The sequence below is a fragment of the Phyllobacterium sp. TAF24 genome, from assembly GCF_052113785.1.
Classification (GTDB): domain Bacteria; phylum Pseudomonadota; class Alphaproteobacteria; order Rhizobiales; family Rhizobiaceae; genus Phyllobacterium.
Genome location: NZ_JBFRDN010000021.1, coordinates 1 through 56,767, shown reverse-complemented (window position 1 = coordinate 56,767; position 56,767 = coordinate 1). Strand labels below are relative to the sequence as shown.

General features: G+C 56.1%; 53 protein-coding genes, 1 tRNA gene and 1 pseudogene (1 of these 55 cut by a window edge). 25 read left to right on the top strand and 30 right to left on the bottom strand.

Annotated elements, in window-relative coordinates; genetic code table 11:
• From purU to AB4Y96_RS17810, 5 genes are all read right to left on the bottom strand, one after another.
• Positions 1 to 675, bottom strand: partial view of a formyltetrahydrofolate deformylase gene (gene purU, locus AB4Y96_RS17830; RefSeq protein ID WP_441918828.1) — the 5' portion only. Its footprint begins 222 nt before the window's first position; the window shows 675 of its 897 coding nt (coding positions 1-675); its start codon is at positions 673 to 675; its stop codon lies off the left edge, out of view.
• A 4-nt stretch (positions 676 to 679) separates the two neighbouring features.
• Positions 680 to 1,477: a 3-methyl-2-oxobutanoate hydroxymethyltransferase gene (locus AB4Y96_RS17825; protein WP_441918826.1), complete on the bottom strand. Its 798-nt coding sequence runs from the start codon at positions 1,475 to 1,477 to the stop codon at positions 680 to 682.
• A 12-nt stretch (positions 1,478 to 1,489) separates the two neighbouring features.
• Positions 1,490 to 2,740, bottom strand: coding sequence for an NAD(P)/FAD-dependent oxidoreductase (locus AB4Y96_RS17820; protein WP_441918824.1), 1,251 nt, complete (start codon positions 2,738 to 2,740; stop codon positions 1,490 to 1,492).
• Entirely contained in the window at positions 2,737 to 3,054 is a 318-nt protein-coding gene (locus AB4Y96_RS17815; protein WP_441918822.1) for a MocE family 2Fe-2S type ferredoxin, read from the bottom strand. The genes AB4Y96_RS17820 and AB4Y96_RS17815 overlap by 4 nt, the downstream gene beginning before the upstream one ends.
• A gap of 71 nt (positions 3,055 to 3,125) precedes the next feature.
• Entirely contained in the window at positions 3,126 to 4,220 is a 1,095-nt protein-coding gene (locus tag AB4Y96_RS17810; protein WP_441918821.1) for a fatty acid desaturase family protein, read from the bottom strand.
• A gap of 165 nt (positions 4,221 to 4,385) precedes the next feature.
• Here AB4Y96_RS17810 and AB4Y96_RS17805 point away from each other — a divergent pair, with 165 nt between their 5' ends.
• From AB4Y96_RS17805 to iolG, 6 genes are all read left to right on the top strand, one after another.
• Entirely contained in the window at positions 4,386 to 5,417 is a 1,032-nt protein-coding gene (locus tag AB4Y96_RS17805; RefSeq protein WP_441918819.1) for a LacI family DNA-binding transcriptional regulator, read from the top strand.
• Positions 5,418 to 5,540: 123 nt separating this feature from the next.
• Entirely contained in the window at positions 5,541 to 6,368 is an 828-nt protein-coding gene (locus AB4Y96_RS17800; RefSeq protein ID WP_441918817.1) for a TIM barrel protein, read from the top strand.
• Positions 6,369 to 6,812: 444 nt separating this feature from the next.
• Positions 6,813 to 7,742 carry a sugar ABC transporter substrate-binding protein gene (locus AB4Y96_RS17795; RefSeq protein WP_441918815.1) on the top strand — a complete coding sequence of 310 codons (930 nt, stop codon included), beginning with the start codon at positions 6,813 to 6,815 and terminating at the stop codon, positions 7,740 to 7,742.
• A gap of 76 nt (positions 7,743 to 7,818) precedes the next feature.
• Positions 7,819 to 9,360 (top strand): sugar ABC transporter ATP-binding protein, encoded by a 1,542-nt coding sequence (locus AB4Y96_RS17790; protein WP_441918814.1) that lies wholly within the window; start codon positions 7,819 to 7,821, stop codon positions 9,358 to 9,360.
• Between the two features lie 28 nt (positions 9,361 to 9,388).
• A complete protein-coding gene (locus AB4Y96_RS17785; RefSeq protein WP_441918812.1) occupies positions 9,389 to 10,402 on the top strand; it encodes an ABC transporter permease in 1,014 nt (337 codons plus the stop codon).
• Between the two features lie 289 nt (positions 10,403 to 10,691).
• The gene (gene iolG, locus AB4Y96_RS17780) at positions 10,692 to 11,681 is read left to right on the top strand and encodes an inositol 2-dehydrogenase (RefSeq protein WP_091878117.1); all 990 of its coding nucleotides are present in this window, start codon (positions 10,692 to 10,694) and stop codon (positions 11,679 to 11,681) included.
• A gap of 224 nt (positions 11,682 to 11,905) precedes the next feature.
• Here iolG and AB4Y96_RS17775 read toward each other — a convergent pair whose 3' ends face one another.
• Entirely contained in the window at positions 11,906 to 13,039 is a 1,134-nt protein-coding gene (locus AB4Y96_RS17775; protein WP_441918810.1) for a Gfo/Idh/MocA family protein, read from the bottom strand.
• A 159-nt stretch (positions 13,040 to 13,198) separates the two neighbouring features.
• Between AB4Y96_RS17775 and AB4Y96_RS17770 the strand changes: the two genes are divergently transcribed.
• The 6 genes from AB4Y96_RS17770 (at position 13,199) to iolB (ending at position 20,229) form a co-directional block, all read left to right on the top strand.
• Positions 13,199 to 14,041, top strand: coding sequence for a MurR/RpiR family transcriptional regulator (locus AB4Y96_RS17770; RefSeq protein ID WP_441918809.1), 843 nt, complete (start codon positions 13,199 to 13,201; stop codon positions 14,039 to 14,041).
• A gap of 339 nt (positions 14,042 to 14,380) precedes the next feature.
• Positions 14,381 to 16,312 carry a bifunctional 5-dehydro-2-deoxygluconokinase/5-dehydro-2-deoxyphosphogluconate aldolase gene (locus AB4Y96_RS17765; RefSeq protein WP_441918807.1) on the top strand — a complete coding sequence of 644 codons (1,932 nt, stop codon included), beginning with the start codon at positions 14,381 to 14,383 and terminating at the stop codon, positions 16,310 to 16,312.
• A 31-nt stretch (positions 16,313 to 16,343) separates the two neighbouring features.
• Positions 16,344 to 18,194 (top strand): 3D-(3,5/4)-trihydroxycyclohexane-1,2-dione acylhydrolase (decyclizing), encoded by a 1,851-nt coding sequence (gene iolD, locus AB4Y96_RS17760; RefSeq protein WP_441918805.1) that lies wholly within the window; start codon positions 16,344 to 16,346, stop codon positions 18,192 to 18,194.
• Positions 18,195 to 18,322: 128 nt separating this feature from the next.
• On the top strand, positions 18,323 to 19,207 hold the full coding sequence (gene iolE, locus AB4Y96_RS17755; RefSeq protein ID WP_441918803.1) for a myo-inosose-2 dehydratase: 885 nt from the start codon (positions 18,323 to 18,325) through the stop codon (positions 19,205 to 19,207).
• A complete protein-coding gene (locus AB4Y96_RS17750; protein ID WP_091878111.1) occupies positions 19,204 to 19,425 on the top strand; it encodes a hypothetical protein in 222 nt (73 codons plus the stop codon). The genes iolE and AB4Y96_RS17750 overlap by 4 nt, the downstream gene beginning before the upstream one ends.
• 3 nt (positions 19,426 to 19,428) lie before the next feature.
• Positions 19,429 to 20,229, top strand: coding sequence for a 5-deoxy-glucuronate isomerase (gene iolB, locus AB4Y96_RS17745; protein WP_441918801.1), 801 nt, complete (start codon positions 19,429 to 19,431; stop codon positions 20,227 to 20,229).
• Between the two features lie 296 nt (positions 20,230 to 20,525).
• On the opposite strand, the gene AB4Y96_RS17740 is transcribed toward iolB, so the two are convergent.
• Both AB4Y96_RS17740 and AB4Y96_RS17735 read right to left on the bottom strand, forming a co-directional pair.
• Entirely contained in the window at positions 20,526 to 21,167 is a 642-nt protein-coding gene (locus AB4Y96_RS17740) for an NrsF family protein (RefSeq protein ID WP_441918799.1), read from the bottom strand.
• Positions 21,154 to 21,711: a sigma-70 family RNA polymerase sigma factor gene (locus AB4Y96_RS17735; RefSeq protein ID WP_441918797.1), complete on the bottom strand. Its 558-nt coding sequence runs from the start codon at positions 21,709 to 21,711 to the stop codon at positions 21,154 to 21,156. Before AB4Y96_RS17735 ends, AB4Y96_RS17740 begins: the two co-directional genes overlap by 14 nt.
• Positions 21,712 to 21,918: 207 nt before the next feature.
• Between AB4Y96_RS17735 and AB4Y96_RS17730 the strand changes: the two genes are divergently transcribed.
• The 4 genes from AB4Y96_RS17730 to AB4Y96_RS17715 all read left to right on the top strand — a co-directional run bounded on the left by AB4Y96_RS17730 (position 21,919) and on the right by AB4Y96_RS17715 (position 24,801).
• Positions 21,919 to 22,632: a DUF1223 domain-containing protein gene (locus AB4Y96_RS17730; protein WP_441918795.1), complete on the top strand. Its 714-nt coding sequence runs from the start codon at positions 21,919 to 21,921 to the stop codon at positions 22,630 to 22,632.
• A 145-nt stretch (positions 22,633 to 22,777) separates the two neighbouring features.
• On the top strand, positions 22,778 to 23,098 hold the full coding sequence (locus AB4Y96_RS17725; protein ID WP_091878106.1) for a pentapeptide MXKDX repeat protein: 321 nt from the start codon (positions 22,778 to 22,780) through the stop codon (positions 23,096 to 23,098).
• 72 nt (positions 23,099 to 23,170) lie between these two features.
• Complete coding sequence (locus AB4Y96_RS17720; RefSeq protein WP_441918793.1) at positions 23,171 to 24,031, top strand: cytochrome b/b6 domain-containing protein; 861 nt, start codon at positions 23,171 to 23,173, stop codon at positions 24,029 to 24,031.
• Positions 24,028 to 24,801: a molybdopterin-binding protein gene (locus AB4Y96_RS17715; RefSeq protein ID WP_441918791.1), complete on the top strand. Its 774-nt coding sequence runs from the start codon at positions 24,028 to 24,030 to the stop codon at positions 24,799 to 24,801. Before AB4Y96_RS17720 ends, AB4Y96_RS17715 begins: the two co-directional genes overlap by 4 nt.
• A gap of 1 nt (position 24,802) precedes the next feature.
• On the opposite strand, the gene AB4Y96_RS17710 is transcribed toward AB4Y96_RS17715, so the two are convergent.
• Together AB4Y96_RS17710 and AB4Y96_RS17705 are read right to left on the bottom strand one after the other, a co-directional pair.
• Complete coding sequence (locus tag AB4Y96_RS17710) at positions 24,803 to 25,189, bottom strand: RidA family protein (RefSeq protein WP_441918789.1); 387 nt, start codon at positions 25,187 to 25,189, stop codon at positions 24,803 to 24,805.
• Between the two features lie 129 nt (positions 25,190 to 25,318).
• Positions 25,319 to 26,401: an AraC family transcriptional regulator gene (locus AB4Y96_RS17705; RefSeq protein WP_441918787.1), complete on the bottom strand. Its 1,083-nt coding sequence runs from the start codon at positions 26,399 to 26,401 to the stop codon at positions 25,319 to 25,321.
• A gap of 196 nt (positions 26,402 to 26,597) precedes the next feature.
• Here AB4Y96_RS17705 and AB4Y96_RS17700 point away from each other — a divergent pair, with 196 nt between their 5' ends.
• Complete coding sequence (locus AB4Y96_RS17700) at positions 26,598 to 28,046, top strand: coniferyl aldehyde dehydrogenase (protein ID WP_441918877.1); 1,449 nt, start codon at positions 26,598 to 26,600, stop codon at positions 28,044 to 28,046.
• On the opposite strand, the gene AB4Y96_RS17695 is transcribed toward AB4Y96_RS17700, so the two are convergent.
• The 5 genes from AB4Y96_RS17695 to AB4Y96_RS17675 all read right to left on the bottom strand — a co-directional run bounded on the left by AB4Y96_RS17695 (position 28,043) and on the right by AB4Y96_RS17675 (position 33,791).
• Entirely contained in the window at positions 28,043 to 29,170 is a 1,128-nt protein-coding gene (locus AB4Y96_RS17695) for an alanine racemase (protein WP_441918785.1), read from the bottom strand. The two genes, AB4Y96_RS17700 and AB4Y96_RS17695, sit on opposite strands and share 4 nt — an antisense overlap.
• 38 nt (positions 29,171 to 29,208) lie before the next feature.
• Complete coding sequence (locus tag AB4Y96_RS17690) at positions 29,209 to 30,501, bottom strand: D-arabinono-1,4-lactone oxidase (RefSeq protein WP_441918783.1); 1,293 nt, start codon at positions 30,499 to 30,501, stop codon at positions 29,209 to 29,211.
• A 19-nt stretch (positions 30,502 to 30,520) separates the two neighbouring features.
• Positions 30,521 to 31,711, bottom strand: a complete 1,191-nt coding sequence (locus AB4Y96_RS17685; RefSeq protein WP_441918781.1) for an MFS transporter — start codon at positions 31,709 to 31,711, stop codon at positions 30,521 to 30,523.
• A 90-nt stretch (positions 31,712 to 31,801) separates the two neighbouring features.
• Entirely contained in the window at positions 31,802 to 32,917 is a 1,116-nt protein-coding gene (locus tag AB4Y96_RS17680; RefSeq protein WP_244518154.1) for an OmpP1/FadL family transporter, read from the bottom strand.
• A 304-nt stretch (positions 32,918 to 33,221) separates the two neighbouring features.
• A complete protein-coding gene (locus AB4Y96_RS17675) occupies positions 33,222 to 33,791 on the bottom strand; it encodes a cytochrome b (RefSeq protein ID WP_091878098.1) in 570 nt (189 codons plus the stop codon).
• A 171-nt stretch (positions 33,792 to 33,962) separates the two neighbouring features.
• Between AB4Y96_RS17675 and AB4Y96_RS17670 the strand changes: the two genes are divergently transcribed.
• Complete coding sequence (locus tag AB4Y96_RS17670; protein WP_441918875.1) at positions 33,963 to 35,555, top strand: GMC family oxidoreductase; 1,593 nt, start codon at positions 33,963 to 33,965, stop codon at positions 35,553 to 35,555.
• Positions 35,556 to 35,591: 36 nt separating this feature from the next.
• On the opposite strand, the gene AB4Y96_RS17665 is transcribed toward AB4Y96_RS17670, so the two are convergent.
• On the bottom strand, positions 35,592 to 37,130 hold the full coding sequence (locus tag AB4Y96_RS17665; protein WP_441918778.1) for an MFS transporter: 1,539 nt from the start codon (positions 37,128 to 37,130) through the stop codon (positions 35,592 to 35,594).
• 227 nt (positions 37,131 to 37,357) lie between these two features.
• Between AB4Y96_RS17665 and AB4Y96_RS17660 the strand changes: the two genes are divergently transcribed.
• Positions 37,358 to 38,242, top strand: a complete 885-nt coding sequence (locus AB4Y96_RS17660; protein WP_441918776.1) for a LysR family transcriptional regulator — start codon at positions 37,358 to 37,360, stop codon at positions 38,240 to 38,242.
• A 3-nt stretch (positions 38,243 to 38,245) separates the two neighbouring features.
• Here the strand turns inward: AB4Y96_RS17660 and doeB are convergent, their stop codons facing one another.
• The 10 genes from doeB to ehuR form a co-directional block, all read right to left on the bottom strand.
• Positions 38,246 to 39,253, bottom strand: coding sequence for a N(2)-acetyl-L-2,4-diaminobutanoate deacetylase DoeB (gene doeB / locus AB4Y96_RS17655; RefSeq protein ID WP_441918774.1), 1,008 nt, complete (start codon positions 39,251 to 39,253; stop codon positions 38,246 to 38,248).
• A 5-nt stretch (positions 39,254 to 39,258) separates the two neighbouring features.
• On the bottom strand, positions 39,259 to 40,440 hold the full coding sequence (doeA, locus tag AB4Y96_RS17650; RefSeq protein ID WP_441918772.1) for an ectoine hydrolase DoeA: 1,182 nt from the start codon (positions 40,438 to 40,440) through the stop codon (positions 39,259 to 39,261).
• A gap of 23 nt (positions 40,441 to 40,463) precedes the next feature.
• A complete protein-coding gene (gene eutC, locus AB4Y96_RS17645) occupies positions 40,464 to 41,456 on the bottom strand; it encodes an ectoine utilization protein EutC (protein ID WP_441918770.1) in 993 nt (330 codons plus the stop codon).
• Positions 41,431 to 42,435 (bottom strand): hydroxyectoine utilization dehydratase EutB, encoded by a 1,005-nt coding sequence (gene eutB / locus AB4Y96_RS17640; RefSeq protein ID WP_441918768.1) that lies wholly within the window; start codon positions 42,433 to 42,435, stop codon positions 41,431 to 41,433. Before eutB ends, eutC begins: the two co-directional genes overlap by 26 nt.
• A 6-nt stretch (positions 42,436 to 42,441) precedes the next feature.
• Entirely contained in the window at positions 42,442 to 43,221 is a 780-nt protein-coding gene (gene eutA / locus AB4Y96_RS17635; RefSeq protein WP_441918766.1) for an ectoine utilization protein EutA, read from the bottom strand.
• Position 43,222: 1 nt separating this feature from the next.
• Positions 43,223 to 43,885: an ectoine/hydroxyectoine ABC transporter permease subunit EhuD gene (ehuD, locus tag AB4Y96_RS17630; RefSeq protein WP_441918764.1), complete on the bottom strand. Its 663-nt coding sequence runs from the start codon at positions 43,883 to 43,885 to the stop codon at positions 43,223 to 43,225.
• Position 43,886: 1 nt separating this feature from the next.
• Entirely contained in the window at positions 43,887 to 44,546 is a 660-nt protein-coding gene (gene ehuC / locus AB4Y96_RS17625; protein WP_441918762.1) for an ectoine/hydroxyectoine ABC transporter permease subunit EhuC, read from the bottom strand.
• 77 nt (positions 44,547 to 44,623) lie between these two features.
• Positions 44,624 to 45,469, bottom strand: coding sequence for an ectoine/hydroxyectoine ABC transporter substrate-binding protein EhuB (gene ehuB / locus AB4Y96_RS17620; protein WP_441918760.1), 846 nt, complete (start codon positions 45,467 to 45,469; stop codon positions 44,624 to 44,626).
• 50 nt (positions 45,470 to 45,519) lie between these two features.
• Positions 45,520 to 46,341, bottom strand: coding sequence for an ectoine/hydroxyectoine ABC transporter ATP-binding protein EhuA (gene ehuA, locus AB4Y96_RS17615; protein WP_091878087.1), 822 nt, complete (start codon positions 46,339 to 46,341; stop codon positions 45,520 to 45,522).
• Positions 46,342 to 46,465: 124 nt separating this feature from the next.
• Positions 46,466 to 47,851: a MocR-like ectoine utilization transcription factor EhuR gene (gene ehuR, locus AB4Y96_RS17610; RefSeq protein WP_441918757.1), complete on the bottom strand. Its 1,386-nt coding sequence runs from the start codon at positions 47,849 to 47,851 to the stop codon at positions 46,466 to 46,468.
• A gap of 85 nt (positions 47,852 to 47,936) precedes the next feature.
• Between ehuR and AB4Y96_RS17605 the strand changes: the two genes are divergently transcribed.
• From AB4Y96_RS17605 to AB4Y96_RS17590, 4 genes are all read left to right on the top strand, one after another.
• Positions 47,937 to 48,428: an Lrp/AsnC family transcriptional regulator gene (locus AB4Y96_RS17605; RefSeq protein ID WP_441918755.1), complete on the top strand. Its 492-nt coding sequence runs from the start codon at positions 47,937 to 47,939 to the stop codon at positions 48,426 to 48,428.
• Positions 48,429 to 48,555: 127 nt separating this feature from the next.
• The gene (locus AB4Y96_RS17600) at positions 48,556 to 50,049 is read left to right on the top strand and encodes an NAD-dependent succinate-semialdehyde dehydrogenase (RefSeq protein ID WP_441918753.1); all 1,494 of its coding nucleotides are present in this window, start codon (positions 48,556 to 48,558) and stop codon (positions 50,047 to 50,049) included.
• Positions 50,050 to 50,072: 23 nt separating this feature from the next.
• On the top strand, positions 50,073 to 51,452 hold the full coding sequence (locus tag AB4Y96_RS17595) for an aspartate aminotransferase family protein (protein WP_441918751.1): 1,380 nt from the start codon (positions 50,073 to 50,075) through the stop codon (positions 51,450 to 51,452).
• Between the two features lie 16 nt (positions 51,453 to 51,468).
• On the top strand, positions 51,469 to 52,548 hold the full coding sequence (locus AB4Y96_RS17590; RefSeq protein WP_441918749.1) for an alcohol dehydrogenase family protein: 1,080 nt from the start codon (positions 51,469 to 51,471) through the stop codon (positions 52,546 to 52,548).
• A 51-nt stretch (positions 52,549 to 52,599) separates the two neighbouring features.
• Here AB4Y96_RS17590 and AB4Y96_RS17585 read toward each other — a convergent pair whose 3' ends face one another.
• Together AB4Y96_RS17585 and AB4Y96_RS17580 are read right to left on the bottom strand one after the other, a co-directional pair.
• Positions 52,600 to 53,364 (bottom strand): hypothetical protein, encoded by a 765-nt coding sequence (locus AB4Y96_RS17585; protein ID WP_091878082.1) that lies wholly within the window; start codon positions 53,362 to 53,364, stop codon positions 52,600 to 52,602.
• Positions 53,365 to 53,589: 225 nt separating this feature from the next.
• A complete protein-coding gene (locus AB4Y96_RS17580; protein WP_441918747.1) occupies positions 53,590 to 54,354 on the bottom strand; it encodes a glycosyltransferase family 25 protein in 765 nt (254 codons plus the stop codon).
• Between the two features lie 214 nt (positions 54,355 to 54,568).
• Between AB4Y96_RS17580 and AB4Y96_RS17575 the strand changes: the two genes are divergently transcribed.
• Entirely contained in the window at positions 54,569 to 55,060 is a 492-nt protein-coding gene (locus AB4Y96_RS17575) for a GNAT family N-acetyltransferase (RefSeq protein ID WP_441918745.1), read from the top strand.
• 91 nt (positions 55,061 to 55,151) lie between these two features.
• On the opposite strand, the gene AB4Y96_RS17570 is transcribed toward AB4Y96_RS17575, so the two are convergent.
• A tRNA-Met gene (locus AB4Y96_RS17570) sits at positions 55,152 to 55,228 on the bottom strand.
• Positions 55,229 to 55,415: 187 nt separating this feature from the next.
• Between AB4Y96_RS17570 and AB4Y96_RS17565 the strand changes: the two genes are divergently transcribed.
• Positions 55,416 to 56,378, top strand: coding sequence for a Gfo/Idh/MocA family protein (locus tag AB4Y96_RS17565; protein WP_091878530.1), 963 nt, complete (start codon positions 55,416 to 55,418; stop codon positions 56,376 to 56,378).
• A 183-nt stretch (positions 56,379 to 56,561) separates the two neighbouring features.
• On the opposite strand, the pseudogene AB4Y96_RS17560 reads toward AB4Y96_RS17565, so the two are convergent.
• Positions 56,562 to 56,767, bottom strand: a pseudogene (locus tag AB4Y96_RS17560) (IS110 family transposase); the annotation flags it as partial.

Below are 56,767 nucleotides of genomic sequence, written 5' to 3'. Positions count from 1 at the left end.
CTCGAAGGCCTGATGATAGGGCTTTGCCCCCTTGAAGCTTGGCAGGAACGAGTGGTGGATGTTGATCACCTTGCCAAACAGCCGCTTGGAGATGTTGTCTGAGAGCACCTGCATGTAGCGGGCAAGGATGACCAGATCAGCACCGGTGTCCTTGACGATCTTGAGCAGCGCGTCTTCCTGCTCCTTCTTGTTATCCTTGGAGACAGGCAGCACGTGGTAGGGGATACCCTCATGCTCGGCAAAGCGGCGGCTGTCTTCGTGGTTGGAGACAATGGCGGCAACGTCTGCATCGAGCCAGCCAACCTTGATCTGGTAGATCAGATGCAGCAGTGCATGGTCGAACTTCGACACCATGATGACGATCTTCGGCTTCTTCGCCTGATCGATGAGGGTTGTCTTCATGCCGAAACGCTCGACGGCAGGTTTCAATGCCCGCTCGACATCATCCTTGGAGGTGGCCTCCGATGCGGCAAAGGCAATGCGCATGAAGAAGCGATTGGTCTGGCGATCCCAGAACTGGTTGCTCTCGGCAATATTGGCATCGAGTGCCGCAAGCTCCGTCGTCACCGATGCCACAATCCCCGGCTTGTCTTCGCACGATAGGGTGAGGACAAAGCTGTGCGTGTAATCAGAGGACTGACGGGTTGCGGGCAGGGTGGGGGACTGATGATCCATTGGTTCAAACTCCAGGAAGCTCTTTCAGAAAACGGTCCAGTTCGTCATGCGGAATTCCAACTACATGTTCGGCTGCCGGATAGGTTTTTGCGTGCACGTCTGCGACAAACTCGGAAAAGGCTGCGACCCTTTCCTGCTGGAGGCGGTCATATTCTGCGGAAAAATTGCGATAGACCTTGGCATGGCGGGGATAGTGGCCGCGGTTTGATCCGAGAATATCCTCGGCGAAAAGATATTGCGCATCACAGCCTGCGCCTGCACCCATGGAAATCATGAACATGGATGTGCGCTCGCTGATGGCTGTCGCGACATCAACAGGCACGACCTCAATCTCGGCGGCAAATGCACCTGCCTCCTCCAGCGCCTTGGTCTGGCGCCAGATATCGAGGGCGCTCTGGGCTGTCTTGCCAACTGCCTTGAACCCGCCTGTCCATGTTGCTTTCGAGGGGATCAGGCCGACATGGCCACAAACGGGAATGCCTTCATCGCGCATTCGCCGGATAGTGGAAAGGCTGGCAGCGCAATAGACAGCGTCACCGCCAGCGCGCAAGGCGGTAAAGGCTGCACGCATATAATCTTCAGCCGTGACGAAATCTCCGTACTCCAGACCGGGAATGGTGAAGCAGCTTGGTGCCGCATCGCGAAAAACAGGAGTCAAAAGCGCTGGCGGCACTGAAAGGATGTCAATGCGTGCGCGTTCGGCGGCTTCGGCTTCCTCCAATGTTTCAACCCGCAGCATGGTCAGCTGGCGGCGACCTTTCATGGACAGAATGTCTGCTACCGTGGGGCGTTTATTGGCCATATCGGTTATCTTTCAAGCTGCGAGTAGGGATTTGAGTTTGATATCCGACGCGGCAAGATGTGCCGGATCAGGATAGGCGCGCCGTGCAATCAGCATTTCCGCGAGGCGGATATCCCGGGCAACAGCATTGCCGGGACCAATACCGCTGGCGGCGACAAGGCGTCCGTCCGATGCGAGATGGAAGAGAATGAAAGCGTCATCGCCGAGATCGCGGCGGATTATGGTGCTGCCTTCGTCCGCAAGCCCTGCCACCTGTAGCCCCAGATCATATTGATCAGACCAGAACCACGGAACCGACAGATGCGGCTCAGCAAGACCCAGCATATTGCGCGCGGCCAGAGTTCCCTGTTCCTGTGCGTTGCGCCATGCTTCGAGCCGCACGCGCCGGCCGCCATAGATGGAGAGCGGGAAAGCACAGCAATCACCAGCGGCAAAGATTGCCGGGTCATCAGTCTGCAAGTGTTCATTGACGATAATGCCATTGCCGATTGCAAGGCCTGCCGCTTCGGCAAGTGCTGTGACCGGAGTAGCGCCAATGCCGATGACGACAAGATCCGCCTCCAGACTCTCACCGTCGGCAAGGGTGATCGTGGCGCGCGCATCATTGTCTGAAATTCCTGATAGTTTGATCCCGCAGCGAAGATGCACGCCCTCCTTGGCATGGCGAGCCGCGATGATTTTAGCGATTTCCTCCGGCACGCCGCGCATCAGCACCCGCGCCTGTGTTTCAAGCACGGTCACCGAAGCACCGCGTTTGCGCGCATTGGCGGCAAGTTCCAGCCCGATAAATCCGCCACCGATGATGGCAATATCTGCCCCCGGTTGAAAGCGCGCGCGAATAGCAAGCGCATCATCATAGCTGCGCAGATAGGCGCAATGTTTGCTTTCCACCGCTAGCGGCAGGATTCGGGGAATAGCTCCGGTTGCGAGCAGCAATTTGTCATAGGCAAGACTATTTCCGTTTGCGAAGACGACTTTCTTCGTCTTCCGGTCGATTCCTGTCACTGCTGTATCAGCCAAAAAGCCGATGTTCCGCTCCAGGAATTGGACTTCTCTGGCGATGGTCCGCGGCGTGGGATGTTCCTCAGAGATCATTGCATCCTTGGACAAAGGCGGGCGCTCATAGGGAAGATGCTTTTCAGCGCCAATCAAAGTGATCGAACCTCCATAGCCATTTTCACGCAAGGCAAAGGCGGCACGGACACCGCATTCGCCAGCGCCGATGATGACCATGCCCGATGTCCCCGATGTCCACGATGTCATTGACTCAACTGGATGAGGACTTTGCCCGCTTCCACCTTTACCGGGTAGGTTTTCAGATTAATGCAGACCGGCGCGCCTTTGGCCTGTCCGGTCTTGTAATTGAAACGCCCATTGTGTTTGGGGCACTCGATGATGTCATCCATGACAAGCCCGTCGGCCAGATGAATATGCTCATGCGTGCAAAGTCCATCGGTGGCGAAGAACTCGTCATCTGGGCTGCGATAGATGGCAAAGGTGCGGCCTTCGTGATCAAATCGCATGACATCCTCCTCGTCAATATCGTCAGCCGTACAGGCCTCTATCCAGTCACTCATGGTTTTCCTCCCTTTGGTAAGAGCTTGCGAAAGCTCCGCCTATCGGTCTTATGTGTAAGTATTTACTTACCTTATTGCGCTGCGGCGCGCGCTGCTTCCCCATGAAACTCGTCGCGATAGGGCTTGGCGGTCAGCGGCAGTTCACGGCGCAGATAATAGTCTTCGTTGCGCAACTGGCGCAGGAAGGCCGGCAGCATTTCCCGGTAGCCGTCCAGAATGCCGGGATTGGGCGCAGGAAGGTCGTGCCTGATCATGGCGTGCAGGCGTGGCAATGCATGGTAGGGCACCATGGGAAACATGTGGTGCTCCACGTGATAATTCATGTTCCAGTAGATGAACCGGCTGACCGGATTCATGAGGACTGTGCGGCTGTTGAGCCGGTGATCCACGACATTATCGGCAAGGCCGCCATGCTGCAGCAGGCCGGTCAGGACGTGATGCCATGCACCATAAAGGCGGGGCAAGCCAATCAGCACGAGGGGCAGGATCGAGCCCATATAAAGAGCCAAAGCAATGGTCGCGATATAGATGGCCAGCCATATCCGAGCAATGCGGACAGCCTTGGGTTGCTCCTGTTCGGGGATGAATGTCTTTTCCTCGGCGCTGACGAAACCGGCAGCATTGCGCAGCATATCGACAACCGCATGCCATGCATCGAGAATGCCAAAGAAGTTCAGAACGAGACGCAAAAGATCGGGCGGGCGCATGACCGCAATTTCCGGATCGCGGCCGACGATAACCGTATCGGTATGATGACGGGCATGGCTCCAGCGCCATGTCACGGGATTGCGCATGATCATGAAACAGGCGATCTGATAGACCGCATCATTCATCCAGCGGGTTTTGAAGGCTGTGCCGTGGCCGCATTCATGCCAGCGGGAATCGGAAGCCGAGCCATAAAGCACACCGTAAGCGAGGAAGAACGGGACACACCAGATACTGCCCCACAGGACAACACCAAGTACCGCCAGAACAACCATGCTGCTGAGCCAGATCGCCGTGTCGCGAATGGCTGGGCCGTCATCGCGTTTCATCAGCTCTTTCATTTCTTTGCGGGAAACGTCCGTGTGATACCATTCCGCCGCGGCAAGGCCAGTTTCAACGGCACGTTGTGAATCGCGCCCGATCAGGCTGTAGTCGCGTGCTGCGGGTAATATTGCGTCCATTACAGGACCTCCCAATCCTCTGGCTTGAAGGTTTAAAGACCTCCGTATTTCCAGGGGAAGGGTACCGATGCGGCAGCTCTGGCTCAATGGCAGATGATAACATTCTATCATCAGCCATCATTTGATGCTATCAATCAATGATAGAATCTATCATTTGAGGCGCATATGGCAAACAGACCGACAATTGCTGATCTAGCCCGGGTTTCCGGTGTCAGTGTTGCGACAGTGGATCGCGTGCTCAACAATCGCCTGCCGGTACGTGAGGAAACGGCCCGGCGCGTTTACGAGGCGGCAAACAGCATTGGTTATCATGCGGCTGGGCTAATCCGTCAGCGAATGCGGCAGGAATTGCCGGAATATAGGCTGGGTTTTCTCCTGCAAAAATCAGGCCAATATTTCTATCAAGAATTTGCAAGGGAAATTGATGTGGCGGTGAATGCGGCGCCGCATTTTCGCGGGGTACCGGTGGTCGATTTCTGTCCCTCGCTGGCGCCTGAGGATATTATCGCCAAGCTGAAATCACTGGCCGGACGCACGCAGTCAATTGCGCTTGTCGCCCCGGATCATCCGGCGATCACCATGGCGATTGACGCGTTGAAAGCCAAGGGGATAGCCGTGTTCTCGCTGCTTTCTGATTTTGCGGCCGGGGTGCGGGAAGGATATGTCGGTCTGAACAATCGCAAGGTTGGGCGCACGGCGGCTTGGATGATCGCCAAGGCAGCGCGCGGCCCCGGAAAGGTCGCCATCTTCGTCGGCAGTCATCGCTTTCAAGGGCACGAGCTTCGGGAAATTGGTTTCCGCTCGTTCTTCCGGGAGGAAGCGCCAGATTTTACCGTGCTTGATACACTGATCAATCTGGAGACGCGCCAGATCACCCATGAAGCAATGCTCAACCTTTTGGAGAATCACCCGGATTTGGTGGGTTGTTATGTTGCCGGTGGTGGCATGGAAGGGGCGATTGCAGCGCTGCGCCAGAGTGATTTGCCTGAGCCGCCTGTCATGATCTGCAATGAAATTACGCCGGAATCCCGCGCTGCATTGGCGGATAATGTAGCGACGATGGCAATTGCGACACCCCTGCCGCGTCTCTGCCGCGAATTGGTGGAGTTGATGGGTCACGCCATTGAATCGGGCGCGCCCAACGCGCCCGGGCAAACCTTCCTGCCGTTCGATATTTACCTGCCTGAGAACATCTAATTCACTGAATCTATCAGAAATGATAGTTTTTGGTTTGCGGGCAATTGACTGGCCGGGCAATGGAACAGATGTTTCGCGCGGCGCTTACAATGCGCTGACATTTCATTCCCAGGAGATTTTCGGATGAGCGCGACACGTTCCGCACCGGTTTTTGCAATCAATCATATGGTCACGCCCAATTTGCGGCCGCAGGCGTTTTTCCAACTGGCGCGCTCTCTCGATTTGCAGGATGTCGAAATCCGCAACGATCTGTCAGGCAATGCCATTACTGATGGAACACCGGCAGCGGAGATTCGTGCGCAAGCCGCAGAAGTCGGTGTAAAGATTGCAACGATCAATGCCTTGCAGCGCTTCAACGAATGGACGCCTGAGCGCGAACAGGAAGCCATTACACTTGCCGATTACGCCCGCGAAGCTGGGGCTGCTGCTCTGGTTCTGGTGCCTGTCAATGATGGAACAGGCCAGAAGGACGGTGAACGGCAGGCCAATCTGCGGGTCGCATTGAAAGCTTTGTTGCCTATTCTGGACGAGCGCGGTTTGAAAGGTTTTGTCGAGCCGCTCGGCTTTGAAATCTGCTCGCTGCGCTCAAAGCGGGAGGCTGTGGAAGCCATCAAGGATGTGAACGGGCAGGGCACTTTCCGCGTTGTTCATGATACATTTCACCACCATCTCGCTGGAGAACCGGCACTTTTCCCCGAATGGACCGGTCTCGTCCACATATCCGGGGTGACGGATGCTGCCGTATCGGTCAGCGATATGCGCGATTCGCACCGGGTGCTTGTCGATGCACAGGATCGTCTTGGCAATGTCGCACAAATCCGGGCGCTTCTGGATGCGGGGTACACAGGTCTGTTCTCATTCGAACCATTTGCCGAGGAAGTGCAGGCGCTTGAGAAACCTGCCGCTGCCTTGTCCGAGAGCATTGCCCTGATCCGGCACCACCTGGCTTGATCGCCCGGTTCCTAGGAACGATCCGGACGAATATCCGGATCGTTCCGCGATTCTTTTCTGGTTTCTGGTGATCTCCCGCGCTCCTGCTGCGCGTCTCGGGCGTCATCCAGAAACTGCACAGCAGTGCAAAATAATTTCCCGTCGAACGAAGTGCCGTTGTCCAGCCGGGTTGGTGAGAAACTTGCCCGAGCAACCCGTTTTTGTGATCTGGGCTGTTGGAATCGCGCTTGACGCCTTCTTCGGAAAATGGAATAAATATTTCAGAAACTGGATGCAACGGTTTTTATATTCCGTATGACAAGTCCAGAAAAAGTTTGCGCGGCGTTTCGCGCACTCTAGGGGCAGAGGTATCGCTGGCAGCAGGGGTTGCATGGCTACGATGCCGACGTTCGCGGAGCTTCCGGATCAGGACGGTGTGGCCGGGCACCATGTGGAGGAGAAGAAATGAAGAAGCTGATTTTGACTATGGCTGTTTCAGCCTTGATGAGCACATCGGCACTTGCCGCCAATATTGGCGTGTCGATGGCGCAGTTTGACGACAACTTTCTGACGGTTCTGCGCAATGGTATGCAGGACTATGCCAAGACGCTGGATGGCGTGACGCTGCAAGTGGAGGACGCGCAGAACGACGTTGCCAAGCAACAGAGCCAGATACAGAACTTTATTGCTTCCAAGGTCGATGCCATCATCATCAATGCGGTGGACACGGATGCGACTGCCGCCATGTCGAAGCTGGCAACAGCTGCCGGTATTCCGCTTGTTTATGTCAATCGCGAACCTGTCAATGTGAACGAACTTCCTGCCAAGCAGGCTTTTGTTGCTTCGAACGAAGTGGAGTCCGGCACGCTTGAGACCAAGGAAGTCTGCAAGCTTCTGAAGGGCAAGGGCAAGATCGTCGTTATGATGGGTGAATTGTCCAATCAGGCCGCGCGCCAGCGCACAAAGGACATTCACGACGTTATCGCTACCGATGAATGCAAAGGCCTGACGATTGTTGAAGAGCAGACTGCCAACTGGTCGCGCACACAGGGTGCCGACCTCATGACCAACTGGCTCTCAGCCGGCCTGGAATTCGACGCGGTTATCTCCAACAATGACGAAATGGCAATCGGCGCGATTCAGGCTCTGAAAGCTGCTGGCCGCAAGATGGATACGGTTGTTGTCGCCGGTGTGGACGCAACGCAGGATGCGCTTGCAGCCATGGCTGCCGGTGATCTCGACGTGACTGTGTTCCAGAATGCCGCCGGTCAGGGCAAGGGCTCGGTCGATGCGGCGCTGAAGCTTGCCAAGGGCGAAAAGGTCGAGGCCAAGGTCTACATCCCGTTCGAACTGGTCACGCCTGACAATCTGTCAAAATACCAGTCCAAGAACTAAGGCACAGCGCCTTTGCCCCGGAACGCGCTTTGAGTGCGTTCCGGTCTCTGTTCAATGTCTCGGGGAGGAGACGATTATGGCAGTCAGCCCAACGACTATGGCTGCGGTGCGCGCCAGTGGTGCGGTGCCGAAGGCCGAATATCTGCTCAATGTTGAAAACATCCGCAAGGAATTTCCCGGCGTTCTGGCGCTGGATGATGTGTCGTTCCGGCTGAAGCGCGGCACCGTGCATGCGCTGATGGGTGAAAATGGCGCCGGTAAATCCACACTGATGAAAATCCTTGCCGGAATATATGTTCCGGATCAGGGCGAAGTCTTTCTGAAGGGCCTGCCGATCCGTTTGAAATCTCCACTGGATGCGCTAGAGAACGGCATTGCCATGATCCATCAGGAATTGAACCTGATGCCGTTCATGACGGTGGCCGAAAATATCTGGATTCGGCGCGAGCCGAAAAACATGTTCGGCTTTGTCGATCACGGCAAGATGTTCGAAATGACGGCCGATCTCTTCAAGCGGCTGAACATCGCGCTTGATCCGGAATCGCAGGTGCGTGACCTCAGCGTGGCCAACCGGCAGATGGTCGAGATTGCCAAGGCGGTCTCCTACGAATCCGATGTGCTGATCATGGATGAACCGACCTCGGCGCTGACCGAGCGCGAGGTTGCGCATCTGTTCGAGATTATTCGTAACCTGCGCAGTCAGGGGATCGGCATTGTCTATATCACCCACAAGATGAACGAGCTGTTCGAGATCGCCGACGAATTTTCGGTGTTTCGCGATGGCCGTTATATCGGCACGCACGCGTCTACGGATGTGACGCGCGATGACATTATCAAAATGATGGTCGGGCGCGAGATTACCCAGATGTTTCCGAAGGAGATCGTGCCCATTGGCGACGTTGTTCTTTCGGTGAAAGACCTTGCGCTGAAGGGTGTGTTCTCCGGCGTTTCCTTTGATGTGCGGGCAGGCGAGATTCTTGGCATTGCCGGTCTTGTTGGTTCGGGGCGCTCGAATGTGGYGGAAACCATTTTCGGTGTGACACCCGCGACGACAGGTTCGATGACCATTAATGGAAAACCGGTCGCCATTGCTTCACCCAATCAGGCGATCCAGCACGGCATGGCGTTTATTACGGAAGACCGCAAGGAAACCGGCTGCCTGCTTATTCTCGATGTTCTTGAAAATATGCAGATTGCGGTGTTGCAGGACCGCTTTGTCAAATTCGGCTTTGTCGCGGAGAAGGAAATTTCCGCAGCCTGCAAGGTCATGAGTGACAAGCTCAGGGTCAAGACGCCGAATCTGCAGGAGCGGGTGGAAAATCTTTCGGGTGGCAATCAGCAAAAGGTGTTGATCGGCCGCTGGCTGCTGACAAATCCGAAAATTCTCATTCTCGATGAACCGACGCGTGGCATCGATGTCGGCGCCAAGGCGGAAATCCACCGCCTTGTCTCCGAACTCGCCAAGCAGGGCGTCGCCGTCATCATGATCTCGTCTGAAATGCCCGAGGTGCTCGGCATGAGTGACCGGATCATGGTGATGCATGAGGGCCGCGTCACCGGCTTTCTGGATCGGGATGAAGCAACCCAGGTAAAAGTTATGGAGCTGGCTTCCAAGTGAAGCCGCTGCCTGACGGGGAGGAACAACAATGACAAGCGAACAAGCAACCGCAAAGACACCCACGCAACAGGGCCGCCGGCTGCCACCGGAGGTCAGCATCCTGCTGGTGCTCATCGGCATCGCGCTGATCTATGAGGTGCTCGGCTGGATTTTCGTTGGCCAGAGCTTTCTGATGAACCAGCAACGCCTGACGATCATCATTCTGCAGGTTTCGGTTATCGGTATTATTGCTGTCGGTGTGACGCAGGTCATTATTACAGGCGGTATTGATCTTTCGTCTGGCTCGGTTGTGGGCATGACCGCCATGATTGCGGCGAGTTTTGCGCAGGCGTCGACCTGGGCAAGGCCTGTCTATCCCAGCCTCACGGACCTGCCGTTCATCATTCCCCTGATTGTCGGCCTTGGCATTGGTCTTCTTGCGGGCATCGTCAATGGTGCGCTCATCGCACAGACCAAAATTCCCCCGTTCATTGCGACACTTGGCATGATGGTTTCGGCGCGCGGTGTGGCCAAATGGTACACCAAGGGTTCGCCGGTTTCGGGATTGACAGACCAGTTCAATTTCATCGGCACGGGTATCTGGCCAGTGGTAGTATTTCTGGTCGTCGCTTTCATTTTCCATATTGCCCTGCGCTACACTCGTTATGGCAAATTCACCTATGCCATCGGTGCCAATGTGCAGGCAGCGCGCGTCTCCGGCATCAATGTCGAGCGGCACCTGATCAAGGTTTATGCGATTGCTGGTGTTCTGGCTGGTCTTGCCGGTATCGTCACTGCGGCCCGCGCCCAGACCGCACAATCGGGCATGGGTGTGACCTATGAGCTCGATGCGATTGCCGCTGCGGTTATCGGCGGAACATCGCTGACCGGCGGTGTGGGGCGCATCACCGGAACAGTGATCGGTGCCATCATTCTCGGCGTGATGATTTCCGGTTTCACCTTCCTGCGCGTCGATGCCTATTATCAGGAAATCATCAAAGGTGTGATTATCGTTGCAGCCGTCGTGGTAGACGTTTATCGCCAGAAAAAGAGAAAAGTTTAAGTGGGTTGGTGCGTGGTTCGTGGTTCGACAGGCTCACCATGAGGGAGAGGGGTGATGAAAGGGTGCCAAGTTCTACACACGTTGCGATGTGACCTTTTTCATCTGCAACCTTTTTGATCTGCAATCTTTGCGATTAGCGTTGCACCACCCCTCTCCCTCATGGTGAGCTTGTCGAACCACGAACCACGAACCACGAACCAACCACTCACAACACAACGAAACCGCAGGCTTTGAAAATCAATCTGTAACGCCCGGAACCCATCCGGGCTTCTTTCCAAGAGGTAATGAAATGACTCTACGCTTTGGTCTGCTCGGTGCGGGCCGTATCGGCAAGGTTCACGCGAAAGCCGTGATTTCCAACAGCCAGGCGAAACTCGTGGCTGTGGCGGATGCGTTTGAACAGGCTGCAAAAGACCTTTCGGCTGCCTATGGCTGCGAAATCCGCACCATTGATGAGATCGAAAAGGCCGGGGATATCGATGCGGTGATCATCTGCACGCCGACCGACACCCATGCGGATCTGATCGAACGCTTTGCCCGTGCCGGTAAGGCGATCTTCTGTGAAAAGCCAATTGATCTCAACGTAAAGCGCGTTGAGGAATGCCTTGCTGTGGTTGATGAGACCAAGGCAACCCTGATGGTTGGTTTCAATCGCCGCTTTGATCCGCATTTTGCTGCCGTGCGCAAGGCTATTGATGATGGTTCCATCGGCACGGTTGAAATGGTCACGATTACCTCGCGTGATCCGGGTGCTCCGCCAGCCGAATACATCACCCGTTCCGGCGGTATATTCCGGGATATGACGATCCATGATTTTGACATGGCGCGTTTTCTGCTGGGTGAAGACCCGGTTGCCGTTACCGCGCATGCATCCGTTCTTGTTGACAAGAAGATCGGTGAGCTTGGCGACTATGACAGCGTGAGCGTGATCCTCTCCACCGCATCAGGCAAACAATGTGTTATTTCCAACTCGCGCCGCGCAACCTACGGCTATGATCAGCGCATTGAAGTGCATGGCTCCAAGGGTATGGTTGCGGCGGAGAACCAGCGTCCGGTCTCGATCGAAGTCGCAAACAGCAATGGTTATACGCGTCCGCCGCTGCACGATTTCTTCATGACCCGCTACACGGAAGCCTATGCCAACGAGATCGCTGCTTTCATCAACGCGATTGCAACGGGTACCAAGGCCGCGCCAAGTGGCAAGGATGGGTTGATTGCGCTGGCACTGGCCGATGCCGCATTGCGCTCTGTCAAGGAAGGCAAGACGATTAATCTTTGAGTTTTGGTGATGAGCGCTCTGCCGGTGCAAAAGCCGGCAGAGTGATTGTGTGGTTCGTGGTTCGACATAACAACCATGAGGCCCTTCGACAAGCTCAGGATGAGGGAGCTAAACTCTCCAAAGTTGCAGAATTTAACTCCCTTTCATCCCCCTCTCCCTCATGGTGAGCTTGTCGAACCACGAACCATGAGCCTGCAACCAATGTGATAAGGAGAAATCCCCTCTTACCTCACATCAACCCAGCGCTGCTCATGAAACGAACGAGCCATAGCATGAACCGTGCGCTCGATTTCCAGCCCCTCTTCAAAGCCGATCAGATGAGCGTCCTGACCGTTGATACGCTTGATCAACTCGTGACACTCGATGATCTTGAGATCGTTGAATCCAAGGCCATGGCCGGGGGCAGGGATGAACCGGCCATAGGGATCATGATGCGGGGCGGTGAGGATGGTGCGATAACCCTGTTCCGTCGGGCGGTCTGCCGTCACATAAAGCTGAAATTCGTTGGCACGTTCCTGATCAAACAGGATCGATCCCTTTGAGCCGAAGATTTGCAGGGCGATGCGGCCCTTGCGGCCCCAGGCCGAACGATTGACCTGAAGCGTTCCGGCAACGCCGTTTTCCATATGCAGGAGTACACTGGCGCTGTCATAGGTTTCCACGGCTTTCGTACCGCCGTCTTCAGTCTTGCGCTCTGCATAGGGCTTTGACATGTCGCACATCACCCTGTTGACACGGCCGAACAGCGCCCAGAGCAGCGAAAGCGGATGGACGGCAAAATCATCGAGTGCGCCATATCCGGACGTGGCGGCATGCTTCCAGTAGAACAGCGCCTCAGGGTCGGCCATGAAATCCTCATCCATCTCGATACGCAGATGGTTGACATCACCAATAATCTTTTCCGCCAGCAGCTGGCGGATGTGACGAATGGCAGGGCCTTGAATATAGTTATAGCCAAGGGCCGCAACCTTGCCTGACTTCTTCGCTGCTTCAGTCATCGCCTTGGCATCGTCGAATGCCGGTGCCATAGGCTTTTCACACCAGACATGCTTTCCGGCCTGAAGCGCGGCCAGCGCCATCTCGGGATGAAACTGGTTGGGGGTAGTAATGGAGATGATATCAACTTCAGGGTCGTTGATCACAGCGCGCCAGTCGCCGGAGGCTTTGCGGAAGCCAAACTCGGCTGCACGCTGATTGGCAAGATCAGCATTGGCTTCGCCCAGATGCACGAGACTGACGGCAGGCACGTCGCCAAAAACCGCACGGACGGAATTCCAGGCCAAGGCATGGCATTTACCCATGAACCCCGTACCAATCAGCCCAACACCAAGCGCGCGCGCATTCCCATGACCCGACATGTCTTCACTCCCACGACATTGAGGATGTCTGCATCTCTTGCAGATACTGATTGAAGTAATCTATAACGAATGAAAATGGAATAACTGATCCGTTTTGTGTGGCGGATTATTTTGGTAATCTCCAGATCAGTTACGCCAAACCAGAGGGAACGATTCGCAATGGGCAGCACGGCCACCCAAGCACCTTTGCCGCAGGACTTTGATGCTCTGCGCACGCTGATCCTGGACCGCCGCCAGCTTTTGCCCAAGCGGTTGGCGCAGATTGCCGCCTATGCCCTTGGCAATCCGGATGAAATTGCTTTTGGTACGGCGGCGAGCATTGCCCAATCGGCAGGTGTGCAGCCCTCGACGCTTATTCGCTTTGCCCAGCATCTGGGATTTGATGGCTTTACCAGCCTGCAATCGGTGTTCCGCGAGCGCCTGCGCGAACGGCAGGGCTCTTATGAAGAGCGGCTTTCCGGGTTGCGCGGCGATACATCGGGGCTTTCGAAAAATCGCGTTATTCTCAATGGTTTTCTCAATGCTGCCAGCCAGTCAATCCAGACCATATCCCGCAGTGTGGAAGACGATGTGCTGGAGTGCGCAGTGGAAGTGCTGGCGCAGGCGGAAACGATCTATCTCATCGCCCGGCGTCGTTCCTATCCGATCTCCGCTTATATGGCCTATGCCTTCGGCAAGCTGAAAATCCGCAACCAGCTGATTGAATCAACAGCCGGCATTGATCCGGAGATACTCTCTTTTGCCACACCAAATGATGCAGCCATTGCCATTAGTTTTTCACCCTATGCTTCTGCAACCGTGGAACATGCGGCGGCTCTGGCAGCGCGTGGTGTGCCTGTGGTGGCTATTACGGACAGTGCATTTTCACCGCTGGCACAATCAGGCAGTGTGTGGTTTGAGGCTGCGGAGGGGGATTTCTCCGGGTTTCGTTCGCTGTCGGGGACCATGGCGCTGGCGATGGCTTTAACTGTCAGCGTGGCTGAGAGACGCCGCAGTCTATAGTAAAAGCAATTGCAGGGATGTGGTTCGTGGTTCGACAAGCTCACCATGAGGGAGAGTGGTGATGAAAGGGAGTCAAGTTCTGTACTCTCTGTAATCTGCAATGCTGGCGACTAGCGTTGCATCCTCACTCTCCCTCATGGTGAGCTTGTCGAACCACGAACCACGAACCACGAACCACGAGCCACGCAGCCACTTTCTGCAATTTTCCATTGGTCAATCAGGTAGAATTATAAAAAGAACGTACATTCCATATTGACGATTTGATAGAATTATTATTTCATATAAGAAAATTCCCGGCCTGTTTTTGGCGGGCTGGATCAGCATATCGGGAGGAACATCATGGGCAGCGCTGAAACAGGCAAAAAGCTTGATGTCATTACCATTGGCCGCTCATCGGTTGATCTTTATGGCCAGCAGATCGGCTCCCGTCTTGAGGATATCGCATCTTTTGCAAAATCCGTTGGCGGTTGCCCGGCCAATATCGCCATCGGCACGGCGCGGCTCGGGCTGCGTTCGGCGCTTTTAAGCCGTGTCGGCGATGAGCAGATGGGGCGTTTCATTCGCGAGCAGATGCTGCGCGAAGGGGTTGCCGTCGATGGTGTTATCACCGATGCGGAGCGGCTTTCGGCTTTGGTGATCCTTTCAGTTGAAAACGACAAGAGTTTTCCCCTGATTTTCTACCGTGAGAATTGCGCCGATATGGCTCTTAATGCGGATGATGTCGACCCGGATTTCATCCGTTCGGCCCGCGCCGTGGTTGTCACCGGCACGCATTTTTCCAAGCCCAATACGGATGCCGCCCAGCGCAAGGCGATCCGCCTGATGAAGGAAGCGGGCGGCAAGGTTGTATTTGATATCGACTACCGGCCGAACCTTTGGGGCCTTGCCGGGCATGGCGCTGGTGACAGCCGCTATATCGCCTCCGATGCGGTGTCGAGCCATTTGAAAACGGTGCTTGCCGATTGTGACCTGATCGTCGGCACCGAAGAGGAAGTGCTGATTGCTTCGGGTGAAGCGGATCTACTCGCCGCGCTGAAAACCATTCGTGCGCTTTCCGCCAATGCCACCATTGTGCTCAAACGCGGCCCCATGGGCTGCATTGTCTATGAAGGCGCTATTTCAGACAATCTGGAAGACGGCATTGTCGGCAAGGGCTTCCCGATTGAAGTGTTCAATGTGCTGGGGGCGGGGGATGCTTTCATGTCCGGCTTTCTGCGCGGTTGGCTGGGTGGCGAAAGCCTTGCCACGGCGGCAACATGGGCGAATGCTTGTGGTGCCTTTGCCGTATCGCGCTTGTTGTGCTCGCCGGAAATTCCGACCTTCGAAGAACTGCAATTCTTCCTTGAACATGGCAGCCCGCAACATGCCCTACGCAAGGATGAAGCGATCAACCATGTGCATTGGGCAACGACGCGCCGTCACGATATTCCTTCGATGATGGCCTTTGCCATTGATCATCGCGTGCAGCTTGAAGAGCTTTCCCGGAAATTCAACGTCGATATCGGCAAGGTTCAGGCGTTCAAGGAGCTGGCCGTGAAGGCCGCCGCGAAGGTTGCGGATGGTCGAAGCGGTTACGGTATGCTGCTTGATGAAAAATTCGGCCGCGAGGCCATGTTCGAGTTTGCCCGGCACAGTTTTGACTGGTTGGGACGTCCGGTGGAACTGCCCGGCTCGCGTCCGCTGCGCTTTGAATTCTCGCAGGATATCGGCTCACAACTGGCGGAATGGCCGGTTGATCATTGCATCAAATGCCTGTGCTTCTATCATCCTGACGATCCAGCGGAGTTGAAGGCGGAACAGCAGGCAAAACTGCGCACGCTGTTTGAAGCGGCGCGCAAGGTTGGCCGCGAATTGCTGATCGAAATCATTGCCGGAAAGCACGGCGCGCTTGATGACAACACTATTCCCCGGGCGCTGGAAGAGCTCTATGCGCTCGGTATCAAGCCTGATTGGTGGAAGCTGGAGCCACAGGCCTCAAGCGCCGCATGGAAGAACATTGAGGCCGTCATTGAAAAGAACGATCCGTGGTGCCGGGGCGTGGTGCTGCTTGGACTGGAGGCACCGCAGGATGAGCTTGAAGCGGCTTTTGCCGCCACTGCCCATGCGCCAGTGGTCAAAGGTTTTGCTGTCGGTCGGACCATTTTCATGGATGCCGCAGAACAATGGCTGGCGGGGCGCATGTCCGATGAGGCTGCGATTGCCGATATGGCGGATCGTTTCGAAAAATTGACCAGAGCCTGGCTTGCCAGCCGCAAGCAACAAGCGGCATAGGCTATAGCATCAAGGCCGGGAGGAGATTGATATGACCAAGACGATACGCCTGACCATGGCGCAGGCATTGACGCGTTTCCTTGCCAATCAGATGACGGTGGTTGACGGCAAGAAGGTGCCTATTTTTGCCGGTGTCTGGGCGATTTTTGGCCACGGTAATGTCGCCGGTATCGGCGAGGCGCTTTATCAGGTGCGCGAGGAATTGCCGACCTACCGCGCCCACAATGAACAGGCGATGGCCCATGCCGCCATTGCCTTTGCCAAGGCAAGTTTCCGTCGCCGCATGATGGCGGTGACAAGCTCGGTCGGACCGGGCGCCACCAATATGGTAACCGCCGCCGCGCTTGCCCACGTTAACCGCCTGCCGCTGCTGCTTTTGCCCGGTGATGTCTTTGCAAACCGCATCCCAGATCCGGTTTTGCAGCAGGTGGAAAGCTTTGGTGACGGCACGGTTTCGGCCAATGATTGCTTCCGCCCGGTTTCACGCTATTTCGACCGGATTACCCGACCGGAACAGATCATTCCGGCACTCGCTCGCACCATGGCTGTGCTGACTGATCCGGCTGAATGTGGACCGGTGACGCTGGCGCTGTGTCAGGATGTGCAGGCGGAAGCCTATGACTATCCAGAAAGCTTTTTCGATGAGCGTGTATGGACAACGCGCCGCCCGCGTCCTGATCGCGGGGAACTGGCTGCCGCTGTCCAATTGCTCAAATCCGCCAAAAAGCCGCTGGTGATTGCTGGCGGCGGCGTTATCTATTCGCAGGCTTCGAACGAGTTGAAGGCCTTTGTCGAAGCAACGGGTATTCCCGTTTGCGAGACGCAGGGTGGCAAGTCTTCGCTGCCTGACAATCATCCTCTGAACATGGCTGCCATTGGCGTAACCGGTACATCGGCTGCCAATCGCCTTGCGGAAGAAGCGGATGTCATTCTGGCGGTGGGAACCCGCCTGCAGGATTTCACGACAGGCTCGTGGGCGCTGTTTCGCAATGGAGCCAAGAAATTCATTGGCCTCAACGTGCAGGCCTTCGATGCGGGCAAGCACCGCGCTGCGCCTCTGGTTGCCGATGCACGGGAAGGGCTGCTGGAACTAGCGGCAGCGACTGCCGGATATAGAGCACCTGCCAGCTGGACCGAGAATGCCAAGCAGGGCAAGGCAGAGTGGCAGAAGGCAGCCGCCGAAGTTACCGGGCCAACCAATGCGGTTCTGCCATCGGATGCGCAGGTGATCGGCGCCGTGCAGCGGACGATGGGCAGTGAAGCCACCGTTTTGCATGCGGCGGGTGGATTGCCGGGTGAAATGCACAAACTCTGGCAGGCAGGAGCGCCGGGTTCCTATCATGCGGAATATGGTTTTTCCTGCATGGGTTATGAGATTGCCGGTGGTCTTGGCGCCAAGATGGCAAAGCCCGATGATGAAGTGGTCGTCATGATCGGCGATGGCTCATATCTGATGCTGAATTCCGAAATCGCCACTTCGGTGATGCTGGGCAAAAAGATCAATATCGTGCTTCTCGACAATCGCGGTTTTGGTTGCATCAATCGGCTGCAGATGGGCACCGGCGGCGCGAACTTCAACAATCTCCTGAAGGACTCGCGCCACGAGGTTTTGCCGGATGTTGATTTTGTCGGCCATGCCAAAAGCCTTGGTGCCATCGCTGAAAAGGTCGCATCGATCGCGGAACTTGAGAGCGCGCTTGTTCGGGCAAAACAGAATGACCGGACAACGGTTATCGTTATTGATACTGACCCGCTGATTTCTACGGATGCAGGTGGGACATGGTGGGATGTTGCCGTACCCGAGGTCAGCCAGCGCCCGCAGGTCAATGCCGCACGCAAGGCTTATGAAGAGAAACTGAAATCGCAGCGTGTGGGTGATTAGACAATCATGGCTTTGAGCCAAGCGATTCACCCCCCTCTGCCCTGTCGGGCAGAGGGGGGTGAACGTCTCGCTCATCCCTCTCCGATTGGCTTAATTCCAGCGCACACAACAACTGAAGGAAGACAAGAATGATCCGTATCGGGGCGAACCCAATCGGCTGGTCCAATGATGACATGCTGGAAATCGGCGGGGATATTCCGCTGGAAACCTGTCTGGAGCAGGCAAAAGCTGCGGGGTTTACCGGTATGGAGCTGGGCAACAAGTTTCCGCGCACCGCTGACACGCTGCGTCCGATCCTTGATGCATTCGGCCACACTCTGGTCAGCGGCTGGTATTCGACCGAGCTTCTGGTGCGCGATGTGGAAGCCGAGCTGAAAGCCGTTGTCGGCCATGCAACACTCTTGAGAGATATGGGCTGCACGGTGCTGATCGCCGCCGAAACATCCAATGCCATTCATTCCAACAAGGATCTGCCGCTGTCAGCGCGTCCGGTTCTGGAAAAGTCCGCATGGACAGGCTTTGGCGAGCGCTACACGGCTTTTGCCGAAGCGATCAAGCAGACTTACGGTTTGCAGGTGGTTTATCATCACCACATGGGAACCATTATCCAGACGGAAGCGGAAATTGACCGGTTCATGGAAGTCACCGGCGATGCGGTGCATCTGCTGCTCGATACAGGCCATGCCACATGGGGCGGCGGCGATCCCGCGCGTCTTGCCCGTCACCACAAGGCACGCATCAGCCACGTGCATTGCAAGGATATTCGCGAGGCTGTCATGTGGCAGTCGAACAGTGAAGACTGGTCTTTCCTCGATTCCGTGCTGGCGGGCGTTTATAYGGTTCCGGGCGACGGCCTGATCGACTATGTTCGTGTCCTGAAAGAACTCAAGGGCTATAGCGGCTGGGTTGTCGTTGAAGCTGAGCAGGACCCCAAGAAGGCTGATCCAGCCGTCTATTCCAAGCTCGGCCACGCAAATCTCAGCCGCTTCATCAAAGAGGCAGGGTTGGTTTGACCAGTGATTCCAAGCATCCGTTTTTTCGTCCCCTGTGGCGCCGTGTTGCCGTGGTGGTCTTTTGCCTTGCATGGGCCATCTTCGAATTCGTCACGGGCACGCCGTTCTGGGGGACGATCGCGCTTGGTTTTGCCGGTTATGGCATCTGGCAGTTTTTCATAGCCTTTGACCCATCCGAGCCGGTCAAGCCTGTCGATGCGGATGAAAAAGAGGAATAGATTATGTCGAAATTATTGCTCAAGGCGAAAGCCGGCATCGGCCATGTGGTCGAGGTAACGCCGGAGAGCGCCGGTTGGTCCTATGTCGGGTTTGACCTGCATCGTGCCACGCCGGGGCAGACCATTGCGGGCCGCAGTGTTGACAAGGAAGTTTGCCTTGTTTTCGTAACGGGCAAGGGCTTTGCGCAGGTCAATGGTCATGATCTTGGTTTGCTCGGTGGGCGCATGACACCCTTCGAGGGCAAGCCGTGGTCGGTCTATATGCCTTCCAATTGTGACTGGTCCGTGGTTGCCGATACGGCTGTTGAGCTTGCTGTCTGCTCGGCGCCAAGTTTTGGCGGTGATTTGCCGGTTCGGGTAATTGCCCCCGATGATCTTGGTCAGGAAACGCGCGGCAAGGGCACCAATACGCGTTATGTCACCAATATCCTGCCGGAAGGCGAACCAGCGGATTCACTGCTCGTGGTGGAAGTTATTACGCCGGGCGGACACACATCAAGCTATCCGCCGCACAAGCATGATCAGGATAATCTACCCGCTGAATCCTATCTGGAAGAAACCTATTACCACCGGCTCAACCCGCCGCAGGGCTTTGCTTTCCAGCGGGTCTATACGGATGACCGGTCACTGGATGAAGCAATGGCGATTGAGGATGGCGATGTGGTCATGGTGCCCAAGGGTTATCATCCCTGCGCCGCCTGCCATGGTTATGATCTCTATTATCTCAACGTGATGGCTGGTCCCAAGCGCACTTGGAAATTCCACAATGCAGTTGAGCATGAGTGGCTGATGAAACAGGTTTAAGTGCTGCAATTGGATGGTGTGCCGTGCGTGGTTCGTGGTTCGACAAGCTCATTAACAGAGATACCCCGTTCCGTCATCCTCGGGCTTGACCCGAGGACCCATGGCGAAGGAGATCAATCAGATCTGGATGTCTGACGCTCCCTAAATTGTGGGTCCTCGGGTCAAGCCCGAGGATGACGGGAATGGGTGGGGGGTATGGGAGTCAAGTTCTGCAACGGTGGCGATTATCGTTGCATCCACCCAAGTCCCTCATGGTTGTTATGTCGAACCACGAACCACGGTTGTTCAGTTACCCTCTACCACCGCAGAACGAAACGCCCGGCAATGGCACCAATCAGCGCGGAAGAAAGCACGCCCAGCGTGTACCAGATGGCGATGAAGGGCATGGCGCTTTCATCGCAGTGGAATGAATAGATCAGTGCAGCAATTGACCCCGCTGCGAGACCCGCAGCGGTTCCGGCCACGGTGAGCCGTGTGGGAGCCAGCCCGCGCAAGATCCAGAAGCAGCCGAACAGCAATGGCAGCGACAGAACCACAATATTGAAAGTGCAGACGGTAATCGTGTGCCCTTTCATCATTGGCATGTAATGTTCACGCGGGGACATGGCGAGCTGCGCGAACGCCAGCGCGGCGATGATGGCCACGGCTGTACCCATGACAACGAGGCTGATTCGGATACTGCCAAGCGGATAAGCGATGCGTTTGATCGCCCAGGCGCCGCCCACGGCAAGGGCCAGCGTGTAGGCAAACTTCGTCCAGAAAGCCATTGTGCCAGCGGCAGTCATCAGATCAGGACGCATGCCGAGCCATGACCACATGAGAATGGCCGAGGCAACAGCGCTGATGCCAAGGCCAATGCCGATCCGCTTGACGACAGCCTTGCGCGATACCGGCTTCAATTCGCTGGCGAGACGCTCGATCAGATCATTTGTCGTCATCGACTGCCTGTCCTCTTAACTTCGCGGCTATGGCCTTCAGTCCTCTGTGAATGCTGACCTTTACAAGCGATTCTGAAAGGCCCGTGCTTTGGGCGACTTCCGCAATCGATTGTCCTTCAATCTTCGTCCGGTAAATCAGGTCTCTCGATTTCTCCGGTATGGTCTTCAACAAACGGTCCACATCCATACGGTCTGCGGCTGCGTCTGAATTGTCCTGCGCAAACAGGTCTTCCGCGTCATCCAGCGGCACTGTCGCCCGGATGCGGTTGCGCCGGAAATGGTCGATCAGCTTATAGCGCGCAATGGCATGCAGCCACGCGGTGAACGGCCGATCCGGCTCGTAGGTCTGGCGCCGCGTATGCAAGGCCAGCAATGTTTCCTGCACCAGATCATCCGCGTCGCCGCGATAGGCATCAGCCAGACGCCGCAGAAAATAGCCGCGCAGATGTTTGGCGACATCATCAAGCAGCACGCGATAGCTCTGCGCGTCGCCTGCAAGGCTGGCGAGCATCAGTTCCCTCAATCGCGCTTCGACCGAATGCACTCTGGTTCATTCCTTTATTCGCAGCAGCGGCGAAAAGGTTACAGATGGAAAGATCATATCGACAGCAGTTACAGCATGCCAGTAGCTCGCGGTCCAACTTTTTGATCACCAATCCGTGATCGCTGTAACCAAATCCTCCGACCCGACGAATTGCCTGATGTGACCGGCTGCCAACGCCAGTTCACACAAAGAAATCAGGAGGCCGCAATGGGTTTGCTCGGAAAGATCGGATATTTGGGTACAGTGTCAGTTATCGCTGGCTTGTTTAGCTTTGGTGCAAGCGGTGCCTTTGCGGACAGTGCAAAGCCGCTGACTGTTGTCGAGCTTTTCACAAGTCAGGGTTGCTCATCCTGTCCACCCGCCAATGCCAATCTGATCGAAATCAGCAAGCGCCCCGGCGTTCTGGCCTTGAGCTTCGGTGTGACCTATTGGGACCGGCTTGGCTGGAAAGATATTTTTGCCACCCCTGAATATACGGACCGGCAGATCACCTATGAAACGCCGCTTGGTCGCGATGGGCCATTTACACCGCAAGTGGTCGTCAATGGCCGTGCCGATGTTGTCGGCAACCGGATCGGTGAAATCGATGATTTGATCGCAAAGGAACCAAAGCCCGACGCGCTTGGCGTTACGATCAATAAGAATTCGCTCGCTATTGGTGCTGGTAAAGCCCCTGAGAATGGCGCCGATATCTGGCTCGTGACCTATGACGACAAAACGATCAACGTTCCAGTCAGTCGCGGTGAGAACACGGGCCACACACTGCCGCACAAGAATGTCGTTCACAGCCTTTCCAATCTTGGAAACTGGGATGGCAAGGCGGTCACGCTGGACATTCCTCCCACCAAAGCGGGCCTTCGCACGGCTGTTCTGATCCAGACCCCGCATGGCGGGCCGATTCTGGCCGCTGCGACCAACTGAATTCCGCGACAGCGGACATAAGAATTCCTGGCATGAAAAGCTGTGAGACACGCAGCGCGATGCCCAGGAAGTGTGGATGACCGCATGGTTGTCCGAAACTCAACGGCACGCAGATACGTGTCTTAATCAAATCGAGGAGACTACCATGAACATTATTGCACGCCGCATCGCCCTGTCGGCTTTTGTTCTCGCTTCCGGCTTTGCCGGTATCAACAGCGCTCTTGCGGAAGACGCCATGAAGGCAGACCCTATGAAGACTGAGGCCATGAAGGCCGACTGCATGAAAAAGGCCGGCATGGAAAAGGATTCCATGAAGAAGGATGCCATGACCAAGGATTGCGACAAGCAGGCTATGGCAACCGATGCGATGAAGCCGGATGCCATGAAAAAGGACGCAATGAAGCCCGACGCAATGAAAAAAGATGCCATGAAGCCAGCGGATGCCATGGCTCCGAAGAAGAACTAAGAATCATCATACCGGTGCTGTCTCGCGAACGAGGCGGCGCCGGGCTACCGCCCAAGAGCCAAGGAAACAATCATGACGAGCGTGACTGATCATGAAACGGTACGGCCAAAGAAAATCCTGTTCTATCGCCATTCGTTTGCTGTGCGTCTGACCCACTGGCTCAATGTCCTGTGCCTTAGTTTCCTGCTGATGAGCGGGTTGCAAATCTTCAATGCGCATCCCGAGCTTTACTGGGGCCAATATGGTGCAGATGCCGACCATTCCTTTATCTCGATCGGTGCTTTTCAGGATGGTGACACGATCAAGGGCGTCACGCGCGTCGGGTCGATTTCCATACCCACGACGGGTGTCCTCGGCGCTTCGACTGTCGATGGCGAGTTGACGCCGCGGGCCTTTCCCAGCTGGATTACCATTCCGAGCTTTCAGGATCTGGCCACGGGCCGCCGCTGGCATTTCTTCTTCGCCTGGTTTTTCGTCATCAATGGTTTTGTCTATCTGCTCTATGGCCTGATCGCCGGCCACTTCAGGCGCGATCTCGTGCCAAGCAAAGATCAGCTGACGCCGCAACATCTGGCCCATGAAATTGGCGAACATGCCCGTCTGCGCTTTCCCAAGGGCGAAGAGGCAAGGCGCTACAACAGCCTGCAGAAGCTGAGCTATATGGCGGTTATTTTCATACTTCTGCCGCTGATGGTTCTGACGGGTCTTACCATGTCGCCCGGTTTTGACTCCATCGTTCCATGGCTGGTTGATGTTTTCGGTGGCCGCCAGTCAGCCCGCACCATTCATTTCATCACCGCATCGCTGCTCGTCGCCTTTGTTGTGGTCCATCTCGTGATGGTTCTGGTCTCAGGCGTCTGGAACAATCTGCGCTCGATGATCACGGGGTATTACGGCCTGTCAGTCGATACGGACAAGGAAACAGCCAAATGAAATTCGAACTCACACGCCGCCGTTTCCTTGTTGGCTCAAGTGTTGCCGCCACGGGCCTTTTGACCGGATGTGACGCTTTGGTCACCAACACCAGCGTCAATGATATTCTGCAGAAGGCCGAAGCTTTGACCGTGGGTTCGCAGCGGCTTTTGCAGGCACATGAACCATTGGCCCGCGAATTCACCGAAGCGGATTTGTCGCCCACGTTCAAAGCTAACGGTACACAAATGCCTGACAGTGAGGATTATGCCCGGCTGATGGAAGGCAATTTTGCCGACTGGCGGCTGGTGGTCAACGGCATGGTGCGCACGCCGCTTAGCCTGTCGCTGGCAGACCTCAAGGCGCTTCCATCACGCACGCAGATCACACGGCACGATTGTGTCGAAGGCTGGAGTGCTATCGGCAAATGGACCGGCGTTCCGCTGGGGCTGGTGTTGCAAAAGGCCGGGATCGCGCCGGGCGCACGCTATGCGGTGTTCTATTGTGCCGATGAATACGAGAAGACACTGGATGGCAGCGGTCAATATTACGAGAGCATCGATCTTGTCGACGCTTTCCACCCGCAAACCATTCTGTCCTACAGCATGAATGGCAAAGATCTGGAAGTCGCGCACGGCGCTCCCCTGCGCCTGCGCGTTGAACGCCAGCTCGGCTATAAGCACGCCAAATATGTCATGCGCATTGAGCTGGTCGACAGCTTTAAAGGCGTGTGGGGCGGGAAAGGCGGCTTCTGGGAAGATCGCGGCTATGAGTGGTATGCAGGTATTTGATTTAGGCGGCAGCTATAACCTCGATCTCGACCAACCATGCCTCCAGTAGCGTCTGCGCGACGATAGTCGTTGTCGGGATTATGCGGCCATTGAGTGCCGCAACCCGGGCATTCTGGTTGGCATCGGCAAAGCCCGGATCACGCAGGTAGCTTGTCGTTCTGACAACATTGTCGACTGTCATCCCGGCGCTGGCAAGAATTGCCCGGATGTTGTTCCAGACGAGATCAAGCTGCTCAGCCAAAGTCGTGCCGGGCGCGCCATCAGGATCAAGCCCCATGGTGCCGCTGATATAGAGAAAACGTTCCGGCTGATGCACCTCCAGCGCGTGGAGATAGTCTGGCGTCGCTGCGTAGACACCTTTGTCGGGATTGCGCGGGATCAGTTTCATGATGGATGTTCCTTCCTGAAATTGTTCGGATAGAAGTCCCCATTGTGGGGTATTTGTAGGCATACTTAACCAAACTTGCAGACAATCCGGCAATGTATGGCTGATGAGTTCAAATGTATGGGTTGAAGGTCAATAGCTATCGCTTGTGATGCGCATAACGCTGAGAGGTAATTCGCTGTCTTGCCGGCGGGAAGGACCAGACCTGAATTCCATGGGGGTCATATCGGTCCAGCGGCGGAAAGCATGGCGAAAGTTCGAAGCGTCGCTGTAATCAAGACGGCTGGCAATTTCATCCATCGTCAGTTCGGTTTCGCGCAGATATTTTTTGGCAAGGCCAAGCCGGGTCTCGTCGAGCAGCGATTGATAAGACGTGCCTTCGCCGGTCAGTTTGCGCCTGAGGGTGCGGGCGCTGATCCCCAATTGCTCGCAGGCAAGATCGATAGGAGGGAAACGCCCGGCACTTTGCACAAAGAGTTGTCGCAAACGCCCGGCCACACCGGCTGATGATGCCATGCGGTCGACCATTTCATCGCAAAGCTGGCGCACCATGGAGAAGGTCATCTCATGGGCGCGGCGCGGGGTTCGCTCGAGCCATGCCACGTCGACAAGCAGTTCATTGTCGGGCTGGTCGTAATGGATCGGACAGTTAAATACTTTTTCGTAGACAGAGGCATCAGCCGGTTTGGGAAAACTCAACCGGATCGCCGCCGGACTGAAATCCGGATCGGCGATGTCCTTGGCAAAGGATATGATTGTCCCGAGCACATGCTCGACTTTAAAAATATAGAGTTTGGGATCGGTTATTCTGTTTAAGTCGGGTTCGGTGGACCATATGCCGTGTTTGCTGGTCTCGCGAAAAGTCTGCTTTCCCATGGGAACCGTCAGCGCATGGTATTTTTCGGCGAAATGACAGGCGCTGCGGCAGGTGGCGCTGCTCAGAAGTGCAAAGCCATAAATGCCGTACATGGTGATCTGCATGCTCAGGCCCAGCCGCAATCCCACATGCGGATCGTCAGACAGGGTGAATGCATTGCGGATCGCCGTCAGCATCTGGTTGATGGAAATCAGCGTATCGGGGGATGAAAGCTCCCGTTCACTGAGGCCGGTTCCATTCAGGGCAAGCACTGCTGGAATGCCGTCGCCGGTCAACAGGTCAACCAGCGCCAGTAACTCCGACGCGGAATGAATCCTATCGCTGGCGCTATGGATCAAAACCCAATTCTCCCGGCTTTTGTTACCCCATTTTTTAGCGAAATTAGCACGGTCATAGCGGCACGGAAATCCATTGTTTCTGCAACTGGCCGTTATTCACCGGCCATTGACCGCCCTGAACCTTGAAGGACGTGGTGGTCTGCGGCAATGATCCATGAAAGCGCTGACGGGAAGCACAAGATCCGTGATAGAACGTATGGAAGAGAAGACCGGAGGAAAGCACATGGATATGAACGCCACACCTGCTGATGCATTGGTGCCGGTCCTCAACCGCTTGCGCGCCTCCTGGCTGGTCCACCGGCCCGATTATACCCAGCGCCATGATGATCTGAAGCGCCTGCGCGCTGCGTTGAAAGATCGGCTTGAGCCAATGGTCAAGGCAATCAGTGCTGATTTTGGCCATCGTTCCCGTCATGAGAGCATGCTCGGCGAGGGCATGACCGTCTTTGGTGAGATCGACCATATGCTTTCGCACCTGAAATCCTGGATGAAACCGCAGCGCCGTTCGGCTGGTTGGCGCATGTGGCCAGCCAAGGCGGAAGTGCGCTACGTGCCGCTCGGCGTCGTTGGTGTCATTGCCCCGTGGAACTATCCGGTCAATCTGGCGCTGACGCCGCTTGCAACGGCTATTGCTGCTGGAAACCATGTTTTTCTTAAACCTTCCGAACATACGCCGCGCACCAGTGAATTCCTGCGGGAATTGCTCGCCGATGTCTTTCCGGAGGATCGCGTTGCCGTGGCGCTTGGCGGTGCTGATGTTGGGAGTGCATTTGCCGGTTTGCCGTTCGATCACCTGCTGTTCACCGGCTCCACGGCTGTTGGTCGCAAGGTGATGGCTTCGGCGGCACCAAACCTGACACCGGTGACGCTTGAGCTTGGGGGTAAGTCGCCGGTATTCATTGGTGAAGAAGCGCCTTTCGCCAAGGCTGTCACGCGCGTTGTCACCGGCAAACTCTACAATGCGGGCCAGACCTGCATTGCGCCTGACTATGCGCTGGTGCCTCTGGCGCGGCGCGATGAATTTGTTGAGGCGGTGCGCAGCGAGGTCAAATCGCGCTATGCCCAGCTAGATGCCAATCCTGATTATACCCACATCGTCAATGAAGGGCAGTATCGCCGCTTGCGCGGTCTGCTGGATGATGCGCGCGGGCGTGGCCTTGATGTGGTGACGCTGGTCGAGCCGAAGGACGCCGCGAAGGCAGAATCCGAGCGGCTATTGCCGCCGACGCTGGTGCTGGACCCTGATGATGACAGCAAGATCATGCAGGAAGAAATCTTTGGTCCGATCCTGCCGATCAAGACCTATAACACTGCCGATGAAGCCATTGCCTATATCAATGCACACGACCGGCCGCTGGCATTCTATTGCTTCAGCAATGACAAGGCGGAAACGGAAAAGATGCTATCGAACATCGTCGCTGGCGGTGTCTGCGTGAACGAGACCCTTTTCCACAATGTCTGCAATGATCTGCCATTCGGCGGCGTGGGTGCCAGTGGCATGGGGCACTATCACGGCCATGAGGGTTTTCTGACCTTCAGTAAGATCATGCCTGTTTTGTATCAGGCCAAGATGCCACTGACCGACCGGGTCAAGCCGCCCTATAAGGGATTGGCAAACACGGTGGTGAAGCTCTTTGCCCGTTAGGAGAAGGGCAGAGTCTGCCAGCGATCGATGATCTTGCCGTCGGCATAGACGGCAATCGTGCTGAACTGCTGTAACACAAATTCACTTTGCGTTGGCCGCAGGAAGGCAAAATCATCCGGCTTGATCGTGGCACTTGCGGGCAGGCGCATGAATTGCTGGTTTGTTGAATATCCCATTGTCTTGTCGGGTTTCATCCCGAAGGGATAGACCGCTTCAGCCATCCACTTGCCGCCATAGAGAAAGCAGCCGCGCTTGGGGAACAGGCCAAGCTTTTGCATGATCCACGTCTTGTCATCGAGACCCGGCACCAGCGGGTCGACAACTTTCAGAACCGGGGTGGCGATAAAAATGGCGGGTGCAAGTTTGGCAAGGCTCGGTACGTCGAAATCAGTCGGCAGGACGAAGGCGGAACCCATGGAAACATCGTTGGCTGCAATGGCGGAATCATAGAGCAGGGCGGTTGAACTGCCACCGAGATTGAGGATTGCGCGCTGGTCCGGGCCGAGGCACGCGGCAAATTCCTGAAAGAGTGCTTTTGTTTTGGCCAGCGCTTTTTTCGGACCGCCAAAGATGGCTGGGATATGATTGATGTGGGCCTCATAGGCCATGATGCCCTGACAATGCAGCCGGGGATATTGTTTGAGCAATTGCAATGCGCGGGTCAAAGCTTCGCCATTGCAATAACCGCCGCGATGCAGGCCCACGTCCACTTCGAAGCAGAATCGCAGATCAATGCCGAGTTCATTGGCTAGCGCGCCATAGGCAGCCAGCCGGTCATCCGTGTCGATCAGCCATGCAATCCGCTGCGGCGCGTTCTTTGCCTTGGCGAGAATCCCGCCCTTTTTGAGAGCAAGGCGTACGCCTGCAACCGGCATGGGTTTGCCGAGAATGGCGGTGGCATCAGCAAATTCACTCAATACTGCCGCCGTAACAGGCAAATGGAACGTCATGAAATGGCGATCGGGAAATGTCTTGCCGATATGAGCCAGCAAGGGCAGGCACGGCAGTGATTTATCGACAAGCCGCAGCGTCAAATTGGGCGCAAGGCCATGTTTGATCGTGGCGATATTCTGGTTCAGACGGTCGAGATCAAGCACGAGGCAGGGCTGATGGATATCAGCCATATGGAGCGCCTTTGAGACCGCGGTGAAATAAGGAGCGCTCACAGATCAATTCCCAGAAGATCGGCCAGATAGGGCGAGACAAAGCGGTTGTCGGGGTCCATGTCGCGGCGCACGGCCATGGCATCGGCCCAGCGCGGATAGAGTGCGCTCAGATCCTTTGCCTTGAGATTATGCATCTTGCCCCAATGCGGACGGCCACCATGGGCGCGGAAAATGGCTTCTGCCGCCTTGAAATAGGGGTGCGGGTCCTCGCGGGCATCGTGGTGAATGGCGATTGAACAGCTGGCGCGTTTGTAGAACGGGCTGAGCCAGACATTGTCAGGCGCGACAACACGTACCTCGATAGGGAAATAGACGTGTGGGAACCTCTCTTCCAATAGCCGGATGATCTGGCGCAAGACGGTCGCGCCTTCTTCGAATGGCAGGTGATATTCCATCTCGTTGAATTTCACATTGCGCTCGGAGGCATAGACGTTAAGCCATTCACCCACATAATCTTCCTTGGGCAGGCGGGCGATGGCTGTGCCGATCAGTTTGCGGCGCAGCCACGGAAAGCGCTGGAGATAGGTGCGCAGTTTTCGCAAGGTGCCCAGCGCGTCGTCATCTTCCGTTGGCGGACGCGTGCCTGCTGGAGCCTCGGTGATGTCACTTGCGAGAAACAGAGCCTGTCCCGAGAATGGAATGTAGTAAAACTCGGATGAGCGATGGGCGGTCATGCGCTTTTCAAACTGGTCGAGTACGCCATCAACCGGCTCGGTCCAGCGGCGGCGGCGCAAGCGATAATTCGCCATGTTCTGGATTGTCACTTCCGTGACCGCACCGAATGCGCCGAGCGAGGCACCCATGGCATCCATCACATCGGAATGTGCAGCGCGATCAAATTCGCGAATATTGCCGCGACCGTCGACGATTTGCATGGCGGTAAGCTGGGTGTGATAGGCGCCAAGGGTGATACCGGAACCATGTGTTGCGGTGCCCAGCCCGCCGCCAAACGCCTGCTTGTCGATATCGCCCATATTGGGCAATGCCTGACCAACTTCATGCAGCAGTTTTGTCAGTGCGCCGATCTTGGTTCCGGCACCGATGCGGGCCTGTAATTTATCGTTGTCGTGCGAAACGAGGCCGCTGAAATAGTCGAGCGAGAGAATGGTTCCCTGGCTCTTGACCAAAGGCGTAAAGGAATGACCTGTCCCAGCAATGCGGATTGGCCCCGGGGCGGTTTTGATCGTGGTGCTCAATTGCTCGATATGTTTGGGATGCGATATCAGTTGCGGCTGCGCGGTGACGGAACCCGACCAGTTTTGCCAGTCATTGCCAATTGCGATGTTCATGGACAATAAGCCTCTTCAATCAAACGGTGATGGCGCGGCGGCGCGAAAACATGAGGAACACGCCGAACAGCGCCAGACTGCACAGCAGCGCGCCCATGCCGAACCATGGAACGATACCCACATTGTCATTGGTGATGAAAATGGATGCAGCGAGTGGCCCGAGCGCAGCCCCAAGAATTTGGGCGGCGGGGATAAGAAGCGCAGTGCTGCGTGATGAATCGGCGGCAACGGCAAGGCCAATCTGATAGGGTGTGATGAACATCCAGAGGAACGCAATCACCAGCGCCGCTGCCCAGAACATCGATACGGATGGATGGTCGGCAAGGATAGCCGAAGCAGCAATGGCCGCGAGGATGCACAGGATAATCGACAGGCGGTAGTCGAGGTGGCGGTCGATCCATGTGGCGCAGACCGCGCCGAGCACCTGAAATGCAAGGCTGGCAGACACCAGTAGTCCGACCGTTTGTGCATCAATGGCGTAAAGTGCGCCCAAAGGCTCAAGGAATGCCCAGAGTGAGCCGATGAACAGGAAGAAGGTGAAAATCACCAGCAGCGCCAGTATGGCACGGACCGACAAAACGCCGTCCATATTGCTTGGCTGTTTTGGCAGTTCGCCATACTCGCCAGGAACGAGTGCTGATATTGCGAGGGAGGCAAGACAGACAATGGCGAGCACATGAAATCCGCCGCTGGAGCCCATAACTGGTACCACCCATAGGGCCAGAATGGCGGCAAGAATGCATTGAGCGAGTGTCTGCAGGGAGATAAAGAAGCCGCCGAGACGCTCCGCATGGCGCGAACGTGCAATCAGCTCGATGGAAATGGCAACGGTACCACCTTCAACAAGACCGGCGAGGGAGCGGACGAGCAGCAATTCATTGGGCGTTGTGGCATAGGAGACGGCGAAATCGAGCACTGCCAATGTGGCCAGCAACACGGCGGATTTTAACCGGAGATGCCGGGTTGAAATCAGCATGCCCGCAATGACGGAGCCCAGCGCTATGGTAATAAATTCGGCTGTAGCAATGAGAGCCAGCTCGTCAAAATTGACGCGCTTCTCCGAATAGAGCGCGCCGAGGAGAATGGGTTGCAGTCCCAAAATCTGCAATCCGGCAGATCCAATCCACAGGGCCGCCCATTGCTGGACGCGCGTGGGGTTTCCGACAAGCCAGTCGGAAGAATGGGACGACGAAGACTGGACAGGTGCCATGCTATGGCTTCCCTTCACGCTGAGATTCATGATCATGACAGCTGGTTTCAGGTTTGCCAGCCCAGCTTGGGGTGAGGCTATACAGATAGCCTACCACTTAATCGCGTAGCCAAGATTTCCGGATACGGCCCAACCGGCATCAAGTGCCGAATTGTTGAAGCCATATTTGGTTTCCTCGACTGCGGCCATGTAGGTCACGCCAATGCCGCCACGCAGTTCGCCGCCTCGCTTGTCTTTCCACGCGCCGCCGACCGCAAGTGTCCACGTCTCGCCTGTCACGTCCCAGCCGGTGGCAACAGCCTGATCCCAGCTCAGGCTGACACTGCCTGCAAGATCCTTGGTGAATTCGTGCGCGATACCTCCTGTAATCGTCCATCCATCGCGCCAGTTATATTGGTCGATGGTCTCGGAAATATCAGAACGCACGATGAGTGTCTTGGTCACACTCCAGTCCATCCATTGGACCGATGCAAAGGCCAACCAGCCTGGCGCTATACCGCTTTGTAGATCAAGCTCAACATTTTGGGGCAAGTTGCCATAGCCCTTGGCGGCAAAATCCACCTTGGGCAGGGGAACACCTACCAATTCACCGGGGACAGACAATGTGCCATCGGCACCATAGGATGTTGCCGAGCGGTACTTCAGCTGGGCGCGGAAGGCAATGTCAGGAATGTCATAGGCAACGCCAAGGCGATAGCCGGTGTCCTGTCCTGTGAGATTGAGATTGATGCCACCGAAATCCTCGCGCTCATAGTCGAGCTGTTCGAGGAACATGCCGCCGAGAAGATAGAAATTGCCCTTGCCTACGGAGAATTTGACGGCGCAGGTCGCGCCAAATTCATCGATGTGGAATTTTTCCGTCAGCTTGCCGTCATAGGTCGGCGCATCATATTTCTTGCTGCCGCCATAGGGCTGCGTGTAGGTGCCGGCACAGCTGACACTGTCGGTCAGTTTGAACTTGGTTGCAAAGGACGGGATGACATAGGTGTCATAAGGATCGGTACCGACCAGATCCGGGTTGCCGTTCTTGGAATATTTCTGACTGGGGCGCACGAACGTTACGCTGGATCGCATGTTGAAATTGCCGTCCTCATAAAGGATTTCGGTATCGGCAGTTCCGCGGGAAAACCCGCCCGCATGGGCAGACGTTGCGGCCCCAGCGACCACTATGGTCAAAAACAATGTCTTGAGATTCATCTGATGCATACGCTCCCCTCATAGATGCATGTATGATCCAGAAGACGCTGCCCGATGCCGTTATGCCTTGCCTGTCCGCACGGGTGCGAACGCGGTCTCCGGTTTAGGTCGCGGGATCATCAACCTCTGGTGCAGGACACGCCCTCACGGTCTGCCAAACGGGTTGTTCTGATCACGCTTCAGCGCCATCAACAATCATGGTGAGCCTAGAGTGCCGGAATGTGCGCCGGCTTCAAAGGTTCACGACGGTCAGGGGGAGGTTAATTCCGGCCAAAACTGTTGATGACCGCAATAAAGTGGTTTGAGATCAGCTCTAGCGTCGTGCTGCTGGCCGCATCCGGACAAGAACGCGGTCTTTCAAGACATAGTGATGCATGAGCGCCGCGACGGCGTGCAGTCCCGCCAGAACGATGATCGTCCAAGCAACCAGATTGTGCATTTCGCCGAAGGTGGACCGCATTGCCGGATCGACGGTGAAAAAATGCGGTATTGAAAACAGGCCAAAAAATGTGAGCGGCTCACCCTGCGCCCAGCGGAACAGAAATCCCAGAACAACCTGTAGGCAGAGCAGGATATAGAGCACCATGTGGACGAGTTTGGCAGCGATTTCCTGAAGCCCCGATGTAGCCGGAGGAAGATCGCCCCTATTGGCTATTCTCCAGACGATGCGCAGGACGATAGTGACTGCCAGCAATATGCCAAAGGAAATATGGATCGATTGCAGGTCCTTGCGCAGCCAGGTGCCACGTTCCAGCTGGTTCCAGATTTGCGCGCTGGCAAAGAGCCCGACGACGAGAAGGGCAGTTAGCCAGTGGAATGCGATCGTCGCATGATCGTAGTGCATGCGCGGTCGCGATGTGATGCTGGTATCGGGATTTGCCATCTGGTGAAAACTCCATTGCCTCTGAAGTCGCATGAACAACTGAGGTCCAGATATTATTCAGGCGAATAGCGAAAATATGACGACGGTCGCCATCAATGGCACGATAGCCTGTTGTTGTTGTGTTTCCGGCGTGGAAATGACTTGATGGCACAAAGCCTTGGGAGGGGCGTTATCATGAGGGTTGTCGATTACATCGTCGTGGGCGCTGGACCGGCTGGCTGTGCGGTCGCATCGCGTCTTGCCCGAGCGCCCGGCAACAGCAATGTGGCCCTATTCGAGACAGGGCCAAGGCGCGCACCGCTCCTTTCCAACATACCGCTCGGCATCGCTGGACTGGTTCCCCTCAAATCCCGGTTCAACTATGGCTATGAGACCACACCGCAAGCAGCACTGAACGGACGGCGCGGATATCAGCCGCGCGGACGTGGGGTGGGCGGCAGCAGTCTTATCAATGCAATGATCTATGTTCGCGGGCAGCCGGAAGATTACGATGCCTGGGCGGAGCTCGGCTGCACGGGCTGGGGCTGGCAGGATGTTTTGCCCTATTTCAAACGCTCCGAGGATAATGTGCGCGGCGAAGATGCTTGGCACGGGGCAGGCGGGCCGCTTCGTGTCAGTGAATTGTCCAATGACAGTCCGGCAACAGCTGCATTTGTTGAAGCTGCGGTGCAGGCGGGCTATCCGCGCAACGATGATTTCAATGGCGAAAGTCAGGAGGGCGTCGGCCCCTATCAGGTGTTCCAGAAAGACGGCGCTCGTTACAATGCGGGACGGGCCTACCTTGAGGCACCTGCCATGAATAATCTGCAGGTGCTGGCGGGTCAGCAGGTTCGCCGCATCGTGTTTGACGGGCGCCGTGCCGTTGGTGTTGCCTATGGTTTGCCGGATCGCGAAGAAATTTTGTATGCCAATCGCGAAATCATCATTTCCGGCGGAGCATTCGGGTCACCGCAATTGCTGATGGTGTCGGGCATTGGTCCTGCCGATCATCTGCGCCAGCTGGGTATCGATGTCGTCTTCGACGCGCCTGATGTGGGTGCCAGTCTTCAGGATCATCTCGATTATATCCACAATATGTGGTCGAAGGCGCCGGGTCTGTTTGGTATGACACTTCCGGTTCTTCTCCGGGGTGCCGGGGCCTTCGCAACTTATCTTACCAAGGGAAAAGGGATGCTCACGTCCAATGCGGCTGAGGCTGGCGGCTTTATCCGCAGCAGCCCGGATGTGAAGCGGCCAGATTTGCAACTGCATTTCTGCATCGGGTTTGTTGATGATCATAATCGCAAGCTGCATCTCGGTACGGGCTTGGCTCTGCACGTCTGTGTCCTGCGGCCGAAAAGCCGGGGCAGCGTGCGCCTTGCCAGCCCGGATATTGCGCAGGCACCGCTGATTGATCCGAATTTTCTGTCGCATCCCGATGATTTGCAAACGCTGGTGCGCGGTGCCCGGTTGACGCAAAAGATACTGTCGGCACCGGCGCTTGCCGCGTTGAATACGCGTCCGCTCTATGGCACCGGCGCGGAAGATGAGGAGGGTCTGGTTGCGCTGATCCGTCAGCACTCGGACACGATCTACCATCCGGTGGGAACTTGCCGCATGGGCGCAGACAGACTTTCCGTTGTCGATCCGGAGCTCAGGGTGCGCGGTGTTGATGCTTTGCGTGTAGCGGACGCATCGATCATGCCAAACCTGATCAGCGGTAATACACAGGCTCCATCTGCGATGATCGGCGAAAAGGCTGCCGATCTTATTCTCCGTAAATAGTGAGCGGGAAGAACGAGCCTTCCCGCGCCGTTTTCTTCAGGCTGCTGCCTCTCTCAGGCGTTTGCCGGGGCCGAAGATAATGAAGCTGATCACGGCCAGAACCCAGACGCCTATGCCGCCATACAGCATGATATTGCCGAAGCCGTGAATCAGCGCCGTATGGACGATCGTTCCGGAGGCGTCGAGCGTGGCGAGTTCCGGGAAACTCTGCTGAAGACCTGCAAAGTTTCCGGCAGCGATTTTCTCGGCAAGCAGCCGCAAGCGGGACGGATCGAACGATCCGTCAAATACACCCCTGAGATAGGACAGGGTACCTTCCAGCAGAATGAAACCCATCAGGGCGATGTTGATCGCCAGAGTGATCAACCGGGCGCTCATATCGATGCCGGAGGCCATTCCGGCGCGTGCGCTGGAAACCGAGCCCGTTGTAGTGTTGGTGACAGGCGTGTTGGTCAAACCGAGACCCATTCCGGCGAGCAGGCAACCGGGAAGCATGGTCAGCCAGCTCGCATGTTCGACGCCGCTACCAAACCACATCAGCATGAAGCCGAGGCCAATCGCAAACAGACCTGCCGGAATGATGATACCGGGGCGATAACGCAGCGACAGACGCTCCGCCAATGGCGGGATGACCAAGGTGGGAAGCGTATAGGCCAGCAATGCCAGACCCGCCGAAACGATGTCATAGCCAAGTCCGCTCTGGAAGTAGATCGGCAGATAGATCATCAACGGCCAGAAGCTGAAATTCATACCGATAGAGCCAAGGATCGCCCCGGAGAAGTTGCGAATTCTGAATACCGAGAAGTCGAACATCGGATGCGGGCTGAGTTTTTCGGCGAACAGGAACACGATGAAGCTAGCGACCGACGCCCCGATGATGGCAAGGGCTGCGGGGCTGGTAAAGCCGAGATCGGGGCCCTGCGTAATGAAATAGGTCAGCCCGAAAACTGCGAGCGACAGTGTGGCGATCCCCAGAATGTCCAGTTTCTTGGCTTCCGGATCGCTGGATTCCTCGACACTGCTCAAAACCAGAACCAGTGTCAGGACAGTGAGCGGTACATGAACGAGGAATACCCATTCCCAGCTCGTCAGGGCAACAATGATGCCGCCGATGATTGGTCCAAATCCGAGGCCGATGCCAAAGACAATGCCCCATATGCCGAAGGCCTTGCTGCGCTCGTGTCCTGCCTGAAACTGGTGGGAGAGAATGGCGATCTGACAGATCAGCATTGCACCGCCAGCGACGCCTTGCAGAAACCGGCTGACGATCAGAATGGGCGCGTCCTGAGCCAGACCGCAAATGAAAGACGTAATGGCAAACAGGACAAGGCTGATCACGTAGATACGCTTGCGCCCATACCGATCGGCTAAGGTTCCAACGGCCATCAGAACCGTGGTGCAGGCAATGGTGTAGGCATTCATGATCCATTGCATGTCTTTCAGCGTGCCATGCATAACCTTTTCCAGCGTCGGCAGAATCACCGGTACGCTGGAAATTTCGAGGCCGAACATCAGGGACGACAGACATATGGCGGCCAGCGCCACCATGTTCTTGCGGGAGGGGGAGAGACTCATCAATGGTTCTTTCCAAGTTGGGCTTGGCAACAGCCTCCACCCACGCCGGAACACGCAGTGCCGGAGAGCTTTGGGCCAAGTCAGATCGAAGAATGCGCCTGCACGATAGGTGGTTGTACAGGCGTCCGCCGAGGCGGATAATGAGACTCAGTTTAAGGCAGTCCCGTTCATGATAGAAATGATTTAATTTACTAGAACAAATTAGCAGAAATCATTAATCTGACAGGATGGACTTCGAACCTACACTCCTGCGCGCGTTTGTTGCCGTCAAAGAAGCCGGGAGCTTTACCCGTGCTGCGCGGCGGCTCAATCTGACACAATCTGCTGTCAGCCATCAAATCCGGCGGCTGGAAGAGCAGGTGGGACGTCCGTTGCTTTACCGGACGACGCGCAGCGTGACGCTGACTGAGGATGGTTCGGACTTTTTCCGTTGCGCCGAGCAGATTCTGTTATCGCTCGATGCGTTGAACCGCCGTTTTCAGGCGTCACCGGTTTCGGGCGTTGTGCGTTTTGGCGTTCCTGAAAATTTCATCGGCGACCGGCTGCCGACGCTTCTGTGTCAGTTCGCCCGTGCTTATCCTGCTGTTCAGCTGGATGTGAATGTCAGCATGAGTATGGATCTCGGTATGATGGTCAAGGCTTGTGATCTTGATCTTGCGGTGGTGCTGACATTGCCAGAGGCCGCGAATGGCAAGGTCTTGAAAGAAACCCGGTTCGTTTGGGTGGCGGCGGATACTTTCGAAATCAAACCGGGCGCGCCTTTGCCGTTGGCGTTTATTCCGGCACCATGTCTCAACCGCAAGGTCGGGGTCGAAGCCCTCGACCGCACGTCCATTGACTGGCACGTGGTTTTCACATCGGCGAGCATGAAGGGGATGAGTGCAGCCGTTCTCTCCGGGCTCGCCATGACCGTCATGACGGTTGATGATGTGGAGCCCGGAATGAAGATCTTAGATGGTCAATACGGTTTGCCGCCATTGCCCAAAGCGGTTTTCACTCTCATCTGGAGTGACGAAGAACAGACCCCGGCCACCCGTGAATTCGGGAGGCTGGTTCTGGATATGCCTGATCAGGCCGCAGCGGTAAGGAAGATACTGAAAGTTGCCTCCTGATTGCTATTCGGGAACAGCGACCACGGCCACACAATCCCCCGCATTGACCAGACCCGGAAAATGACGGGCGGCAAGAATGCCTGAAAGCTTGGCTTTGATCTCCGCCGGTGCTGTACCAGTTCGGCCAACGGGATAGATTCGGGCGATGATTTGCCCCGCTTCGACGGAATCCCCCAGATCGACCATGGTTTCGATCATGCCGGCATCCTCAGCAAACGAGAAGCATTCACCGGAAGGCATGTCGATCCAGCGCGTTTCGTGCTGTTCGACCTTGCCGTGTAGAATGCCCGTGTGGCGGAGAAAGTTAGACACGCCCCGCTTGGCAATACGGATCGTTTCGGCGCTGGCACTACCACCGCCGCCAAGTTCCGTTGTCACGAACGTCTTGCCCAGTTCTTCGACTGTCGTGTCGTACATGCCGACCGCATCGATCTCCAGCATGCGCATGGACCATGGAGCCGAGAAAGCTTTGACGGCATCGAACCCGCGCGCTTCCTGAGCCTTGTCAGCGAGTATGTGGGCGGCGGCGAAGGGTAGAAAATCAAGCGTCTTGCCACCCGAATGAAAATCCAGAACCACATTGGCACGGGGCAGCAGTTCCCGTGTGAAATAATCAGCGATCTTCTGCGTGACCGTTCCGTCGGGCCGTCCCGGAAAGCTGCGGTTCATATTGCCCTTGTCGATGGGTGATGTGCGCGTCCCGGCGCGAAAGGCCGGATAGTTCATCGCCGGGACGATGATCAGAGTGCCATTGACGTCTTTGGAGTCGAGCGTGCGGGCGAGATCAAATAGCGCGACCGGGCCCTCATACTCGTCGCCATGGTTCCCGCCCGTCAAAAGGGCGGTTGGACCATCGCCGTTGCGGATGACCGCAATGGGGATCATGACCGAACCCCATGCGGAATCATCCCTGCTATGGGGCAGGCGCAGGAAACCATGCTGCACACCGTCCTTGTCGAAATCCACAGTCGGCGTGATGGGCGATGGCGGGAGAAGATTGGCTGATGTCATGGATGTCAATTCTTCACAAAGAGCTGCCGGGGCACATTGGCAAGGCATTCAACGCCTGTGTCGGTGATCAGGATGCTTTCGGTGATCTCAAGGCCCATGGTTTCGAGCCAGAGGCCGGTCATGAAATGGAACGTCATGCCGGGTTCCAGCACTGTTTTATCACCGGGGCGCAGGCTCATGGTGCGTTCGCCCCAATCCGGCGGATAGGAAATGCCGATGGGGTAGCCGGTGCGGTTGTCCTTGACGATGCCATACTTTTTCAGGACGCCGAAAAACGCGTTGGCGATGTCTTCGCAGGTATTGCCGGGTTTGGCGGCGGCAAGCCCCGCTTCCATTCCTTCAAGCGTTGCCTTCTCCGCATCCAGAAATTCCTGAGTTGGTTTGCCGAGAAAAACCGTGCGGGACAGGGGAACGTGGTAACGGTTAAAGCAGCCGGCGATTTCGAAGAATGTGCCTTCACCGCTTTTCATGGGCTGGTCATCCCACGTCAGATGCGGGGCAGATGCATCGGCGCCGGAGGGAAGCAGCGGAACGATGGCGGGATAATCGCCACCAAATTCGTTCGTGCCGCGAATCCCTGCGTCATAAATCTCCGCAACGAGATCGCATTTGCGCATCCCGACTTCGACCTTGTCGACAATGCGCTGATGCATGAGTTCAACGATACGTGCGGCCTTGCGCATATAATCTAGCTCTGTCCTGCTCTTGACGGCGCGCTGCCAGTTGACGAGCGCTGTGCCATCGACAAAACGGGCATTGGGCAGATGCTTTTGCAGGGACGCAAAGGCGGCTGCCGAGAACCAGTAATTGTCCATTTCGACGCCGATTGTTTTTTTACCCCAGCCGCGTTCTTCCAGCAGCTTCGACAGAAAATCCATCGGATGGCGCTCGGTGGACTGAACATAATGATCGGGATAGCCGACAATATTGTCGTGCTTGAGATAGGCGGTGCGCTTGGCGCCGTTGGCATCCTGACCGCGACCATACCAGATGGGTTCGCCCTCAGGTGGCACAATCACCGCCTGATGCACGTAGAACGACCAGCCATCATAGCCCGTGAGCCACGCCATATTGGATGGATCACTGCAGATGAGAACATCGATGCCCTTCTTTTCCATCGCCTTGCGGGTTTTTGCCAGCCTTTGCGCGAATTCCTCGCGGCTGAACTTCAGATTGGGCTCGGTCATATCTGTTTCCTCACTTTCGAATATCAACTTTCAAACGCTGTTCCGGCGCCTGCATCTTTGGCGCGGTCGCGGGCAAGCGTGGCAATGGCGGTGTCCTGAACGCCTGTTCCGGTCAGATCGGCAATCGTGATCGCATGGTCTGACTGGCGACCGGGACTGGTGCCTGCGATGATGGCACCGAGTTCCGGAAAGGCCTGATCTTCCGGGATCAGCCCGGCTGCTATGGCATGGTGCAATTCGCCCAGCCGCCGTGTCTGTTTCAGGCTGTCGGCAACGTAGAGATCGGCGAAACGGATAATGGCCGGATCGAGTTCGTTCTTTTGTTCGGCATCAGACCCCATCGCAGTCACATGCTGACCGGGTTCCAGCCATTCGGCCCGCAGCAACGGCTCCTCGGATGGGGTTGTCGTGACGATAATATGGCTTCCCGCCACAGCCTTTGCCGGATCGCTTTCAACCTGTATTTCAATGCCAAGCTCTGCCCGCATACGCTCGGCGGTTGCTTCAGCCTTGTGCAGATCGCGCGCCCATAAACGCACCTCGCCAATGGGGCGCACCAGTGTCAGCGCCTTCAATTGCAACTGTGCCTGAACACCCGCACCGAAAATCGTCGCCACGCTTGCGTCCTTACGGGCGAGATATTTCGCCGCCACGCCCCCGGCCGCCGCTGTACGGACGTCGGTGAGATATCCATTGTCGAGCAGCAGAGCCTCCACCAGCCCCGTTTTGCTGGAGAACAGCACCATCATGCCATTGACGCTGGGAAGGCCGATCTGCGGATTGTTGAAGAAACCGGGGCTGATCTTGATCGCGAAGGCATCAATACCGGGGACATAGGCGGTTTTGACATCGACTTCGCCGCGATGTTCAGGAATGTCCAGCCGCAGGATCGGCGGCATGGCGACAGCCTTGGTCGCGAGCGCCTCGAAAGCAGCTTCGACACATGCGACCGCATCAAGGTCGAGAGAAATGATGCGGCGCAGATCAGCTTCAGTCAGAATGGTCATGCGGGGCATGGCACGCTCCCTGTTTGGCAATAACGCGGCGATACTGATCCATGTCGATATTGCGACCGGAAAGCAGTGCGACCACCGGCCCCTGCAGCTTGATCTTGCCCGCGAGCAGCGCTCCGATTCCGACGGCGGCAGCGCCTTCGATAATCTCCCGCTCGTGTGTGTAGGCGTGGACGATACCTGCAGCGATTTCATCTTCGGTAAGCAGGACAATTTCATCGACCAGATCACGCACCATGTGAAACGTCACATGATTGTCGAGACCGATGCCGCCGCCGAGCGAGTCTGCCAGACTGGCATGTTCGGCAACCCTTATCGGATATCCCGCCTTCAGACTGGCGGCCATGGCCGCACCGTTCTGCATTGAAACGCCGAGGACCCTTGTCTTTGGCTTCAAGGCTTTGACCGCAGCTGCAATTCCGGAAATGAGCCCGCCGCCGGAAAGCGGGACGAGAACGGTTTCAACGTCTGGCACGTCTTCGATGATTTCGAGCCCGATCGTCCCCTGACCCGCGACAATGGCAGGGCTATCAAAGGGTGGAACCATGATCAGACCATCCTGCGCGACGATCTTTTCCACCTCTTGCTGGGCCTCGTCCTGCGATTGGCCGACAATGCGGATTTCCGCCCCAAGCCGGCGGATTTCATCCAGCTTGTTGCCGGGTACGAGGTTCGACATGCAGATGATTGAGCGAACACCCTGCAGCCCCGCAGCATAGGCGAGGGCGCGGCCATGATTGCCTGTTGATGCGGTGACAACGCCGCGCTGCCTTTCATCTGGCGACAGTCTGCTCAAGGCGTTGAGCGCGCCGCGCAGCTTGAATGCCCCCGTGATCTGCCGGTGTTCGAGTTTGAGATGAACAGGCATACCTGTTTTCTCAGTCAGGCTTGACGAGGAAACCATAGGAGTGCGCAAAATATGCGGCGCAACCACTGCGCGTGCGGCCTCGATTTCGGTCAGGGTGACAAATGTTCCGGCCATATTGTTCTACCAGGCGGCCATGGGCCCGGTCATCAACTGACCCAATTCCGGTCGCGGCTGATCCTCGCCACACAGACGCAACGTTGCCCATGCCGTGGCAAGATTGCTGGTGATAACGGGTTTGCCAATGGCTGCCTCGATCTGCGGCGCGGCGATTGCGGCGCGCAATGCGGTGCAGGATATGAACAGAGCATCGCAATCGGCGGCCATTGCTTCCGTTGCAGCAGCCACGAGCGATGCAGGGGTGATCCGGGCCATCTCCCGGTCGTCTTCAAGGCCGAAACAGGTGAAACGAGCGATATCAAAACCTTTGGCCGCAAAATAGGCGAGCATCGGTGTGCTTGTTTCGACGGTATAGGGTGTAAGAACGCTGATGCGCCGGGCACCGAAGGCATGCAGACCGCGAACTGCCGCAAGTGGCGGGGTAATGACTGGCACGCCGGGCTTGGCCGTTCTGATTGCCGCTTCAATCTCATCGTCGCCAATAACCACCGAGGCGGATGTGCAGGAATAGCAGATCGCGTCGAGATCTTCGTCGGGCAGGATCAGCCCGGCACCGATGGTTAGCTCCGGCTGCATCAGGCGCAGATTTTCCGGCGTTGTCGGGTTGGCGTAGGGAATGCGGGCTGTGTAGAGACCGATGCTGTCGCTCGCGACCATCCGCTGGAAATCCGGCTCGGTCGTATGGTCGGTGGCGAGGATCACGAGACCAACGCGCTTGGCAATGGGGCGGTCATCAAAGCCAAGCGGTGTCATGGTTTGGGTGACCTTGATCGGAATACCCATTTTACCTCTCCTCAATCTTGCCATAGCGGCGTTCGAGCCAGCGCAGGGCAATGACGGACACAAGACTGATCACCAGGAAGAAAGCGCCCACCAGAGTAATCGGTTCAATGTAGCGGTAGTTGTAATTGGCGATGCTGCGCGCCTGATTCATCAGCTCAAGCACGGTGATGGCCGACAGCAGCGGCGTTTCCTTGAACATGGCGATGAAGTAGTTGGCGAGCGCCGGGATCATTGGTGGCAATGCCTGCGGAAGAATGATCCGTGTCCATGTCTGGAACGCCGAGAGATTACAGGCGCGGGCGGCTTCCCACTGGCCGCGCGCGACATTGTCGATGCCGCCACGATAGACCTCTGCCGTGTATGTGCCGTAGTGCAGGCCAAGGCCGATCACACCGGCCACAAGCGGCGAAAGAGTGATGCCCGCATCGGGCAGGACATAGAAGATGAAATAAAGCTGCACCAGCAATGGTGTGCCGCGAATGAAGTCGGCGAGAAAACCCACCGGCTTCGACACGAGGGTGTTTTTTGAGCGCCGCAGGATCGCGAGGCCAAGGCCAAGGATCGCAGCAAGAACGGAACCCAGAAGGGTTGCCAGAATGGTGATCTTCACGCCCTCGATGAGGGTCGGTAGGATTTCAACAACAAAGGCCCAATCCCATTCCATCTTACGACCTCACACCATCAAGACCGCGTGTCAGATAGCGTTCCAAACCACGGATTGAGTACGAAATGACCGATGACATGAGGAAATAGAGAACGAGAATGGTCAGGAACGGCATAAGTGTGCTGCCCGTCTGGGCGCGCACAACCTGCGCCTGAAAGGTCATATCCGAAAGGGAAATCAGCGAGACGACGGCGGAGGCTTTCAACAGCTCTATCGCGTTGTTGCCGAAGGTTGGCAGCATCAGCACGAAAGCCTGCGGCAGTATGATATGGCGCAGGCTCTGCCACCGGTTGAAGTTCAACGCGATACAGGCCTCGTACTGTTCCTTGCCGATGGATTTGATTGCCCCGCGCACGACTTCGGCGCCATAGGCCCCGACATTGAGACCCAGCGCCAGAACGCCAGCCTGCAGCGGTGTCAGTGAAAAGCCGAACAGTGGCAGGACGAAATAAGCCCAGAAGAGCTGGACGAAGATGGATGTGCCGCGAAAGAATTCGATATAGGCCGTGGCCAGCGCGCGAACGGCCCAAAATCGCGATATCCTGCCAAGGCCAGCAACAAAAGCCATGATCAGCGCAAGCACGGACCCCAGCAGGGTCAGCTTGATTGTCACAAGCGCCCCTTCCAGAATCAGCTGTAAATATCCGGCCCACTGGCCCATCGGTCATGCTCTCGTTCTTGGCGAAAATGATTGGTCACTCCTGTTTCAGGACAGGAGTGACTGTGACTGGGCTTTTGTCAGCCAGCGCAAAGCTTGTCGCGCGTGGTCGACATGGCTGCCTTGGCCGAGAAGCCATAAGGCTCGACAATCTTGGTAAATTCGCCTGAAGCCTTCATTTCGGCGAGCACCTTGTCGAATTCGTCGCGCAGGGCGGTCTGATCCTTGCGGAAGGCGGCGCCATCACAATAGACAGGCGCATTCACCACGGGCGCGAAAACTTCAACGCTTGGGTCGTTGGCCTTTTTGACCAGATCATTGATCGAGAGAACCGGCAGGGAATAAACATCAATACGTCCATCCTGCAGCATTTTGATACCGCTCTGGCCATCTGGAACGACGATGACGCGGTCACGGGGCACGCCGGCTTCCAGCGCCAGTCGCTCTTCCGTGCCGCCACCGGGAGCGCCGATGGTTGCTTTTGCGTCGACCGCAATATCCTTGTAGCTCTTGAAGCCCTTGGGATTGCCCTTCTTCACCAGAAACGCTTCGGCATCGCACAGGATCGGCTCGGAATAGGCAACGGCGCGGCAGCGCTCCGGCTTCATGAAAAGTCCGGCGGTCACCACATCATGCCGCCCGGCCTGAAGACCCGGAATCATCGCGCCATATTCGGAAATCGATGCGACGACATCGGCAACACCAAGCTTCTTGAATACGGCGCGCGCAACATCAGGTCCTGCACCGGAAACGGTGCCATCTGGTTTGACAGCGGTAAAAGGCGGTTCATTGGCGATGGCGATGCGGGCAAAGCCCTGCGCTTTCAGTTTGTCGAGGGCTTCGTCTGCCTTGACAGGCGTGGAAAGCGCCAGCGCGGTGAGTGCCATCGCTCCAATCGATGCACTGATTGTTTTCAAATTCAACATGTTCCCAACTCCTCAGTTTTCTTGTGTTTTAAGGTGTGCAGGTGCTGCGATCAGACCCTGTGACCGGCAGCGATGATCTTTTTCAGGAATGTCTGTGTGCGTTCCTGTTTGGGATTGCGGAAGATTTCTTCGGGCTTGCCGTCCTCAACGATCTTGCCTCGATCAAAGAACAGGACCCGGTCAGCAAACTCATGGGCAAAACCCATCTCGTGCGTGACGAGCAACATGGTCATGTCGGTCTCTTCGGACAGGCGCCAAAGGACGTTCAGCACCTCTTCCACCAATTCCGGATCGAGCGCGGATGTTACCTCGTCAAAAAGCATGATCTTGGGTTGCAATGCCAAGGCACGGGCAATGGCGACACGTTGCTTCTGGCCGCCTGATAATTGGGATGGCATCGACTTGGCCTTGTCGGCGAGGCCCACCATTTCAAGCAATTGCATGGCCTGTTCTTCGGCCTGCTTGCGCGGCGTGTTTTTTGTGAGCATCGGCGCAAGCGTCACGTTGTCGAGAACGCATTTATGCGGAAACAGGTTGAACAGCTGGAACACCATGCCGATCTGCGCACGCATTTTGTGCAGATGGTTCTCGTCGGCTGGTCGAAGGCCGCCATTTCCCGGCATTTGATAGAGATGTTCGCCAGAAATCCGGATGTCGCCGCTATCAATGCCTTCCAGTGTCATGAGAATGCGCAGGATTGTGGTCTTGCCGGAGCCGGACGGACCAATGAGTGCGAGCTTCTCGCCCGGCGCCACATTGAATGACAACTGATCAAGAACTTTGAACGCGCCGAAGCTCTTGCTGATGCCGTCGATCTCGATGATCGGCGGCTGGCCCGCTGCTTTCGTTCTGGTCTCTTTGATTGGCGGCATGCGTCTCTCCCTCTGGTTGAGACCGGCTATGCCCTAAACGATGAGAGACTTATCAAATCATGTCAATTGTAAAAATTAAATCATGACAATATAAGTTTTATTGCCATGAAATTGCGCGTTGTGGCTAAATCGCGAGCAGCAGGTGCTCGGGGTCGCCCTGCAGCAGACTTCCCACCACGGTCAGGCCGCGCAGCAATTCCGCTTCGGTGGTCGAGCCGAGCGATATGCGCACGGCGGGCTTCCAGTCTTCCTGCGAAATGCGGAACGACGCACCGGGAGCAATGGCGACATTTTGCAATCGTGCCTGCGCAACGAAGGTTTCTTCCGTTCGCCCGTCGGTCAATGGCAACCAGATATGCAGGCTTTGCGGGTGGGAGCGAAAGAATGTGCCCGCAAGCACCTGCGATGCGATTTCGTGTCTGCGCCGCAGCGCCTCCCGCTGCCACTGCACCAATTCCATAGCCGTGCCGTCTTCGACCCAGCGGGTGGCGATCTCCGCCACCATGGGCGTTGCCATCCAGTTGGAGACAAGATGCCGGTTGGCAACGGCAGCGACGTAACGGTCGGGCGCTGCAAGATAGCCAATACGCAAGCCCGGTACGACTGTTTTGGTGAAGCTGGTGAAATAGAGGGTTCGCTCTGGTGCCAGTGCTGCAATGGGTGGCGGGCGGTCCTCGACGAGGGGGCCAAGAATGTCGCTTTCAACGATGGCGATATCGCGCTTGCGGGCGACTTCGACAATCTGTGCGCGGCGGATGGAGCCCATCACCGTTGCGCACGGATTGATGGCAGCGGGTTGCACAAACAGCGCACGAATGCTGGATTCTTTACACGCGGCATCAAGTGCTTCGGGGATAATCCCCTGATCATCAATGGCAATGCCTTTGAGGGTCAGACCCAGATAGGAGGCGAGCGGAACAAGGGTGTGATGCCCGGTGGCCTCGGTTGCAATGGTCGACCCGACTGGCGCAACGCTCATGATGGCGACGGTCATCGCAGCTGTAGCGCCATTGGTGATGCTGATATTCGAGGCGGGAACATCAAGGCCGCACTCACGCAGCCATTTGACAGCCGTAGCGCGGTGGCGCGGAAAGACGACGTTCGGACGGAAGGACAGGGCAGAACTTGCGGGCAATGTCTCGGAAAGCCAGCCGAGCGCTTTCTTCAGCCGCTCATGATGCATTTTCTCGCAGACCGGTTTGAGGATCGACAGATCGATCACTTCGCCGAGGCGCTCCGGCAAATAGGGTTGGTCGATCTCGCGCCGCTGCGCCTTGACGAAACTGCCGCGCCCGGTTTCACCTGACAGCAAGCCTCGGCGGATGAGTTCCTCATAGGCCCGGCTGACAGTCTGTACCGACAGTTTCAGGTCTTCGGCCATCTTCCGGTGCGTCGGCAGACGTGCGCCCGCTTCCAGCGTGCCGTCACCCACAGCGCGCGCAATCTGGTCCGCCAGAGAGAGGTAAGCAGGGCGGGTTAGTGAACGGATATCGGGTCGCCATAATGTCATGATTTGAGATTGATTGAAATCAGGTCAATTGACAATGAGAAAAACACAAGGCCATGATCTATCCACTCTTTGAACTGGAACAGTGATGGGCGCACCAAGACTTGACGCAATCGATATCCGTATTCTCGACGCCATCCAACAGGATGGGCGGATCACCAAACTCGCGCTTGCTGAGCGGGCGGGTATTTCACCAACGCCATGCTGGATACGGCTTCGCAGGCTGGAAAAAGCGGGAGTTATCACCGGTTACCATGCGCGTCTGGCCCTGCGGCTGGTGGCCCCGGTTGCCAGCATTCTCGTGGAGGTCACACTCGGATCGCACAAGCAGACGGATTTCGAGCGGTTCGAGCGAGCGATCAAGTTTTTGCCCGAGGTAATCTCATGCTGGTCGGTTGGCGGCGGGGTCGATTACATCCTGAAAATTGTCGCGCGGGACATTGATGCCTATCAACGTCTGATTGACGATCTGTTGCAGCGCGAACTCGGCATTGACCGCTATTTTTCCTACATCATCACCAAGACGGTGAAAGAGGAAACGGCACTCCCCGTGCATGCCCTGATCCAGTCGCAAGACTGAACCCCGCAGTCCATCTCTCCAAATCGGCGCAGTAATTCGGACAATCTCTCTCTCCAGATCATAAAATACAGTCACTCTCTCCTGCCGGGATCGGCGAGCGTTACCGGGTATTTCAAGGGAGAGCCCGATGTCCGCCCATTTTGCACGACCCGAACGCCACGATGGACTTGACCATCTGCAGGATCGCAGGATGTTGCGCGACCTTGCCTATGTGGATGGGCACTGGACTGCCGGTAGAGGCGGGCAAACATTCGAGGTGCGCGATCCGGCCTCGGGAATGCCAGTGGCCTGGGTTGCGACCCTCGGTGCGGAAGAGACAGCTCTGGCCATAGATGCCGCGTCGCGTGCATTCGGTCCTTGGCGCTCACTTCTGCCGCAACAGCGCGCCGCAATTTTGCGTAAATGGTACGAACTGATCCTTGCCGCCAAGGATGATCTGGCGCTGATCATGACGCTTGAGCAGGGCAAGCCGCTGGATGAATCGCGCGGCGAGATCGAATATGCCGCGTCCTTCATCGAATTCTATGCGGAGGAAGGCAAACGGCTCAACGCGGAAAGTGTTACCAGCCATTTGCCCGGTGCCCAGATGATGGTGAGCCGTGAAGCTGTTGGCGTTGTCGGCATTGTCACGCCATGGAACTTTCCATCGGCCATGCTGACACGCAAAGCGGCGGCGGCACTTGCAGCTGGTTGCACGATTGTTGCGCACCCATCATCTGAGACGCCGCTTTCTGCCCTTGCGCTTGCGGAACTGGCAGAGCGGGCAGGGATACCATCAGGTGTTTTCAACATCATTACTGGCAAGGCAGCGCCTATTGTCGGGGCGCTCTGCGCTGATCCGCGTGTGCGGGCGTTGAGTTTTACCGGTTCGACAGAAATCGGACGCCTGATTGCTGCGCAATGTGCGCCGACGATGAAAAACCTCATCATGGAGCTGGGTGGTCATGCGCCCCTGATCATCTTTGCTGACAGTGACATCGACCGCGCCGTGGATATTGCCATCGGCGCCAAGTTCGCAACGTCAGGTCAGGATTGTCTGGCGGCCAATCGCATCTATGTGGAGCGGCCGATCTACGACGTTTTTGTCGAAGCCTTTGCCCGCAAGATTGCCGCGTTGAAAGTGGCATCCGGGCTGACGCAAGGCGCGGAAATTGGGCCATTGATGCATGAACGCGCCGTGCAGAAGGTTGAAGAGCAGGTGCAGGACGCGCTCGGTCGCGGTGCGCGGTGCGTTACGGGTGGCAAACGTCAGGGGCCCGGGCCGTTGTTCTATCAGCCCACGCTGCTGGTTGATGTGCCCGATGATGCGCTGATCATGCGGGAAGAGACCTTTGGACCCGTTGCCGCTATTACCGTGTTTGATGACGAGGATGATGTCATCCGCCGGGCGAACGACACGGAATATGGCCTTGTCGCCTATGTCGTCACTCGTGATGGTCAGCGCATGCTGCGCATGGGCCGCGCGCTTGAATATGGCATGATCGCGATCAACCGGGTGAAGATCACCGGTGCGCCCATCCCCTTTGGCGGCGTCAAGCAATCCGGCCTCGGGCGGGAAGGATCGCGCCACGGCATCGAAGCTTTCACCGAACTCAAATATCTCTGCCTCGAAGCGGGCTGAAGCAAAAAGCAGGAGCAATGGACATGTTGGACCGTTCAAACGAACTGAACGCCTGGGATCGCGATTACTTTTTCCATCCGTCGACCCATATGGGCACCCATGCGCGCGGCGAAAGCCCGACGCGGGTGATCAAGGGCGGCGAAGGCGTGCATATTTTCGATGTGAACGGCAAAAAGAGTCTCGACGCATTTGCCGGGCTCTATTGCGTCAATGTTGGCTATGGGCGGCAGGAAATTGCCGACGCGATTGCCGAACAGGCCAAAGAGCTTGCCTATTATCATGCCTATGTCGGTCATGGTACGGAGGTGTCGATTACGCTGGCCAAGATGATCATCGACCGGGCACCCGAGGGGATGAGCCGCGTCTATTTCGGCCTTTCGGGGTCCGATGCGAACGAGACCAATATCAAGCTGATCTGGTACTACAACAATGTGCTCGGACGGCCGGAAAAGAAGAAGATCATTTCCCGCTGGCGCGGCTATCATGGCTCAGGTGTCATGACGGGAAGCCTGACCGGTCTCGACCTCTTCCACAATGCCTTCGATCTGCCGCGTGCGCCAATTCTCCATACGGAAGCGCCGTATTACTTCCGCAGGGAAGACCGCTCCATGAGCGAAGAGCAGTTTTCCCAGCATTGTGCGGACAAGCTGGAGGAAATGATCTTGGCCGAAGGGCCGGAGACCGTGGCGGCTTTCATTGGCGAGCCGATTCTTGGCACTGGCGGTATCGTGCCGCCGCCAGCGGGTTACTGGGCGAAAATACAGACCGTTCTCGATAAGTATGATGTGCTGCTGGTGGCCGATGAGGTTGTGACGGGCTTTGGCCGTCTGGGCACGATGTTTGGCTCTGACCATTATGGCATCAAGCCGGATCTGATCACCATCGCTAAGGGGCTGACTTCCGCCTATGCGCCGCTATCAGGTGTTATCGTCGGCAATAAAGTCTGGCAGGTCCTGGTAGAAGGCTCGGATAAGCTCGGCTCGCTCGGTCACGGCTGGACCTATTCGGCCCATCCGATCTGTGCCGCCGCGGGCGTTGCCAATCTGGAACTCATTGATAAGCTTGATCTTGTAACCAATGCAGGTGAAACCGGAGCCTATTTCCGCAAAGCGCTTGCGGATGCGCTGGGAAGCCATCCAATCGTTGGAGACGTGCGCGGTGACGGCATGCTGGCGGCGGTTGAATTCGTCAAGGATCGTGACGACCGGGTATTCTTCGATTCCTCGCAGAAGGTCGGTCCGCAAATATCGGCTGCGCTGGCGGAACGCGGCGTAATCGGGCGAGCGATGCCACAGGGCGATATTCTTGGCTTTGCACCGCCGCTGTGCCTGACAAAAGATGAAGCTGATATCATTGTGAAGGCAGCGGCTGCCGCCGTAGACGCCGTTGCAAAGACACTTTGAGTGCAGGAGCATGGATATGGTTTCTCGCACGATGTCAGCCGTCCTGCTGACAGGCCACGGTGATCTCAACAAGCTTGTTTACCGGACCGATGTGCCGGTTGCACAACCGGCAGCCGGGGAAGTCCTGATCGAAATCTCCGCCTGCGGGATGAACAATACGGATGTGTGGGTGCGCCAGGGCGCTTACGGCACAGAAGATGATGTGAATGCGGTTTCCACCTGGCGGCGACAGGAGCCGACGCTGACGTTCCCGCGTATTCAGGGAACGGATATTGTTGGCCATATCGCGGCAGTCGGGGCAGGCGTATCCGACAGCCGTCTCGGCGAACGGGTGATGGTGGATTTCTCCATTTACAACCGCGATGACGATAGCCTTGCCGATATCGACTATATCGGGCATGGCCGCGATGGCGGATATGCTGAATATGTAGCGGTGCCAGCCGAGAATGCCCATGTGGTGAACACGGATATGAGCGATATCGAGCTGGCAACGTTTTGCTGTGCCTATCTGACCGGTGAACAGATGCTTGAACGTGCCGGACTGAAGTCCGGGGAGAGAGTTCTGGTGACGGGCGCTTCGGGCGGCGTGGGTTCCGGCATAGTCCAGCTGGCACGGGCGCGCGGGGCCATTCCCTATGCGATTGTCGGTGCTGGCAAGGAGCAGGCCTTGCTCGATATTGGTGCCGAGGCCGTCATCACCCGCGGGGAAGTCGGTCTCATCAGCGCGGTGGAGCATGTTCTTGGCGGCAAACCCATCGATGTCGTTGCCGATCTTGTTGGCGGGCGGATGTTCAATGATCTTTTACGAATCCTGCGCCCGGAAGGCCGCTACACCACCGCCGGTGCAATTGCCGGACCTGTGGTGCAGCTTGACCTTCGAACCATGTATCTGAAGCAATTGCAGTTGCACGGATCATCGCAGGGCACGCGCGGTGATTTTCGCCGTATCATCAGGTATATTGAGGAAGGCAAGCTGAAACCGCTGGTTGGCGGCGTCTATCCACTCTCGGAATTCCACCGGGCCCAAAGCGACTTCATGGCAAAAGGTTTTGTCGGCAAGCTGGTCGTTGTTCCCGATGCAAAATACCGATGCTGAACCAATGCCGAGTGATTCCTGCGGCAATGGGGTCGCCGCAGGAGTTTGATATCACTGTAAAGGAACCGTCTGTGTCGGCAAGCCGACGCCACGGATCACATTATTCCCATAGGAGATGACCGCGCCGCCATTGACAATACTGAGGCTGGTGGCATTTCCGGTTAACGTCGTTCCGTTCAAAATCAGCGAACTCGCACCGTCAACTTTCCCTGCAAACACATTATTGGATTCCACTGTACTGCGTTGCAGGATGACAACATTATTGCCAGCCAGAGCTTTGATATTGATTCCTCCGGTATTCCCGAAAATCAACGTATTATCGATAACCACGCGTGTTGACGTGGCCGCTTGAACATCAACGCCGAAGCCTGTGCCACTGCGAAAGTTCCTGATGGAAGAGTTGCGGATCAGCAATGTCCCTGCGCCAACCATGCGAATGCCGTTCTGACCCGTGCCAGCTCCTTCAATATCAAGCCCATCCAGAACGACCCTGTCCGCCGCCGCTACATTAACAATGATGCCGTTGGTGCCAGCTGCCAGAATACCAGCGGTCCCGCCTTCGCCGACGATGCTGATTGATTTGGTAATGGTGACTGCGCCAAAGCCACCCGGATCAATAATGTTGATTTCGCCGCTGATCGCAGTTTTCGAGATTGCCCCGGCAAACGTCTTGCAGGGCGCCGTCCGGCTGCAAGGATTGGCATCGTCACCAACGCCCGACACCCAGGTCCTCGTTGCCTGCGCATTTGATGCTGTTGTCAGAAAGAGTAACGCGATGATGGTAGCTGTGCAGATTTGTATAATTGCCCGTAACATCTTCAGTCCCCCCGTTTTCTGATTCTGATAATTCAGAAAAATCCGTTTACATGAGAAAACTCATCGGAGGCGGAAGTATATATAGTTGATCATTGGCGTAATATACGGAAAACGAAATAGATATTCGGTAAAACCAGATAGACAGTATTTATTCGTAGAGTTCTAATTGTTAAAACGCTGAATAATAAAGATTGTCAGCTTCCGTATAGCTGATTTATGGAATGATCAGACAAATGGTACGCGGTTCCAGGACTGGGTATAACGCATTTTAATCCACGCTCGCCACATTTGTTCAGCTGCTTGCCTGAACGGCCTTATTCCTTCTCGCATTATTCTTGCAAATGGTCTTGCCCGGGGCACTTCATATCGATCAATTGTAGATTGGATCATTGCCTGTTTGCACAGGGCGGGACTGATTTGATAGACGATCAGTTCGGCAAAAAGCCCATAGTCAGGATTGAAAAGCAGTTCATCAATTCCCGTGGTGACATAGGCTGTCTCGTGCCAGAGGCGCGTCGCACATCGTTTCGATATGATATATCCAGCGGTGCAGTTATGGGTGCTCAAGAGGCGAGCGACTACACGTCCATCTGATGAACGATGAATTGGTTTGTCAGTCAGAACCTTGCAGCCGGTTGTTTCCAGTTTGATGATATCCGCGTCCGTTGGAAGCCACGCTGAATTCTGGAGCCAGTCTGCGATAGCAGGGGACAGTGTTGCATCGTCTTCGAAAATTGCCGCGTAGTCTGTCTCGCCTTCGGCTATCAACTCGAAGCATTTTCTGTGGCTGAGATAACACCCAACTTCTGAACGTGTCATGGCAGGTTCGTCCGGTCGCTGCCACACTAATTCGGCCATCTCAGCATCCGTGATCAAACGACCGTCAACTGCTGCGACCCGCTCAAACGCTATTCCCAGTTCTGTAAATAGTTTTTCCATTCTCGCCAACCGTTCGGTCGAGCGATCCATATTGATCAAATAACATTTCATTCTCAGACCCGAAAACAGCTTTAAAAATCAAATATGAATTGCTGCAAGCCAACGCCGGCAACGCTTGTTTAATGTTTGATTTGTGAAGATAATCAGAAGGGTTGTCCACCAACCACAAGTTTCAAATTTCGGGGTAACATGACTGCGCTGATGGGTTGGTTGCCAAACGCCCTGCGGTCATCGATGTCGATGCGATTACTGGCGGATACAGAAGATGGCTGATATTCAAGTGGTTAGAGCGACCGAGTCGGATTTGCCTGTGATTTTGAGGGCTGAACGTCTTGATGGATACGACGCTGTTGTCGGCCGATGGGACGAAGAGCGGCATAGACTTGCTCTTGCCGACGAAAAACACAGATATTTCATTGCCAAAGACGCGGACGAAATTGTCGGATTTGCTATCGTACGGGATTGGTCCTCACCGGATCGGGTTTCACTGATAAAGCGCATCGCAATGCTAAAACCGGGACAAGGGTATGGCAGACGATTTCTGCAATCCGTTCTAGACCGTATTTTCATTGAAACTGATGCCCATCGCGTTTGGCTCGGAGTTTTTCCGGAGAACATACGCGCACGCCGTGCTTATATAGCCGCAGGCTTCATACCCGAGGGGATTGCGCGGGGAAGTGCGTATTTTGGCGGAATCTACAGGGATGAGCTTGTGATGGCTATTCTTCGGACCGAGTGGGAGGCCGGGAAGACATAAGGCTGTAAAAATGCTGCAAAAAATCAGAATCGCGGTTTCAGCTACAATTTGCAACAATCTGATCTGAAAACCGCCTTCTTTGGGAAGGAAATGGTAGCGAAGGAGGGATTCGAACCCCCGACACAAGGATTATGATTCCTCTGCTCTAACCTACTGAGCTACTTCGCCCCATATGTCATGCGACCCGTGAACGGTTAGCCTGCAAATGAGGACCGGGGGACGCGCTGTCAATTGACAGGGACGGGGCGGATATATGTGGGGAGCAACGACCTGTCAAGCAATCTTCTCCTTATCCAAGACTTGTGTTCGTTTCTTCCTGCGGATATTGGATGCCGTGATGAAAAAGGCTGAAAAGATGGCTCCACGGATTGCAGTGCTGGGTTGCGGCTATTGGGGCAGCAATCATATCCGGACATTGAAGAGTCTCGGGGCGCTGTTTGCGGTCTCCGACCAGAACACTGATCGCGCCGCCGGCTTCGCCGCGGAGCAGAATGTTCTGCATATTGAAGTCGAGGATCTTTTCACCCATCCCGACGTTGATGCCATCGTTATGGCCCTGCCGCCGCAGTTCCATGCCGCTGCCGCGATTCGTGCCGTTACCAATGGCAAGGATGTGCTTGTCGAAAAGCCGATTGCTCTGACCGTTCCTGATGCCGTGGCTGCTGTGCAAGCCGCGCGTGATAATGGTCGCATTTTCATGGTTGGCCATGTGCTGCGCTTTCACCCGGCGTTTGAAAAGCTTCTTGAACTGATCAAGGCCGGTGATCTCGGTGATGTGCGCTATATCCATTCCCATCGTCTGGGGCTTGGAAAGTTCCACACGGAAAATGATGCGCTGTGGGATCTGGCTCCGCATGACCTGTCGATGATTCTGGCGATCACCGGCACGGAGCCGCTGGAAGTGCGCGGCGAGGGCGCTGCGGTGCTCGATCACTTGAGCGATTTCGCACATCTGCATATGCGCTTTCCCAACAATATTCGCGGGCACCTTTTTGCCTCGCGCCTCAATCCCTATCGCGAGCGCCGCCTTACGGTTGTCGGAACCAAGGCCATGGCTGTCTTTGATGACATGGAACAGTGGGACAAGAAGCTTGCGGTTTACAAGCATTCGATCTGGCAGGACAACGGCCAGTGGGCATCGACAACGGAAGAGCCCACATATGTGAAAATTGCGCAGGGCATGCCACTGACGCGCGAATGCCAGAATTTCATCGACAGCATCAATACCCGCAGCGAGCCGCTGACCGATGGTGAAGAAGCGATTCGCGTTTTGCGAATTCTGACTGCCGGTACTGTTGCACATGGCAAGGTCGGCTGATTGTCTGTTGGCGGTAGGTGGCAAGCAGTAGGTGGTTCGTGGTTCGACAAGCTCACCATGAGGCCCTTCGACAGGCTCAGGATGAGGGGAGCCTTATTCTGCAATCTTTGTGATACGCAAAGTTGGCGATTATCGTTGCCTCCTCACTCTCCCTCATGGTGAGCAACTGTGTTTGGGTGTTGATCAGATTTGGTGTTCTAATCTCCATGGTGTGTCGGTTTTGATGATGGCGTTGATGATGACGATGAGTTTTCGCATGATGGCCACAATTGCAACCTTGAAGGGTTTTCCAGCGGCTCTGAGTTTCTGGTAGAAGCGTGCCAGTGGCTGGCTCTTGGCCCTTATGATGGAAAGGCACGCCATGTAGAGGATGCGCCTGATATGAGGGC

What these genes read in the sequence shown, in the direction of transcription:
- AB4Y96_RS17825 (WP_441918826.1), bottom strand. Translation starts at nt 1,477, where the DNA reads ATGGCCAATAAACGCCCCACGGTAGCAGACATTCTGTCCATGAAAGGT.
- AB4Y96_RS17820 (WP_441918824.1), bottom strand. Translation starts at nt 2,740, where the DNA reads ATGACATCGTGGACATCGGGGACATCGGGCATGGTCATCATCGGCGCT.
- AB4Y96_RS17815 (WP_441918822.1), bottom strand. Translation starts at nt 3,054, where the DNA reads ATGAGTGACTGGATAGAGGCCTGTACGGCTGACGATATTGACGAGGAG.
- AB4Y96_RS17810 (WP_441918821.1), bottom strand. Translation starts at nt 4,220, where the DNA reads ATGGACGCAATATTACCCGCAGCACGCGACTACAGCCTGATCGGGCGC.
- AB4Y96_RS17805 (WP_441918819.1), top strand. Translation starts at nt 4,386, where the DNA reads ATGGCAAACAGACCGACAATTGCTGATCTAGCCCGGGTTTCCGGTGTC.
- AB4Y96_RS17800 (WP_441918817.1), top strand. Translation starts at nt 5,541, where the DNA reads ATGAGCGCGACACGTTCCGCACCGGTTTTTGCAATCAATCATATGGTC.
- AB4Y96_RS17795 (WP_441918815.1), top strand. Translation starts at nt 6,813, where the DNA reads ATGAAGAAGCTGATTTTGACTATGGCTGTTTCAGCCTTGATGAGCACA.
- AB4Y96_RS17785 (WP_441918812.1), top strand. Translation starts at nt 9,389, where the DNA reads ATGACAAGCGAACAAGCAACCGCAAAGACACCCACGCAACAGGGCCGC.
- iolG (WP_091878117.1), top strand. Translation starts at nt 10,692, where the DNA reads ATGACTCTACGCTTTGGTCTGCTCGGTGCGGGCCGTATCGGCAAGGTT.
- AB4Y96_RS17775 (WP_441918810.1), bottom strand. Translation starts at nt 13,039, where the DNA reads ATGTCGGGTCATGGGAATGCGCGCGCGCTTGGTGTTGGGCTGATTGGT.
- AB4Y96_RS17770 (WP_441918809.1), top strand. Translation starts at nt 13,199, where the DNA reads ATGGGCAGCACGGCCACCCAAGCACCTTTGCCGCAGGACTTTGATGCT.
- AB4Y96_RS17765 (WP_441918807.1), top strand. Translation starts at nt 14,381, where the DNA reads ATGGGCAGCGCTGAAACAGGCAAAAAGCTTGATGTCATTACCATTGGC.
- iolD (WP_441918805.1), top strand. Translation starts at nt 16,344, where the DNA reads ATGACCAAGACGATACGCCTGACCATGGCGCAGGCATTGACGCGTTTC.
- iolB (WP_441918801.1), top strand. Translation starts at nt 19,429, where the DNA reads ATGTCGAAATTATTGCTCAAGGCGAAAGCCGGCATCGGCCATGTGGTC.
- AB4Y96_RS17740 (WP_441918799.1), bottom strand. Translation starts at nt 21,167, where the DNA reads ATGACGACAAATGATCTGATCGAGCGTCTCGCCAGCGAATTGAAGCCG.
- AB4Y96_RS17730 (WP_441918795.1), top strand. Translation starts at nt 21,919, where the DNA reads ATGGGTTTGCTCGGAAAGATCGGATATTTGGGTACAGTGTCAGTTATC.
- AB4Y96_RS17725 (WP_091878106.1), top strand. Translation starts at nt 22,778, where the DNA reads ATGAACATTATTGCACGCCGCATCGCCCTGTCGGCTTTTGTTCTCGCT.
- AB4Y96_RS17720 (WP_441918793.1), top strand. Translation starts at nt 23,171, where the DNA reads ATGACGAGCGTGACTGATCATGAAACGGTACGGCCAAAGAAAATCCTG.
- AB4Y96_RS17715 (WP_441918791.1), top strand. Translation starts at nt 24,028, where the DNA reads ATGAAATTCGAACTCACACGCCGCCGTTTCCTTGTTGGCTCAAGTGTT.
- AB4Y96_RS17710 (WP_441918789.1), bottom strand. Translation starts at nt 25,189, where the DNA reads ATGAAACTGATCCCGCGCAATCCCGACAAAGGTGTCTACGCAGCGACG.
- AB4Y96_RS17700 (WP_441918877.1), top strand. Translation starts at nt 26,598, where the DNA reads ATGGAAGAGAAGACCGGAGGAAAGCACATGGATATGAACGCCACACCT.
- AB4Y96_RS17695 (WP_441918785.1), bottom strand. Translation starts at nt 29,170, where the DNA reads ATGGCTGATATCCATCAGCCCTGCCTCGTGCTTGATCTCGACCGTCTG.
- AB4Y96_RS17690 (WP_441918783.1), bottom strand. Translation starts at nt 30,501, where the DNA reads ATGAACATCGCAATTGGCAATGACTGGCAAAACTGGTCGGGTTCCGTC.
- AB4Y96_RS17685 (WP_441918781.1), bottom strand. Translation starts at nt 31,711, where the DNA reads ATGGCACCTGTCCAGTCTTCGTCGTCCCATTCTTCCGACTGGCTTGTC.
- AB4Y96_RS17680 (WP_244518154.1), bottom strand. Translation starts at nt 32,917, where the DNA reads ATGCATCAGATGAATCTCAAGACATTGTTTTTGACCATAGTGGTCGCT.
- AB4Y96_RS17675 (WP_091878098.1), bottom strand. Translation starts at nt 33,791, where the DNA reads ATGGCAAATCCCGATACCAGCATCACATCGCGACCGCGCATGCACTAC.
- AB4Y96_RS17665 (WP_441918778.1), bottom strand. Translation starts at nt 37,130, where the DNA reads ATGAGTCTCTCCCCCTCCCGCAAGAACATGGTGGCGCTGGCCGCCATA.
- AB4Y96_RS17660 (WP_441918776.1), top strand. Translation starts at nt 37,358, where the DNA reads ATGGACTTCGAACCTACACTCCTGCGCGCGTTTGTTGCCGTCAAAGAA.
- doeB (WP_441918774.1), bottom strand. Translation starts at nt 39,253, where the DNA reads ATGACATCAGCCAATCTTCTCCCGCCATCGCCCATCACGCCGACTGTG.
- doeA (WP_441918772.1), bottom strand. Translation starts at nt 40,440, where the DNA reads ATGACCGAGCCCAATCTGAAGTTCAGCCGCGAGGAATTCGCGCAAAGG.
- eutC (WP_441918770.1), bottom strand. Translation starts at nt 41,456, where the DNA reads ATGCCCCGCATGACCATTCTGACTGAAGCTGATCTGCGCCGCATCATT.
- eutB (WP_441918768.1), bottom strand. Translation starts at nt 42,435, where the DNA reads ATGGCCGGAACATTTGTCACCCTGACCGAAATCGAGGCCGCACGCGCA.
- eutA (WP_441918766.1), bottom strand. Translation starts at nt 43,221, where the DNA reads ATGGGTATTCCGATCAAGGTCACCCAAACCATGACACCGCTTGGCTTT.
- ehuD (WP_441918764.1), bottom strand. Translation starts at nt 43,885, where the DNA reads ATGGAATGGGATTGGGCCTTTGTTGTTGAAATCCTACCGACCCTCATC.
- ehuC (WP_441918762.1), bottom strand. Translation starts at nt 44,546, where the DNA reads ATGGGCCAGTGGGCCGGATATTTACAGCTGATTCTGGAAGGGGCGCTT.
- ehuB (WP_441918760.1), bottom strand. Translation starts at nt 45,469, where the DNA reads ATGTTGAATTTGAAAACAATCAGTGCATCGATTGGAGCGATGGCACTC.
- ehuA (WP_091878087.1), bottom strand. Translation starts at nt 46,341, where the DNA reads ATGCCGCCAATCAAAGAGACCAGAACGAAAGCAGCGGGCCAGCCGCCG.
- ehuR (WP_441918757.1), bottom strand. Translation starts at nt 47,851, where the DNA reads ATGACATTATGGCGACCCGATATCCGTTCACTAACCCGCCCTGCTTAC.
- AB4Y96_RS17605 (WP_441918755.1), top strand. Translation starts at nt 47,937, where the DNA reads ATGGGCGCACCAAGACTTGACGCAATCGATATCCGTATTCTCGACGCC.
- AB4Y96_RS17600 (WP_441918753.1), top strand. Translation starts at nt 48,556, where the DNA reads ATGTCCGCCCATTTTGCACGACCCGAACGCCACGATGGACTTGACCAT.
- AB4Y96_RS17595 (WP_441918751.1), top strand. Translation starts at nt 50,073, where the DNA reads ATGTTGGACCGTTCAAACGAACTGAACGCCTGGGATCGCGATTACTTT.
- AB4Y96_RS17590 (WP_441918749.1), top strand. Translation starts at nt 51,469, where the DNA reads ATGGTTTCTCGCACGATGTCAGCCGTCCTGCTGACAGGCCACGGTGAT.
- AB4Y96_RS17585 (WP_091878082.1), bottom strand. Translation starts at nt 53,364, where the DNA reads ATGTTACGGGCAATTATACAAATCTGCACAGCTACCATCATCGCGTTA.
- AB4Y96_RS17580 (WP_441918747.1), bottom strand. Translation starts at nt 54,354, where the DNA reads ATGAAATGTTATTTGATCAATATGGATCGCTCGACCGAACGGTTGGCG.
- AB4Y96_RS17575 (WP_441918745.1), top strand. Translation starts at nt 54,569, where the DNA reads ATGGCTGATATTCAAGTGGTTAGAGCGACCGAGTCGGATTTGCCTGTG.
- AB4Y96_RS17565 (WP_091878530.1), top strand. Translation starts at nt 55,416, where the DNA reads ATGGCTCCACGGATTGCAGTGCTGGGTTGCGGCTATTGGGGCAGCAAT.